Source organism: Arthrobacter sp. 05L417 (genome assembly GCF_056397865.1).
On record NZ_JBFTOG010000004.1, the window covers coordinates 173,015 to 227,376 of the forward strand.

The 54,362-nt window shown below is 64.5% G+C and carries 57 protein-coding genes and 3 pseudogenes (2 of these 60 running past the window's edge); 27 read left to right on the forward strand and 33 right to left on the reverse strand.

Going from position 1 to position 54,362, the window contains the following annotated elements:
* From AC1DJW_RS05840 to AC1DJW_RS05875, 8 genes are all read left to right on the forward strand, one after another.
* Positions 1-344, forward strand: partial view of an ABC transporter substrate-binding protein gene (locus AC1DJW_RS05840; RefSeq protein WP_476900903.1) — the 3' end only. Its footprint begins 580 nt before the window's first position; the window shows 344 of its 924 coding nt (coding positions 581-924); its start codon lies beyond the left edge, outside the window; the stop codon is at positions 342-344.
* Positions 345-391: 47 nt separating this feature from the next.
* Positions 392-1,288 (forward strand): amino acid ABC transporter permease, encoded by an 897-nt coding sequence (locus AC1DJW_RS05845; protein ID WP_476900904.1) that lies wholly within the window; start codon positions 392-394, stop codon positions 1,286-1,288.
* Entirely contained in the window at positions 1,285-2,052 is a 768-nt protein-coding gene (locus AC1DJW_RS05850; protein WP_476900905.1) for an amino acid ABC transporter ATP-binding protein, read from the forward strand. Before AC1DJW_RS05845 ends, AC1DJW_RS05850 begins: the two co-directional genes overlap by 4 nt.
* 1 nt (position 2,053) lies before the next feature.
* On the forward strand, positions 2,054-3,232 hold the full coding sequence (locus AC1DJW_RS05855) for an FAD-dependent oxidoreductase (protein ID WP_476900906.1): 1,179 nt from the start codon (positions 2,054-2,056) through the stop codon (positions 3,230-3,232).
* Positions 3,233-3,245: 13 nt separating this feature from the next.
* The gene (locus AC1DJW_RS05860) at positions 3,246-3,758 is read left to right on the forward strand and encodes a RidA family protein (protein ID WP_476900907.1); all 513 of its coding nucleotides are present in this window, start codon (positions 3,246-3,248) and stop codon (positions 3,756-3,758) included.
* Positions 3,759-3,782: 24 nt separating this feature from the next.
* Positions 3,783-4,889 carry an alanine racemase gene (locus AC1DJW_RS05865; protein ID WP_476900908.1) on the forward strand — a complete coding sequence of 369 codons (1,107 nt, stop codon included), beginning with the start codon at positions 3,783-3,785 and terminating at the stop codon, positions 4,887-4,889.
* Positions 4,890-4,968: 79 nt separating this feature from the next.
* Positions 4,969-5,712, forward strand: a complete 744-nt coding sequence (locus tag AC1DJW_RS05870) for an SDR family NAD(P)-dependent oxidoreductase (RefSeq protein ID WP_476900909.1) — start codon at positions 4,969-4,971, stop codon at positions 5,710-5,712.
* A gap of 88 nt (positions 5,713-5,800) precedes the next feature.
* The gene (locus AC1DJW_RS05875; protein WP_476900910.1) at positions 5,801-7,255 is read left to right on the forward strand and encodes an NAD-dependent succinate-semialdehyde dehydrogenase; all 1,455 of its coding nucleotides are present in this window, start codon (positions 5,801-5,803) and stop codon (positions 7,253-7,255) included.
* A 2,227-nt stretch (positions 7,256-9,482) separates the two neighbouring features.
* On the opposite strand, the gene AC1DJW_RS05880 is transcribed toward AC1DJW_RS05875, so the two are convergent.
* Positions 9,483-9,689 (reverse strand): DUF4177 domain-containing protein, encoded by a 207-nt coding sequence (locus AC1DJW_RS05880; protein ID WP_441432307.1) that lies wholly within the window; start codon positions 9,687-9,689, stop codon positions 9,483-9,485.
* A gap of 314 nt (positions 9,690-10,003) precedes the next feature.
* On the opposite strand from AC1DJW_RS05880, the gene AC1DJW_RS05885 reads away from it, so the two are divergent.
* Both AC1DJW_RS05885 and AC1DJW_RS05890 read left to right on the forward strand, forming a co-directional pair.
* Complete coding sequence (locus AC1DJW_RS05885; RefSeq protein WP_476900911.1) at positions 10,004-10,168, forward strand: hypothetical protein; 165 nt, start codon at positions 10,004-10,006, stop codon at positions 10,166-10,168.
* A gap of 41 nt (positions 10,169-10,209) precedes the next feature.
* Positions 10,210-10,464, forward strand: coding sequence for a hypothetical protein (locus AC1DJW_RS05890; RefSeq protein WP_476900912.1), 255 nt, complete (start codon positions 10,210-10,212; stop codon positions 10,462-10,464).
* 5 nt (positions 10,465-10,469) lie between these two features.
* Here the strand turns inward: AC1DJW_RS05890 and AC1DJW_RS05895 are convergent, their stop codons facing one another.
* The 3 genes from AC1DJW_RS05895 to AC1DJW_RS05905 form a co-directional block, all read right to left on the reverse strand.
* Positions 10,470-11,930, reverse strand: a complete 1,461-nt coding sequence (locus tag AC1DJW_RS05895; protein ID WP_476900913.1) for an aminotransferase class I/II-fold pyridoxal phosphate-dependent enzyme — start codon at positions 11,928-11,930, stop codon at positions 10,470-10,472.
* Positions 11,931-12,036: 106 nt separating this feature from the next.
* The gene (locus AC1DJW_RS05900; protein ID WP_476900914.1) at positions 12,037-12,951 is read right to left on the reverse strand and encodes an NAD(P)H-hydrate dehydratase; all 915 of its coding nucleotides are present in this window, start codon (positions 12,949-12,951) and stop codon (positions 12,037-12,039) included.
* Positions 12,935-13,693, reverse strand: a complete 759-nt coding sequence (locus AC1DJW_RS05905) for a histidine phosphatase family protein (RefSeq protein ID WP_476900979.1) — start codon at positions 13,691-13,693, stop codon at positions 12,935-12,937. The genes AC1DJW_RS05900 and AC1DJW_RS05905 overlap by 17 nt, the downstream gene beginning before the upstream one ends.
* A gap of 385 nt (positions 13,694-14,078) precedes the next feature.
* On the opposite strand from AC1DJW_RS05905, the gene AC1DJW_RS05910 reads away from it, so the two are divergent.
* Positions 14,079-14,222: a hypothetical protein gene (locus AC1DJW_RS05910; protein WP_476900915.1), complete on the forward strand. Its 144-nt coding sequence runs from the start codon at positions 14,079-14,081 to the stop codon at positions 14,220-14,222.
* 515 nt (positions 14,223-14,737) lie between these two features.
* Positions 14,738-15,661, forward strand: a complete 924-nt coding sequence (locus AC1DJW_RS05915; protein WP_476900980.1) for an SDR family oxidoreductase — start codon at positions 14,738-14,740, stop codon at positions 15,659-15,661.
* A 62-nt stretch (positions 15,662-15,723) separates the two neighbouring features.
* Here the strand turns inward: AC1DJW_RS05915 and AC1DJW_RS05920 are convergent, their stop codons facing one another.
* From AC1DJW_RS05920 to AC1DJW_RS05930, 3 genes are all read right to left on the reverse strand, one after another.
* A complete protein-coding gene (locus tag AC1DJW_RS05920) occupies positions 15,724-15,987 on the reverse strand; it encodes a hypothetical protein (RefSeq protein WP_476900916.1) in 264 nt (87 codons plus the stop codon).
* Positions 15,988-16,178: 191 nt separating this feature from the next.
* On the reverse strand, positions 16,179-17,573 hold the full coding sequence (locus AC1DJW_RS05925; RefSeq protein ID WP_476900917.1) for a M20/M25/M40 family metallo-hydrolase: 1,395 nt from the start codon (positions 17,571-17,573) through the stop codon (positions 16,179-16,181).
* Between the two features lie 60 nt (positions 17,574-17,633).
* Entirely contained in the window at positions 17,634-19,028 is a 1,395-nt protein-coding gene (locus AC1DJW_RS05930; RefSeq protein ID WP_476900918.1) for an Nramp family divalent metal transporter, read from the reverse strand.
* Between the two features lie 493 nt (positions 19,029-19,521).
* On the opposite strand from AC1DJW_RS05930, the gene AC1DJW_RS05935 reads away from it, so the two are divergent.
* A complete protein-coding gene (locus AC1DJW_RS05935) occupies positions 19,522-20,022 on the forward strand; it encodes a DUF6328 family protein (RefSeq protein WP_476900919.1) in 501 nt (166 codons plus the stop codon).
* A gap of 328 nt (positions 20,023-20,350) precedes the next feature.
* On the opposite strand, the gene AC1DJW_RS05940 is transcribed toward AC1DJW_RS05935, so the two are convergent.
* On the reverse strand, positions 20,351-20,542 hold the full coding sequence (locus AC1DJW_RS05940; protein ID WP_476900920.1) for a hypothetical protein: 192 nt from the start codon (positions 20,540-20,542) through the stop codon (positions 20,351-20,353).
* A gap of 117 nt (positions 20,543-20,659) precedes the next feature.
* On the opposite strand from AC1DJW_RS05940, the gene AC1DJW_RS05945 reads away from it, so the two are divergent.
* The 3 genes from AC1DJW_RS05945 to AC1DJW_RS05955 all read left to right on the forward strand — a co-directional run bounded on the left by AC1DJW_RS05945 (position 20,660) and on the right by AC1DJW_RS05955 (position 21,983).
* Positions 20,660-20,935 carry a MerR family transcriptional regulator gene (locus AC1DJW_RS05945; RefSeq protein ID WP_476900921.1) on the forward strand — a complete coding sequence of 92 codons (276 nt, stop codon included), beginning with the start codon at positions 20,660-20,662 and terminating at the stop codon, positions 20,933-20,935.
* A 12-nt stretch (positions 20,936-20,947) separates the two neighbouring features.
* On the forward strand, positions 20,948-21,172 hold the full coding sequence (locus AC1DJW_RS05950) for a hypothetical protein (protein ID WP_476900922.1): 225 nt from the start codon (positions 20,948-20,950) through the stop codon (positions 21,170-21,172).
* A 607-nt stretch (positions 21,173-21,779) separates the two neighbouring features.
* Positions 21,780-21,983 (forward strand): Hsp20/alpha crystallin family protein, encoded by a 204-nt coding sequence (locus AC1DJW_RS05955; protein WP_476900923.1) that lies wholly within the window; start codon positions 21,780-21,782, stop codon positions 21,981-21,983.
* A 347-nt stretch (positions 21,984-22,330) separates the two neighbouring features.
* On the opposite strand, the gene AC1DJW_RS05960 is transcribed toward AC1DJW_RS05955, so the two are convergent.
* The 3 genes and pseudogenes from AC1DJW_RS05960 to AC1DJW_RS05970 form a co-directional block, all read right to left on the reverse strand.
* Positions 22,331-22,783, reverse strand: coding sequence for a hypothetical protein (locus AC1DJW_RS05960; protein WP_476900924.1), 453 nt, complete (start codon positions 22,781-22,783; stop codon positions 22,331-22,333).
* A 133-nt stretch (positions 22,784-22,916) separates the two neighbouring features.
* A complete protein-coding gene (locus AC1DJW_RS05965) occupies positions 22,917-23,096 on the reverse strand; it encodes a hypothetical protein (protein ID WP_476900981.1) in 180 nt (59 codons plus the stop codon).
* 91 nt (positions 23,097-23,187) lie between these two features.
* A pseudogene (locus AC1DJW_RS05970) lies at positions 23,188-23,397 on the reverse strand (SRPBCC family protein); the annotation flags it as partial.
* A gap of 607 nt (positions 23,398-24,004) precedes the next feature.
* Here AC1DJW_RS05970 and AC1DJW_RS05975 point away from each other — a divergent pair.
* Complete coding sequence (locus AC1DJW_RS05975; RefSeq protein ID WP_476900925.1) at positions 24,005-24,274, forward strand: YegP family protein; 270 nt, start codon at positions 24,005-24,007, stop codon at positions 24,272-24,274.
* 156 nt (positions 24,275-24,430) lie between these two features.
* On the opposite strand, the gene AC1DJW_RS05980 is transcribed toward AC1DJW_RS05975, so the two are convergent.
* On the reverse strand, positions 24,431-24,640 hold the full coding sequence (locus tag AC1DJW_RS05980; protein ID WP_476900926.1) for a CsbD family protein: 210 nt from the start codon (positions 24,638-24,640) through the stop codon (positions 24,431-24,433).
* Between the two features lie 541 nt (positions 24,641-25,181).
* On the opposite strand from AC1DJW_RS05980, the gene AC1DJW_RS05985 reads away from it, so the two are divergent.
* On the forward strand, positions 25,182-25,448 hold the full coding sequence (locus AC1DJW_RS05985; RefSeq protein WP_476900927.1) for a DUF7218 family protein: 267 nt from the start codon (positions 25,182-25,184) through the stop codon (positions 25,446-25,448).
* A gap of 235 nt (positions 25,449-25,683) precedes the next feature.
* Here AC1DJW_RS05985 and AC1DJW_RS05990 read toward each other — a convergent pair whose 3' ends face one another.
* The 3 genes and pseudogenes from AC1DJW_RS05990 to AC1DJW_RS06000 form a co-directional block, all read right to left on the reverse strand.
* Positions 25,684-26,592: a carboxylate-amine ligase gene (locus tag AC1DJW_RS05990; RefSeq protein WP_476900928.1), complete on the reverse strand. Its 909-nt coding sequence runs from the start codon at positions 26,590-26,592 to the stop codon at positions 25,684-25,686.
* Positions 26,474-26,817 (reverse strand): annotated as a pseudogene (locus tag AC1DJW_RS05995) (glutamate-cysteine ligase family protein); the annotation flags it as partial. The pseudogene AC1DJW_RS05995 and the gene AC1DJW_RS05990, both read right to left, overlap by 119 nt.
* Before the next feature lie 64 nt (positions 26,818-26,881).
* Positions 26,882-27,388, reverse strand: coding sequence for a hypothetical protein (locus tag AC1DJW_RS06000; RefSeq protein ID WP_476900929.1), 507 nt, complete (start codon positions 27,386-27,388; stop codon positions 26,882-26,884).
* Between AC1DJW_RS06000 and AC1DJW_RS06005 the strand changes: the two genes are divergently transcribed.
* Both AC1DJW_RS06005 and AC1DJW_RS06010 read left to right on the forward strand, forming a co-directional pair.
* The gene (locus tag AC1DJW_RS06005; protein ID WP_476900930.1) at positions 27,387-27,644 is read left to right on the forward strand and encodes a hypothetical protein; all 258 of its coding nucleotides are present in this window, start codon (positions 27,387-27,389) and stop codon (positions 27,642-27,644) included. The genes AC1DJW_RS06000 and AC1DJW_RS06005 overlap by 2 nt on opposite strands.
* 473 nt (positions 27,645-28,117) lie before the next feature.
* On the forward strand, positions 28,118-28,423 hold the full coding sequence (locus tag AC1DJW_RS06010) for a hypothetical protein (protein WP_476900931.1): 306 nt from the start codon (positions 28,118-28,120) through the stop codon (positions 28,421-28,423).
* 511 nt (positions 28,424-28,934) lie between these two features.
* Here the strand turns inward: AC1DJW_RS06010 and AC1DJW_RS06015 are convergent.
* Together AC1DJW_RS06015 and AC1DJW_RS06020 are read right to left on the reverse strand one after the other, a co-directional pair.
* Positions 28,935-29,171: a hypothetical protein gene (locus AC1DJW_RS06015; protein WP_476900932.1), complete on the reverse strand. Its 237-nt coding sequence runs from the start codon at positions 29,169-29,171 to the stop codon at positions 28,935-28,937.
* A gap of 144 nt (positions 29,172-29,315) precedes the next feature.
* The gene (locus AC1DJW_RS06020; RefSeq protein WP_476900933.1) at positions 29,316-29,753 is read right to left on the reverse strand and encodes a VOC family protein; all 438 of its coding nucleotides are present in this window, start codon (positions 29,751-29,753) and stop codon (positions 29,316-29,318) included.
* 163 nt (positions 29,754-29,916) lie between these two features.
* On the opposite strand from AC1DJW_RS06020, the gene AC1DJW_RS06025 reads away from it, so the two are divergent.
* From AC1DJW_RS06025 to AC1DJW_RS06035, 3 genes are read left to right on the forward strand one after another with little or no spacing between them, the layout of a single operon-like run.
* Complete coding sequence (locus AC1DJW_RS06025) at positions 29,917-30,108, forward strand: hypothetical protein (protein ID WP_476900934.1); 192 nt, start codon at positions 29,917-29,919, stop codon at positions 30,106-30,108.
* A gap of 13 nt (positions 30,109-30,121) precedes the next feature.
* Positions 30,122-30,727 (forward strand): DUF1214 domain-containing protein, encoded by a 606-nt coding sequence (locus AC1DJW_RS06030; RefSeq protein WP_476900935.1) that lies wholly within the window; start codon positions 30,122-30,124, stop codon positions 30,725-30,727.
* A complete protein-coding gene (locus tag AC1DJW_RS06035) occupies positions 30,724-31,386 on the forward strand; it encodes a DUF1254 domain-containing protein (RefSeq protein WP_476900936.1) in 663 nt (220 codons plus the stop codon). The genes AC1DJW_RS06030 and AC1DJW_RS06035 overlap by 4 nt, the downstream gene beginning before the upstream one ends.
* A gap of 138 nt (positions 31,387-31,524) precedes the next feature.
* Here the strand turns inward: AC1DJW_RS06035 and AC1DJW_RS06040 are convergent, their stop codons facing one another.
* The 3 genes from AC1DJW_RS06040 to AC1DJW_RS06050 form a co-directional block, all read right to left on the reverse strand.
* Positions 31,525-33,771, reverse strand: coding sequence for a transglycosylase domain-containing protein (locus AC1DJW_RS06040; RefSeq protein WP_476900937.1), 2,247 nt, complete (start codon positions 33,769-33,771; stop codon positions 31,525-31,527).
* Positions 33,772-34,110: 339 nt separating this feature from the next.
* Positions 34,111-34,887 (reverse strand): prolipoprotein diacylglyceryl transferase, encoded by a 777-nt coding sequence (gene lgt / locus AC1DJW_RS06045; RefSeq protein WP_476900938.1) that lies wholly within the window; start codon positions 34,885-34,887, stop codon positions 34,111-34,113.
* 62 nt (positions 34,888-34,949) lie between these two features.
* The gene (locus AC1DJW_RS06050) at positions 34,950-36,407 is read right to left on the reverse strand and encodes a DHA2 family efflux MFS transporter permease subunit (RefSeq protein WP_476900939.1); all 1,458 of its coding nucleotides are present in this window, start codon (positions 36,405-36,407) and stop codon (positions 34,950-34,952) included.
* Between the two features lie 97 nt (positions 36,408-36,504).
* Between AC1DJW_RS06050 and AC1DJW_RS06055 the strand changes: the two genes are divergently transcribed.
* The gene (locus AC1DJW_RS06055) at positions 36,505-37,044 is read left to right on the forward strand and encodes a MarR family winged helix-turn-helix transcriptional regulator (protein WP_476900940.1); all 540 of its coding nucleotides are present in this window, start codon (positions 36,505-36,507) and stop codon (positions 37,042-37,044) included.
* A 692-nt stretch (positions 37,045-37,736) separates the two neighbouring features.
* Here the strand turns inward: AC1DJW_RS06055 and AC1DJW_RS06060 are convergent.
* The gene (locus AC1DJW_RS06060) at positions 37,737-38,465 is read right to left on the reverse strand and encodes a hypothetical protein (protein WP_476900941.1); all 729 of its coding nucleotides are present in this window, start codon (positions 38,463-38,465) and stop codon (positions 37,737-37,739) included.
* 446 nt (positions 38,466-38,911) lie between these two features.
* Positions 38,912-39,109: a YegP family protein gene (locus tag AC1DJW_RS06065; protein WP_476900942.1), complete on the reverse strand. Its 198-nt coding sequence runs from the start codon at positions 39,107-39,109 to the stop codon at positions 38,912-38,914.
* Positions 39,110-40,342: 1,233 nt separating this feature from the next.
* On the opposite strand from AC1DJW_RS06065, the gene AC1DJW_RS06070 reads away from it, so the two are divergent.
* From AC1DJW_RS06070 to AC1DJW_RS06080, 3 genes are all read left to right on the forward strand, one after another.
* Positions 40,343-40,645 (forward strand): DUF3040 domain-containing protein, encoded by a 303-nt coding sequence (locus AC1DJW_RS06070; protein WP_476900943.1) that lies wholly within the window; start codon positions 40,343-40,345, stop codon positions 40,643-40,645.
* Positions 40,646-40,877: 232 nt separating this feature from the next.
* On the forward strand, positions 40,878-41,240 hold the full coding sequence (locus tag AC1DJW_RS06075) for an SPW repeat protein (RefSeq protein WP_476900944.1): 363 nt from the start codon (positions 40,878-40,880) through the stop codon (positions 41,238-41,240).
* A gap of 446 nt (positions 41,241-41,686) precedes the next feature.
* Positions 41,687-42,004, forward strand: a complete 318-nt coding sequence (locus AC1DJW_RS06080) for a hypothetical protein (RefSeq protein WP_476900945.1) — start codon at positions 41,687-41,689, stop codon at positions 42,002-42,004.
* A 365-nt stretch (positions 42,005-42,369) separates the two neighbouring features.
* Here AC1DJW_RS06080 and AC1DJW_RS06085 read toward each other — a convergent pair.
* The 11 genes and pseudogenes from AC1DJW_RS06085 to AC1DJW_RS06135 all read right to left on the reverse strand — a co-directional run.
* A pseudogene (locus AC1DJW_RS06085) lies at positions 42,370-42,522 on the reverse strand (IS110 family transposase); the annotation flags it as partial.
* 349 nt (positions 42,523-42,871) lie between these two features.
* On the reverse strand, positions 42,872-43,930 hold the full coding sequence (locus AC1DJW_RS06090; RefSeq protein ID WP_476900946.1) for a recombinase family protein: 1,059 nt from the start codon (positions 43,928-43,930) through the stop codon (positions 42,872-42,874).
* 220 nt (positions 43,931-44,150) lie between these two features.
* Positions 44,151-45,755, reverse strand: coding sequence for a chloride channel protein (locus AC1DJW_RS06095; RefSeq protein ID WP_476900947.1), 1,605 nt, complete (start codon positions 45,753-45,755; stop codon positions 44,151-44,153).
* A complete protein-coding gene (locus AC1DJW_RS06100; protein ID WP_476900948.1) occupies positions 45,752-46,207 on the reverse strand; it encodes a MarR family winged helix-turn-helix transcriptional regulator in 456 nt (151 codons plus the stop codon). Before AC1DJW_RS06100 ends, AC1DJW_RS06095 begins: the two co-directional genes overlap by 4 nt.
* Positions 46,208-46,433: 226 nt before the next feature.
* On the reverse strand, positions 46,434-47,015 hold the full coding sequence (locus tag AC1DJW_RS06105) for a hypothetical protein (RefSeq protein ID WP_476900949.1): 582 nt from the start codon (positions 47,013-47,015) through the stop codon (positions 46,434-46,436).
* A gap of 357 nt (positions 47,016-47,372) precedes the next feature.
* Positions 47,373-49,130, reverse strand: coding sequence for a glycoside hydrolase family 15 protein (locus AC1DJW_RS06110; protein ID WP_476900950.1), 1,758 nt, complete (start codon positions 49,128-49,130; stop codon positions 47,373-47,375).
* Between the two features lie 16 nt (positions 49,131-49,146).
* Positions 49,147-50,265: an enolase C-terminal domain-like protein gene (locus AC1DJW_RS06115; RefSeq protein WP_476900951.1), complete on the reverse strand. Its 1,119-nt coding sequence runs from the start codon at positions 50,263-50,265 to the stop codon at positions 49,147-49,149.
* Positions 50,265-52,058 carry a thiamine pyrophosphate-requiring protein gene (locus AC1DJW_RS06120; RefSeq protein ID WP_476900952.1) on the reverse strand — a complete coding sequence of 598 codons (1,794 nt, stop codon included), beginning with the start codon at positions 52,056-52,058 and terminating at the stop codon, positions 50,265-50,267. Before AC1DJW_RS06120 ends, AC1DJW_RS06115 begins: the two co-directional genes overlap by 1 nt.
* A gap of 2 nt (positions 52,059-52,060) precedes the next feature.
* Positions 52,061-53,689, reverse strand: a complete 1,629-nt coding sequence (locus tag AC1DJW_RS06125) for a GMC family oxidoreductase (protein WP_476900953.1) — start codon at positions 53,687-53,689, stop codon at positions 52,061-52,063.
* Positions 53,686-54,336: a gluconate 2-dehydrogenase subunit 3 family protein gene (locus AC1DJW_RS06130; protein WP_476900954.1), complete on the reverse strand. Its 651-nt coding sequence runs from the start codon at positions 54,334-54,336 to the stop codon at positions 53,686-53,688. The genes AC1DJW_RS06125 and AC1DJW_RS06130 overlap by 4 nt, the downstream gene beginning before the upstream one ends.
* On the reverse strand, positions 54,333-54,362 hold the end of the coding sequence (locus tag AC1DJW_RS06135; RefSeq protein WP_476900955.1) for a hypothetical protein. Its footprint extends 426 nt past the window's final position; only the last 30 of its 456 coding nucleotides appear in the window; the start codon falls outside the window, past its right edge — the gene reads right to left on this strand; its stop codon occupies positions 54,333-54,335. The genes AC1DJW_RS06130 and AC1DJW_RS06135 overlap by 4 nt, the downstream gene beginning before the upstream one ends.

Sequence of the window (54,362 nt, forward strand, 5' to 3'; positions counted from 1 at the left end):
TGACCTGCACCTCCAAGGGACAGCCCGCGATCAACGCGGTAACGCTGCCCAACATCCAGGAAGCCCTTGTCCAGCTGCACTCCAAGCGCATCGACGGCATCCTCTACGACACCACGGCACTCGCTTGGGCACAGACGCAGCAGCCGGGCTCCTTCCAGATGCTCACACCTCCGCTCAACGTCGGCGGAACCGGCATCACGGCAGTTGCGCTGAAGAAGGGCTCGCCGCTGACCCCGGCCATCCAGGCAGCAGTCCAGTCGATCCTCGCGGACCCGGAGTACAAAGAGTCGCTCAAAACCTGGGGCCTCGAGTTTGGGGCCATCACCGACGCCAAGTTGAACTAGCAGGTGCCTGAATGACAACGGCTATCAGCAAAGGAAACAAAGCTGCCATGGGAAGCATTGATGCAGCGCTCAAGCCACGGCTTCGGCTTCGGACCCGCTCGGAATACGCGGGGTGGATCCTTAGCATCCTCGTCGGCGTCGGGATCCTCACCTCCGTCCTGACAAACTCCAACTTCAAGTGGGAGATCGTCGGGAAGTACTTCTTCGCTGAGACGATCCTTCGCGGGCTCATGCTCACGATCTTCCTCACGGTTGCAAGCATGGCCCTGGGAACCTTGCTCGGGCTTGCCCTTGCGATCATGCGGGCTTCGCACGTGAAGCCGGTCTCCATGACAGCCGGGCTCTACATCACGTTGTTCCGGGGCACCCCAGTGCTGGTGCAGCTGATCTTCTGGTTCAACATCTCCGCCCTTTACCCGAACCTGAGCATCGGGATCCCGTTCACCGACATCAGCACCGCCATCGACGTCAACACGATCATGGGCCCGATCACCGCAGCCCTCGTGGGCCTGACTCTCAACCAGGCCGCGTACATGGCCGAGATCATCCGCGGCGGCTTTTCCGCGGTAGGCAAAGGCCAGCTCGAGGCCGCCGACTCGCTCGGAATGAGCGCGTCCATGAGGATGCGCAAGGTCATCATCCCGCAGGCCATGCCGTCCATCATCCCGGCAACCGGCAATCAGTTCATCGGAATGTTCAAGGAGACATCACTGGTCAGCGTCCTCGGCGTGGCCGAGCTTCTGCAGAGCACCCAGTTGATCTACGCGCGCACCTTTGAGACCATCCCGCTGCTCATCGTGGCCAGCCTCTGGTATCTGGTCATGACGCTGCTGCTGAGCTACCCGCAGTCCAAGCTCGAACAGAAGTACTCCCGCGCAACCGCCAGGCTTCCCCGGAAGTCGAAACCCGTTGTGCTGACCGACCCGGAAGGTATCGCCCGATGAGCACCGACGGCACTATCCTTGCCCGGAAAATCCGAAAGTCCTTTGGACCCAAGACAGTCCTGAAGGACATCGACCTGGAGATTGCCAGCGGAGAGATCTGCTGCATCATCGGCCCCAGCGGCTCGGGAAAGTCCACCATCCTTCGCTGCATCAACGGTCTTGAGACCGTGGACTCCGGTGTTCTGAAGGTCAACGGCGAGGACTTCGGCTACTACGAAACCGACAAGGCCTACCACGCCCTGCCAACGAAGAAACTGGCCCAGCAGCGCACCAGGGTTGGCATGGTCTTCCAGCAGTTCAACCTGTTTCCGAACATGACCGCCCGGGAGAACGTCATGTCCGGACCGGTCCTGGTCAAGCGCGCGGACAAGAAGGAATCAGCCAAACGAGCCCAGGAACTGCTGACAAGCGTCGGGCTCGGCGCGTTCGGGGATCGCTACCCCGCCGAGCTCTCCGGTGGGCAGCAGCAACGCGTCGCGATCGCCAGATCGCTGGCCATGGACCCGGACATCATGCTCTTTGACGAACCAACATCTGCACTGGACCCCGAAAAGGTCGGTGAAGTCCTGGCAGTCATGAAGGAGCTCGCCAAGAAGGGCATGACCATGGTGGTAGTCACCCACGAGATGGGCTTCGCCCGCGAAGTGGCCGATTCCCTGATCTTCATGGACGACGGCTACGTCGTCGAACGCGGCGACGCCCGGGAAGTCCTCGCCAACCCCCAAGAGTCCCGCACCCAGTCCTTCCTCGAGAAAGTGCTCTGAAATGACAGATGGAAAACTGGCCGTCATCGGCCTCGGCACCATTGGCAGCATGGCCCTATGGCAGGCCTCCCGGCTATCCGATTCCGTGGTCGGATTCGAAGCGCAGCTCCCTGCCCACGGACGCAGTGCCGTTGGCGGAGACACCCGCCTGTTCCGCATGCTCAACCTAAACCCGGGCTTCAACCCCATCCTGCAGAGCTCCCAACGTCTCTGGGCCGAGCTTGAGGACGAAACCGGACAGGACATCCTCCTGCGCTGCGGCGGAATCTACATTGGTACGGCGAACGGCCAGTACATCCCGCAGCTGCTCGAGTCGGCGCGGGCGACCGGCGTAGCGCACCAGATCCTCTCCCGGAGGGAGATGGCCGAGCGGTATCCGCAGCACAACCTGCGTTCGGACGACATCGGTGTGTTCGACCCCAATGGCGGCGCGATAAGGACGGATCGGGCCGTCACGGCTGCGGTCTCCGCAGCCCAGGCCAACGGTGCGACCGTGCTCACCAACACCCCAGTAGACGGGATCCGGGAAACTGTAGACGGTGTCGTGGTGACCTCCGGGGACAAGTCCTGGACGTTCGAGAACGTCATCGTCGCCTCCGGCGGCTGGTCACAGAAGCTCATGCCGGAGTCGCTCCAAGCACACACCCAACCCAACAGGGTCTTCCTCACGTGGTTCGTCGCGAAAAATCCAGCGCTCTTCTCTCCAGAGCGGTTTCCTGTCTTCGTCCGGCTCTCCGGAGACCGCTCCATGTATGGTGCGCCCGCCGTTGACGGGGTCACCGTTAAGGCAACCCTGAATTTCCGGCCAACGCCTACCAGGAACCCCGATGCAGTTCCCAGGGAACTTACTCCGGCAGAGGTTGCCGAGACGATCGAGACGGTCAGCGAGTTCTTCCCCGGCCTGTATCCGAACATCGTCCGCTCGGACGCTTTCCCGGACCTCTTCACGACCGACCGCAACCCCCTGCTCGGCCGGTTGGATCCAGGCAGCAGGGTCTACTGCGCGACAGGGTTCTCCGGCGGGGGCTTCAAAATGGCCACCGGATACGGCGAGATCGCCGCACGCGAAGCACTTGGCTCGCAAACATTCGAGGGGCTGGACTTCGTGCGTCCGGAACGGTTCATGAGCGTCCACAGCACGCAGGCTGCCGCGGCCGGACACTCCTCTTCCCACAACTAGTGAAAGCGTTGATATGAGCCTTCCCTTCGCCCCCACTGATACTCGAATCGGGCTGGTCGCCAACGGCGTGTCCGGCTCGCCATCACACCGGCTTCAGGCTCTGGGTTTGGAGTTGCCCAGACTCGCTGACAACCCGTACTACCTTCACCACCGCTCGATGGACTCCAGCATTCACATCTCAGGCCAACTGCCGTACAAAGACGGCGAGCTCCTGGGCACCGGGATCGTCGGCCGCGACGTGGAGCTTGAAACAGCGCAGGAGCTGGCCCGCCACGCCGCGCTTAACGCACTCGCTGCCGCCGTCCAAGCGGTGGGGGATCTGGACAAGGTCCGCATCGTACAGATGCTCGTCTTTGTGGCCAGCACTCCGGACTTCGGCCTGCAGTCGCAGGTGGCCAATGCAGCCAGTGACTTGCTCATCGGGGTGCTGGGCGAGAACGGACGGCACGCCCGTACTGCGATCGGTGTCGCCGGACTGCCGCGTAGGAGCCCGGTCGAGATCCAGATGGTCTGCACGGAGGCATAGGGCATGAACAATAAGGAGCACAGCGTGAACCGCATTCAGCAAGCTCTAGGGACACTCATCGGTCGGATCGACACGCCCTCACCCATCGTGCTGTCCGACGTGATGCAGGACAACATCGACCGGATGCAGGCCTTCGCAATCCAGCAGAACCTCGAAGTCAGGCCACACGTCAAAACCCACAAATGCGTGGAAATCGGCCGGCGCCAGCTCAAAGCAGGTGCCGTCGGAATCACCGCAGGCAACGTCGGCGAGGCAGAGGTCTTCGCCGCTGCCGGGTTCGACAACATCTTCATCGCCTATCCGATCTGGCCGGCTGGAACCAAGGGCCCGCGGATCCGCAAGCTCGCTGAGACAACCAGGCTCCGGGTCGGCGTCGACAATATCGCCTCGATCGATGCCCTGGCCGACGCGATGGGATCAGAAGCGGAGCTGCTGCAGGTAGTGATCGAGGTCGATTGCGGTGCCCGACGGTCCGGGGCCGCTCCCGAGGCTGCCGGTGACCTCGCCCTCGCAGCCCGCAAGCGTGGCCTGATCCCGGCCGGTGTCTTCACCTATCCCGGCCACGGCAGTGCCGGACCGGACGCCCGCAAGCGAGCCGCGGAGGACCAGGACGCCGCACTCATCACCGCCGTACGGAGCCTCAGCGCAGTTGGCGTGACACCGGAGGTGGTCAGCGCCGGCTCCACACCCACCGTGGAATTCGCCACCAACAGCGTCATCACCGAGATCCGGCCCGGCGAGTACGTCTTCAACGACCTCAACAACACCAGGCTTGGTGCCTGCACTGAGGACCAGATCGCGCTGTTCCTCGCTGGCACAGTGGTCAGCGACTGGGTCCCCGATCAGGTTCTTTTGGATATCGGAACCAAAGCCCTCGGCCGAGAAGGCAGCCCCGAGATCGGGTACGGCGGCATTGCGGGCACTACGGCCGTATTGTCCAAGCTCAACGAGTACCACGGCTTCCTTCCCCTGCCCGGGGACGGATTCCGCCCCCGCGTCGGGACCGTGCTTCCCGTGGTGCCAAACCACGTGTGCCCGGTGGTGGTCAATTTCGAGGAGTACATCGTCACCGACAGCACCGGAACGTCACTGGAACGGTGGCCGGTGGACGCCCGCGGATTCCTCAACTGACTGGAGTGCCGGGGGACTGAACATTCGTCCCCCGGCATTCCCCAGTCCTCATCCCAAACAACCAACCTCACACAATGGAGTGACCGACTTGAGACTAGACAAGACCACCGCCGTGGTGACCGGCGCCAGCAGCGGAATCGGCGAGGCAGTGAGCTCACGTTTCCGGGGGGAAGGCGCCCGCCTGCTGCTGACCGGCCGACGGGCGCAACTCGGCAGTGCCCAAGATGAGGACCTGTACGTGCCTGGCGACCTTAACGACGAAGCATTCGTCGAAAGCCTCGCCCGGCAGGCCGCCGAATCCTTCGGCACCGTTGACGTAGTCGTCCTCAACCACGGCCTGCAGGTCACCGGACCGCTCACGGAAATGGCTTATGAGGATGCCAAGAACGTGCTGCACAGCAACCTGCTGAGCTCGTTCCTGATGATGAAGCACTTCGCGCCGCTGATGCCAGCCGCCGGAGGTTCGTTCGTGCTCGTCAGCTCACGGCTCGGGATGGTCGGCATGGCAGATCAAGTCCTGTACTCCGCGGCCAAGGGGGGCCTGATCATGCTGGCGAAGGGCGCGGCCATCGAGTGGGCCTCACGGAACATCCGCGTCAACGTCGTCGCTCCAGGCCTGACCGCTACCCCAATCATCGAAGCCTCAATCCAGCGCAGGGACGACCCCGAGGCCTACCGTCGGCAACGCGAAGGCCAGATCCCACTCCAACGCCTTGCCACGCCCAAAGAAGTCGCCGACGCCATCCTCTTCCTCGCATCCAAGGAAGCGTCCTACATCACCGGAGCGACGCTCCCGGTAGACGGCGGATACACCGCCTTCTAGCAGCGCATGATCCACAAAAACAGCGGGGCCCGGTCCACCGCCGGGTCCCGCCCCCTTCCCAACAAAGTCTGAAACTGGAGCAACGCCCATGAGTACTGCCCTGAACCTCACCGAAACCCGGCTGTTCATCGGCGGGGAATGGAGACGATCCGGCACAGGAGCCATGCTGCCGGTCATCAACCCCGCCACCGGCGAAGCGATCGCGCACGTCTCCGACGGCTCTATCCAGGACGGAGTGGCGGCCCTGGACGCCGCCTGCGCGGCCCAGGACGCGTGGGCAGCAACACCGGCAAGGGAACGCGCGGACATCCTCGCCCGCACCTATCAGGGCATCATCGCCCGCCGCGACGATTTCGCCCGCCTGATCGTGGATGAGATGGGCAAGCCCTGGGCCGAAGCCCAATCCGAAGTCGACTACGGCGCAGGTTTCTTCCGCTGGTTCGCAGAATCCGCCGGACGTATCCACACCGAAGGCCAGTTCGGCGTCGAACCGGGCTCCAACTACCACATGGCAGTGTCCAAACGCCCGGTGGGCCCCTCCCTGCTGATCACCCCATGGAACTTCCCCCTTGCCATGGGCGCCCGCAAGATCGCACCGGCCTTGGCCGCCGGCTGCACCACCATCCTCAAGCCTGCCGCCCAGACCCCACTGACGTCCCTGCTACTCGCCCAGGTCCTCCAGGAAGCAGGCGTGCCCGCCGGTGTGATGAACGTCGTCGCGACGAGCAACTCCCGGGATCTGATCGGCGGCATCATGAGCGACGAACGGACCCGAAAGATCTCCTTCACCGGCTCCACCGAAGTCGGCCGGGTACTCCTGGCCCAAGCCGCGCAGAACGTCATGAACACCTCCATGGAACTCGGCGGGAACGCGCCATTGATTGTTTTCGACGACGCCGACCTCGATACCGCCATCGAAGGCGCCTACCTCGCCAAGCTCCGCAATGGCGGCCAGTCCTGCGTCGCAGCCAACCGGATCTATGTCCAGGCCGGCATCGCGCCCGAGTTCACCAAACGCTTCACGGAACGCCTCGCCGCCGTCAACGTAGGCAACGGCCACGAACCCAGCACCGGCCTAGGACCACTGATCGATGACAAGCAACGCGCAACCGTCCACAACCTCGTCACCGACGCCGTCGCCAAGGGAGCAACCTGCCTCACCGGCGGCCAGGTCATCGACGGCCCCGGCTACTACTACCAACCCACCGTCCTGACCAACATTCCAACCAACGCCAACATCAGGGAAGAAGAAATCTTCGGCCCCGTCGCAGCCATCTACACCTTCGACACCGAAGAAGAAGCCATCGTCGAAGCGAACGCCACCCCTTATGGCCTGGCCTCCTACATCTTCACTCAGGACCTTGGGCGGGCACTGCGCGTCGCCGACGCGATTGATGCCGGCATGACAGGAATCAACCGCGGACTCATCAGCAACCCGGCCGCACCCTTCGGCGGGACCAAACAATCAGGCCTCGGGCGCGAAGGGGGAATCGAAGGCCTCGAGGCCTACCAGGAAACCAAATACACCGGCATCCAACTCTGACCTGACTGGTCATGTCCGCCCAAACGCTAGAGAAACCATGGACGATTTCGCGGAGTGGAAGAGGCTTTTACGGCTGCCCATCGAAATGCGAAAGGCCGACCAGCGGAACCGTGGATGGCGCGAGGACCCAACGAGATAGCGGTTCAAGATCCTCGGCGTCCCAAAACGGTTGATGCCCACCCGTGGAATGTCACGGCAGGCCGAGATGAGCCGTCTGAAGTGGGTGCATAGGGGTGGCCTCGTCAGGCCGCCTCGAGCTACACCAACTTCGTTCCCGTCAGGCCAAAGCCTGGGTTGCCCGGAGCTCACATCCGGAACTTGATAGGGATACTTGCTTGATGCAGATCGGGGCGGACACCTGTCGGAATCCGCTATTCGGAACCGTAGGTATTCCTCCAAATGGTTCTTTTCGCGTTCAAACCCGGCAGAGTCTACTGCACCGGAAGTGGCCTTTCTAAAGCTGTGAAGGCTGCATTGCTGACCATCCGGGGTGACCACACGCTCATCGGGCTGGCTCGGCCGGACGGTTGTGCCTAGCCCCAGCGGGTGCGTGGGACCGTCCCCCTCTCCTCCAACGAGTGTGAGTAATCAGCGGCCAATAGCCCTGATGCACGGAGCAGTGGCGCATCGGCGCCGGGTTCCTCCCGGGACGCCGCGGACCTCCCAGGAGGGTAGGGTGTCTGCGCACGTATCAATTCTACGCAGGGTAGAAAAAATGTTTGCGAGTCCAAGGTGATTGGTCGTGGGTGTTCGATGAAGTGCTGCGAAGGTGCAGAGTCTTCTTGGGGCCCCTGACATGGGAAAACGCGCAAAAGCATGCCGAGACGGGTTCTCTTCCGTCTTTCTACTCGTCCCACTTGCTGGCCGATACCGATGTTCTGTCGTCGGGTCGGTCGGAAGGTCTTGTCATGATGCTCGTGGTCTTCTCCGCCATGTTAACAAGGAAGGAGGTGCCGCCGTCGTGTTGGATGTTTCATCGTTCTGCCGGGTAGGGTGTGGTCGGATTTTGGTTCGTTCGACGGATGGGTGTGAGTCGTGCCCCAGGGGCCGCCGCCTCATCCCGGCAGGAGGCTCCAAGCGGGCTAAAAGGCTGAGCCTTAGCAGGCGATCTCCAGTGTGTGGCGGCTCCCCTTTTGCTGGTGCCGCTCCGACTGTGCAGAGCAGCTTGGGTCCCCTTTTCGTCGGTGGCGATCGAGCAAAAAAGAAGTGTGAACAATGTCCACACTTTCCACCCCGGACTGGCCGGTACTGCCGTCGGACTGGCCCCGATTCCGCTTGTTTCCGCCACTTCCCAGTGTTTCCAAGGCCAGGAATCGCCTTCGAGTCCCACCTCGGGCACGCATAACCCCTCGTCAGAGGGGTTTTTGCTTTAACGTGTGGACATTGTCCCTCGGCGGATCCCTCTGACGTTGTCCGCGTCTGTGCCTGGCGCCGCGGTGGCCTGTTCGGTTGTGTTGGTGGCGGGGTCAGGGTCCTGGCTGGTGGCCCCCGTCCGCCTGCTGGAATCTAGGGTTATGCGTCGTCCTTTTCTGCTGTTTCCGGTGGCCAGTTGTTGGCCGTCACTCATTCATCGCCAAGAGTTGTGGTGACGACATGACGAGGACGGATTGTCGTCGAGAATCATCCCGGGATGGCAGCTTTCTGCGAGCAAGACCGGGTGCGCATATCGTGTGTTTGTCCGGCCAAAGGAGGTGTGCACCCTGTGCACACCTTTGTGCGCGGGCGGCTTTTCGACCTGCATTTTGATTCCTTCTCCCTGGTTCTGCCTTCACCGCTTCATGCAGTTCTCCGTTGCGGGCGGCATGACTTTGCGGCCTGGATCCTCGGTGTCATTGGACGTTCCTGTCAGCGGAACGTCCTTGGGCTCCTGGGTCCGATCCGTCGACGGAGTCCAGGTGTGTGGGATCCGGGCTTTCTTCCGGGCTGTCCGGGTTTGGTTGGGTCCTACCTGTCCATATCGGGACGTGGGGCCATTTACATGCCTCTCTGAGCCTGCTCTTCAACGGCCGTCGAACGGCCGTCGGCATGCTGGCGTGGATGACCGAAAACGGCCGGCGGATCAGCGGCGGTTTGGGCACACTGAGCGTGTCCCGCAAGCCCAGGGTTGCGGGAGACATCAAGGGAGGCCCTGTGTAGTTGGCCATGTTCGTCTCGTGTCTCACTTCTATGACTCGGAACCGATCGGTCCATGTCGTTCCATGAATACTGCTCGTTTCGCGATGTTCGGTTATCCGAGGCTCTCGAACACCAACGTTGCCTGGATGCGGTCACCGCCACCGATTCCCTTGCTCCCGCTGCTCGCGGTGGTTATCGTATGGAGTCGATAGCCCTTCGCGGCCTGATCGTTGATGGCCTTCTCCAGGGAAGTCAGGTTGCCCGAACCGGTTCCCCACAGTTTCTCTTTGAGGATTACCTGCAGGACGACATACTGCATGACACGACTTCCCTCCATTGCTGGCCAATTGGGAGCAATGCTACTCGATGCGGCGGGGCGCTCCTCCGGGGACGTGAGCGACGGCGCCGCGAGGGTCCGACGGCGCACAGTGTCAACGTCGCGGCAGCGTCCCAGCCACAACAAGACTCACCCACAGGGGTCATCGTAGGCTTTCTCAAAGTCGGGCGTTTTCCGGAATGCCTAACCGGTCGTGCTTCTGCTTTGACGGCGGTGAAACGGCGGGGCATATTGAAGCAGCTGCTCATTGACCGCCCTCCCTCGACGGGGTCTACTCACAGGGCTACCTTGGACTCATGACCGAGGAGCACACGGAAGAAGAGGGCAAAGGGCCCGGGACGGGAACGCAAGCCGCCGGCAGCATGGGCAGCAAGGTGGACCCGGACTTCATCCCCGGCGAAAGCCAGGAGAACCCTAACGAAAAGCGATCCAGGGAACAGCCCGAAGAGACCGGAAGCTGATTATCCGGCCGGCCTTGATCAGTTGAGAGAAGGAACGGAAAATGAGCGCTGAGGCGAAGAAGCCGGACAAACCCGTCCACGACGGCGTCCAGGGCGGGAGCGATCCGATTCCGAAGGAGCCTGCCGGCTCCATGGAATCCCGAAGAGGCCCTTCCGCCGACGGACCTGGGACGGTCCCGGACGGCCCCGGTATATCCGACGGCGGTGCCGATGATCCGTCCGGCCCGGCACAGGAACAAGACGATGCCTCTTCCGATGACCGCGGACTAACGACCGACTTGGCGCCCAGCGACTAGCAGCGCTATTGCCGAAGAACCCGGATCGTGCGAAGTGTCGGGTCTACCGGGTCCGGGAGGACCATGCCGGCCTTCAGCCCGGACTTCAGGTAGTCCACGACGGCGGTGTTGATCACCTCGCCGGGTACGATCGCCGGAATCCCGGGCGGGTAAGGGGTGATCTGCTCGGCCGCGACGCGTCCGGGTGCTTCCCGGACCGGGATGTCCTCGGTGGCGCCGAAGAATGCGTCGCGGGGAAGGACCGCGGTTTCCAGTTCCAGTTCGTGCGGGGCTGGTAAGTCAACCGGTGCCGCGGGCGGCATCCCGGGGGCCGCGTCGACCAATGCCTCGAGGGCGTCCAGCAGCCTGCGCGCCGTCCCGTCGTCGTCAGCCATCGACAGGGTTGCCATGGTGCGCCGGTGGTCGCTGAGGCCCATATCGATCCGGCAGTTTTCCCGCAGCCAGTTCGCCGCCTGGTAGCCGCTGATGCCAAGCCCGGTGAGATCCATCAGGATCTGCATCCGGTCAAGATCGTGGGAGGACTCCACCGCCAGCAACTCATCCTCCAGGACATGGATCCCGGGAAGGGCGCCGATGTCCGTACGGAGCCGGCCGGCGAGTGCCAGGGCGTTTCCGAGCAGCTCGCCGCCGTGCTGGACCATCTGGCGGCGCCAACCGTCGATTGCCGAATACAGGATCGCGTTCGGGCTGGTGGTCATCAGAAGATCCGCACAGGCGGACAGGTGTGCCGGGTCCACCAGGTCACCCTGCAGGTGGTAGACCGAACCCTGTTCGAAGCCGGCGCCCATTTTGTGCACACTGACCACGCAGATGTCTGCGCCGGCATCCATGGCCCAGGTGGGCAGGTCTTCATGGAAGGGCAAATGCGCGCCCCAGGCCTCATCGACGATCAACGGTTTTCCGCGGTCGTGGCAGATTCTCGCGATCGCGGCGATGTCTGCGCACGTCCCGTACGGTGTCGGACTGACGATCAGGCAGCCGGCTGCGCTGGGGTAGCGTTCCCACATTTCCGCCACGTCGGCCGGGGAGGGCGGGTGCGCCAAATGCAACTGTGCATCCCAGCGGGGCCGGATCCACCGCGGCTGGATACCGGAGAAGATGAGGCCGGCGACGATCGACTTGTGGGCGTCCCGGCTGATGAGGAGGTCACCCTTCCCGGCAGCGACGGCGAGGACCGCCGCCTTGACGGAAAGGGAACTGCCGCACGTGGAAAAGAATGCTTGTTCCGCCCCGACGGCTTCGGCCATGAGCTGTTCGGCTTTCTTCAAGTAGCCGCCCGACGACGAGCGGTCATCGAGTCCTGCGGAGACCAGGACGTCGGAACGGAAAGTCTGTTCTCCCAGCACCTCCCGCACCCGTGGATCCGCGCCACGGCCCTGTCGATGGCCCGGGGGAGTGAAACCATAGCGGTCCACGCGGTGGTACTCGGAAAGGGCGTTTACCAAGGGCGCTTCGTTTTGGTCCATGGTCCCGTTTTACCAGCCGGGAAGCGGGCACGGGAGCCCACATAGAGGAAGGGACACTATTTGCGGGCGCGAAGGTCACGCACAGTTGAGCGGCGTCCGGCGCGGGTCAGGTGCCCAACTCCATCATGAGGGGCGGCAGTTCGTCGGCAAGTTCCCGGGCAAGATAGCCGGGGCTTCCTTTCCGGCTGGCCAGCCTGTCCCCGGCGGCGGCATGGAGGTGCGAACCCCAGCATGCTGCCTGCGCATCCGTTGTTCCGCGGGCCCGGAGTCCGGCGATGGTTCCGGCGAGGACGTCTCCGCTGCCGGACGTTCCAAGTCCTCCTGAACCGGTGGTGATCTCCCAGCAAGCCGTGGATCCGGCTGTATCCGCCGGGCCGGCGTTCCGGGGTTTGGCAATGATGCCCTGGCAGCTGACCACCGCCTGGTATGTGTCGGAGACTTCGGCGACATTGTTGCGGATGTCTTCAGGATCCCGCCCGAGGAGCAGGCCCAGTTCGGTCGGGTTCGGAGTCAGGATGAGATGCCCGGCCCAAGGCCGGATATCGGCCAGGAGTCGCTTCAGGATCCCCAGTGCGAATGCGTCGAGGATGAGGGTCTGGTCCTCGCGGATCTGTTCCTTGCGCAAAAGGTTTCGCAGTAGTTGGGCTGTCTCCTCCGGGTCATCAAGGCCAGGCCCGATGAGCACTGCGTCGGCTGCTTCCAGGTCCGGCTTCAACGCCTCGAGGCCTGTCGAGCGGACGGAGCCGGAGGACGTTTCGGGCAAGCCGATCACGCCGGCCTCAGGGAGGGCTACTGCCAGGGCCGCGGCCGCGGATTCGGCCACGGCAAGCGTGAGGCGCCCGGCGCCTGCACGAAGCGCGGCGGTGCCGGCGAGAAGGGCGGCACCGGGTGTTTTCCGGGCCCCGCCGATGACCAGCACGCTCCCTCGCTCGAGCTTGCCTGAACCCATTGCCGGCAGCGGCCAGCTCCGCAGAAGGGTGGGGGTCACCGGGGTAGCCGGAAGGTCACCGTGGATGGACATCGGCGTCGCCTCCGTGCTCGGTGAGCGTAACCCCTTGCTCCGTGAGATGGTCTGCGGCATTGAAGCTCTCCAGGGACCAGGGGCCGTGACCCTTGGCGCGGACATAACGCGTGAGGGAAGCGTTCAGAACGGTGGTGGTGCCGGCTATATCCAGGAGCCCCTGCTCGGAAAGGCCTTCCAGAAGGTACCGGAACAGCAGGATGACGGCGTCATGGCCGACCACGAGGACCCGCTCGCCTCGGGAGAGTTGTTCAAGATCGGCGAGGAAGCTCCGCAGCCTCAGCGCGACGTCGGTCCAGGACTCCCCGCCAGGGGGTCTGTAGTAGAACTTCCCCAACCACCGGCGGCGCAGGGCCTCCTCGGGCAGCCTGAGCTCCACACCCTTGGCGGACAGCATGTCCAGGATGCCGAGCTCGCGGTCCCTGAGCCGCTCATCCACGCGGAGCGGCACCTTCCAGCCCGCCGTCCCGACGATAATTTCGGCAGTGCGGCGCGCCCGGGTGTACGGGGAGCACCAGACCACATCCGGGCACCGCGACGGCGGGAACCTGCTGAACGAACCACCTAAAGCGGTGGCCTGCTCGTAACCGAGCGGTGACAGGTCGACGTCGGCATCCCGCGCCGGGACATCAATGACTTCCGCGCCGGACAGCCCGGCCGCCGAGGCTGCCACGTTTCCCAGGCTCTCGCCGTGACGGACCAGCATCAGTTCCACGGCGCCTCTGCCTGATCGCACCGGCATGCTATCGCCCACAAAGAATCTCCTTCGCCGAGACCGGGGCCGGACTCTTTCGATGCCGCCCCGATCGCCACACGATACCGACCACTCCGGGGAAAGGCCATAGGGCCAGCGGCGGAGCGAGCTTGTAGGGGCCGCATCACCTGAGCCTTTTCGGGCACAGCCTGGCGGCATCGGCGAGCCGTGCGCGAGGTTGCGGGAGAGGCAGCAGCCTGCGGAACCCCGGCGCAGCGGGGCGTGGACTTCCTGCTCGCCACCGATAACGTGGACCTCATCGGCGTGGCGTTCCTGAGAACGCCCCCTGAGAGAGGAGTTCGCGATGGCTACCCGGAGTCAGTCCCCCGATAATGAAACGACGCCTTTGAAGCAGATACGGCAAGGAGATCGTGTGGAACTTGATGGTTCCCCGTTCAGGGTTGTCTTCGTGTCCCGGAAGGGCAAGACCGTGACCCTGGAACTCGAAGACGACCACGACCAGCGTACGAGTGTCGGTGGAGTGGCCAAGGCCCGGTTTCTGGTTCGCCACCTGTGATCGTACGCGGCCTGGAGTTCATGCCTTGCAGAACTGAATCACGGACGGCCTCACCAGGTCGCGACTAAACTCGAAGCGACGCAGCACACGGGGCGCGCGGTATGCGGGCGGAGCCGACCGCCCGCGCCATGGACGGCGGAATCTGCGCAGGAGCTGTTTCGGGGGGCCGAACGGCCGCCCCGATGACGCAGGCGTAGGTCTCAGGCCATCCTAAGTATGCTGATGATCTTGTGCTCTCCGGCCGCTGGTTTTAGGTTTGGAAAGGGCAAGCACCTCACCGCCCGGGCTATGCGCGGAGGAACCCGGTCGATTCCCTCCGGCGTCATCGGACTCATGGGGGAATGCTGCCACCATGGGAATGACCAGGACCAGATGGAGGAACAGAGATGACCGAGAGCACCTTCCCTGGGGAGGACCGACAGTCCGGACGTTCGCTGTCCGGCGAGAAGGAATCAATGTCCAAGGGTCTCGATGCCGCCGACCTTGAGGCCACCGACCTGGATGAGGACATTGCGATGGCTTTGGAAAACCAGGTCATCGGGCACCCGGAGGTCCCGGACGGTGCGCAGGATCCCCGGACCCGATACCCGGATGGGACATTCGAGCCGCAGACCCAGGACTACCCGGGCTGGACGGACGCGATGCAGCCGCGCCCTGACCACGGGGAACGCACCTACGTAGGTCATCACCGCATGGAGGGGTTCCGGACCTTGATCACCGGGGCGGACTCTGGAATCGGAAAAGCCGCAGCCATCGCGTACGCCCGGGAAGGAGCGGACGTTGCCTTCACGTATCTGCCCGAAGAGGAACAGGACGCGGTGAACACGGTCCAGCTGATCGAAGACGCCGGCAGGAGGGCGCTGGCGTTGCCCGGGGACCTTCAGGACGAGTCCTTCTGCCAGGAGGTCATCGCACAGACCGTTGCCGAGTTCGGCGGGCTGAACGTGCTCGTGAACAACGCCGGCTATCAAATGACCACCAGCGAAGGCATCGAAGACCTCAGCAGTGAACAGTTCGACCGGACCTTCAAGAGCAACGTCTATGCCCTGTTCTGGCTGACCAAAGCCGCGCTGCCCCATCTGAAGCCGGGCGCCGCGATCATCAACGTGTCCTCCATCCAGGGCTACCACCCGAGCCCGAGCCTTATCGACTACGCGGCCACCAAAGCCGCCATCATCAACATGACGTTCTCGCTCGCAGAATCATTGGGGCCCCGCGGGATCCGGGTCAACGCCGTGGCGCCCGGACCGATCTGGACCCCGTTGCAGCCACCGACCCAGCCGCCCGAAAAGATAATGCACTTCGGCGAGGACACCCCTCTCGGGAGGGCCGGCCAGCCCGCCGAACTGGCAGGAACCTTCGTGCTGCTGGCCACCGCGGAAGCCAGTTACATGTCAGGATCCGTCGTCGGAATCACCGGAGGAAAGCACCTCGCCTAGAACACGTCCAGCGGAAAGGGGACCTCCCGCCACCGCCGGATGAACCGGTTTTCCCGCCGGCTTCATCTTCGACCGCCCGGCATGATTACGCGAGGGGTTTCGCTTCTCCTCGCGAGTTTGCCGAGGGTCCCGTCCAGGCCCTGCAGCAGTAGTGCCGCAGGACCGTAGGCCTCAAGCGCTCCGGCTGCGCCGAGTGCAGGCTGGCTGATCCCTCCGCAGGTGAGGCGGATGGCCCCTAAGTTGAGTCGGCCCGCGGCCTTGACATCCCAACCGGGATCTCCGACAAAGACAACATCTTCCGACCCTGACCCGAGGGGCGCGGTCATCCAGCAGGGTGAACGAGATGCAGCGCCGATCTTGTAGCCAGTCGTTCGCCTGCAAACCAACCATTTCCAGAGCGGTCAAACTCAAGTCTCCTCACCCGGTTCCAGACCCGTGACGTTTCCGTTCACTGGGTCCGGATTCGGCGAATTTGCCGGATGCCCGGGTGCACCGAGGGCTTGTGGTTGCCTGTGGTTCAAGGTTTTTTGCTCAGGGAGGCGAGGAACAGCGCTTCGGCCAGGATGGCGTTTCTAAGTTCTCCGAGGTGGACCGATTCGTTGGGGCCGTGTGCTCTGGAATCGGGGTCTTCGGCGCCGGTGATCAGGATCGCGCAGCGGGGAAAGCGTTCCGAGGGTTCGGCGACAAACGGGAAGGATCCGCCCGCACCCATGCGGACGGCTTGGGTTCCCCACGCTTTGCCCAGGGCCCACAGCGCTTTTGCGGCCATGGCACTTTCGCGCTCGACCCTGAACGGCATGCTCATGGAGCCGGGTGTGAACTTTACCTCTGCGCCGAAAGGCACATGCTCCAACGCGTGCCAGCGCATCGCTTCCATTGCCTCCCGCGGTTCGTTGCCAGATGGCAGGCGCAGGCTGAACTTGACCCTCGCGGAGGGCAGCAGGGTGTTGGCGGCCGTACCGACCGGTGGGGCATCGAGCCCGATGAACGACAACGCGGGCTTGGTCCACAATCGTGACGTGAGGGAACCCTTGCCCGTCAGTTCCAGGCCTGCCGGTACCCCGGCGTCGGCGCGGAAGCTGCTCTCGCTCAGCTCGGGCCCTTCAGCGTCTTCGCAGAGAAGACCTTCGACGCTGACGGACCCGTCCTGCGCGTGGAACGTGGCCATCAAACGGAACAGGACCATGAGGGCGTCGGGCACGGGCCCGCCGTACGTGCCGGAGTGAAGGGCATGGTCGAGCACGCGGACTTCGACCGTTCCGTCCACGAGTCCGCGCAGGCTGATGGTCAGTGCCGGGGTTCCGATTCTCCAGCCACCGGAGTCGGCGACGATGGCGACGTCGGCAGCGAGTTGTTGCCTCGCCTGGTCAAGGAGGGCACGAAGCGTCGGAGAGCCGGATTCTTCTCCCCCTTCGATAAAGATGATCAAGCCCAGGCCGCTATGAGCTCCCGCGACTTGGTCCACGGCCCGGAGCGCGGCCAGATGAATGAGGATGCCCGCCTTGTCGTCCGCAGCACCCCGCCCCCACAACCGGCCCCCGCTCCAGGTCAGCACGAACGGGTCGGTTCGCCATTGATCCACGGCACCAACGGGCTGGACATCATGATGCGCGTACAGCAGCACGGTCGGCATGCCCTCCGCCGCAGGCCGTCTGGCCAGAACGGCCGGTCCGCCCGCGGTGTTCCCCGGCCCCGCGCTGTGGATCGCCGCGTCTGGAAACCCGGCCTCCAGCAGTAGCTTCCGAACCTGCCGGGCACTCTCCCGCAGCGGCTCAGGGTCAAACCCGGGCCACGCAATCCCCGGAACGGCGACCAGCCTGGCAAGAATGTCCACATGCCTACGCATGCCTGAATCCACCGCGGACGCCAGATCTTCGATGATCTTCCCGGGGAGCTCTTCGGGCAGGTCCATGACGGCGAGGCTACCTGACGGAAGGCCCCGGAGTGTCAATCGGCACCTCCAACGACGGCATCAGGACGTTCCGGTGAGCGTGGTCCAGATGCCGATGGCTCCGGCGACGACCATGATGGCGGTGGTGGCCCAGCCCAGGGTCGCGGCGAGTTTTCCGTTGCGGTACTTGCGCATGAGGTCTTTGTCCCTCGCGATGAGCATCGTCACGATCAGGAACGGGGCCGCGGCGATCCCGTTGATGATGGCACTGAAGATCAGCAACCCGATGGGATCCGTGGCAAAGAAGCTGATGATGACACCGCCGATGGTTCCTACGCCCAGCAGCACGTAGAAGGCGGGAGCCTTGCCGGGTCGCCGGTCAAAGCCCCAGTCTTTACCCAGCAGGCCGGCGAGCCCGGCGGAACCAGCAGCCGCGAGGACGGGCACCGCGAGGATGCCCGAGCCGATGAACCCGGCGGCGAAGAGGAACTTGGCGGCCGGACCCACGATGGGTTCGAGTGCCTTGGCGGCGTCGGCCGCGGTCTTGACGTCCGTGCCGTTCCTGCCCAGGGTCGCGGCGGTTGCCGCCATGATGGCGAACATGACCAGGACCGAGAAGAACATCCCGGTGAACACGTCGGCGCGGGCGTTGCGGAGCTTATGCGCGGCCGGTGCCGGGGCTCTTTCCTCCAGGCTGACTGTTTGAGCCTCTCCGTGGTCTTCTTCGCGGAGTTCCTCGATCCGGTGCGCGCTTTGCCAGAAGAACAGGTACGGGGAGATCGTGGTGCCCAGCACCGCGACGATCAGGCCGAGGTAGTCCCAGCTGAACCGGAACTGCAGTCCCAATGTCCCCGCCAGAACGTCGGCCCAGTCCACGTTGGCGACGAACAGGACCGCCACATAGGCCAGCAGGGCCAGGCAGAGCCATTTGAAGATCCTGGAAATGATGGCGAAGCCGCCGGCGACGAGGACGACGGCTATGCCGATCCCGGCGATGGCGCTCCACATCTGGGCCGGGCCGGCCCCGAGCATTTCCATGCCCTGTCCGATGGCCATCAGGTCCGCCGCCGCGTTCAGCGTATTCGCCGCGAGCAGGGCGACGATCAGGATTCCGATCACCACCCGCGGTTTGCGGGAGAACTTCCGGCGGGCCAGTCTGCCCAGGCTGTCCCCGGTGGCCAGGGCGGTACGGTCGCAGATTTCCTGGACCGCCATCATCATCGGCAACGTCGCCGGGACCGTCCAGAGCATCCCGTTGGAGAACGTGGCCCCGGCCTGGGCGTAGGTCGCAATTCCCGAAGGATCATCATCGGCCGATCCGGTGACCAGACCCGGACCGAGCAAGCCGAGGAACCGCCGGACCGGCGACGCCTTCGTCTCGGAAGAGTCCTGCCCGGATCCGGAAGGATGTTCCCGCCGGTCCTCACCGGCCGTGGTCGCCAGAGGGTCTGGTTCAGAAGCCTGGATAGGGTCCACCGTCTTCTCCTGCTCTTCGCTGAGATGATAAGCATGCTTACTCTCCCCGTTAGGATCATCGTAAAGCAAGGACGGTTTCGGTGCGCAACTTCGGCGATTCTTTCGAACCCGGGCAGAGCGAAGGAATGGAAATCCGGCAACTGCAGGCGCGCCACCAGCCGGCGGTGTTTATCCGCCGCTACGGAATAACGTGATGCGGGAAGGTTTCGGACGTATCAACGCCGGTACGATCTTTCCCGGCCCCCGCCGGACACCGTGCGCGCAGTTGACAATGCGCCGCTCGAAGCCGGTCTTCACCCACGACGGTGACCCCTGTGTCCCTCCAGACCCAGCGCACGCCCAGGCGTCCACGAGCCGGCCATCGTCTATTGAGCGCCGACCAGCGCTTCGAGCTGCAGCTGTGCATCCTGGCCCGCGGTGCATACGCGGGCCTATGATTTGGCTCTGCCACCTATCTGAGTAGGGAACCGACACAACCATTGATTGGAAGAACATGCCCGAGGAAGACAAGGCCCCCATCGTTGATTACGAACGCGGGGAAACGGCCGCACAAAAGGCTGACCGCGACTGGGGGGAGCTATTGCAGGAAATGCGCGTCCTGGAGACAGGTACCCAGATCCTGGGTGGTTTCCTGCTGACGTTGCCCTTCCAGCAGAGGTTTTCGACCCTTGATGACCTCCAACGCACGTTCTATCTGGTACTCGTCCTCCTTGCCGCGGCGGTGATTGTCCTCGTGCTCACGCCTGTCGGTCTGCACCGCACCCGGTTTAGGGACCGGATAAAGGGGTTGTTGGTGGACAAGGCTGCCATCTTCGTGCGCACCGCGCTATGGGGGGCCGGTCTGGTAATGGCTGGAACCACGGCCTTCGTCTTCGACATCATCCTCGGCCACCTTGCCGGCATCATCGTCCTCGCGCCTCTGCTGATGATGGTCTCCTCCCTGTGGTTTATTTATCCGCGCAGTCTTCGACGCCATGGCAAGGACGGTACGTAGTGAACGACCGACATTGTTCGATGAGTCATCGAACAACCGGAGGTTGCGTTCCACAACCGGATGGTCTCCACCGGCTTGTGAGCAAATTTAATTCGACAACGCGCCCGCGGGTAGATGAAACGCTTAGGGCGAGGAGAATCAGTCGTCACCTAATTGCTGTTCTCGACGCGACCTCAAAGTGGCCAGGATGCCGAGGGGCTGGCTGGCATATTGGCTGACCAGTGTCTTCTTGAACCCCTAGAGCGGTTGGATGCTCTCCGCCTGGGACCACGACGCGCTCAGGACCCGGGAATCCTCCGCCAGACGTACCCGCAAACACCTCCGAACATCAACAGAAACCCAGGAGGCCCTGACCCGGAAGCTGCGCGGAAACGCCCAGAATCATCACTCCGAAACCCGCCAAGGCCAGGACGACGCCCGCGGACCAGCTGCCCGGGAGAGCACCCAGTCCGCCACCTGCCTGCTCCGGCGGCGCCCCGGCCGGGTGCTGCCGACCACCACAGCGATCCTGACCATCCAAACCACTCCTTCTTATTGTCGGCTTTTCACACACGATACGCCTTGCAGTGTCAGCGGGCCGGGGAAGCCGGCTAGCACCCCGCCAGACCGTCCGGCACGTCGGTATCACGGTCGGTGTGTGTTCGATCGGCTGCTGGAGCTCATCCCGGCGCGGGCGATCCGCGGGAGCCGCGAAGCTGAGCGCAAGGGACTGCTTGAACCAGGCAGGACCCACAGCGGGAACGATCTCATGTCACTGCACCGGATCGGTGAACTGCTGGATCTGGGCTTGAACCTGGCCGGCATCCGGATGGTCCTGGAACTGGAAGCCGCCAAACGGCGCCTGGATAGAGTCTTCAGGACCTCCCGGGCTCCTGCCGAGGGAACAGCAGGGGACGCTGGTCCGTTTATCTGAAGAGGACAAAAGATGGAACGCAAACCTGCCGCGCTGATTGTTCCTGCAAGCCTGGGCGAACCCGTCATCCTAGGCAGGCTGGACACCGATCCGGCCGCCCTGCGGCGGCTTGTCGGAGGCGACGTCGAATCAATCTCCCGCGGCGACTGGCATGTCTACCCGACGCGGCCCGCGGAACCGCGGTCTTCCTCGGCAACGCCGGCCCGGCCGCCGAATCCGACGTCCCGGCATACCTGAGCCGGCGCGCCCGGGAACTCTTCGGAACCCCGCTGGCCGCCTAGACATTCACACGATTCCAGGACAGAGGCCATAGACTCTCCCGTCGCCGTCCCGAAAAACAGGTACAGGCCACTCTGGCCAGGATTCCGACATCCTTGTTTACTTGTGAGCATCGGCCATAAAGGAACAGGCCTGGCCTGCCGGCCCGGCCGCCAGACGGGGCCGGCGACGGAGAATCCTTGGAGCCCGGGGGCTCGGATTCTCAACTCAGGCGTCGCCGGCCCCCGGGGCCAGGCTGAAAATGGCCATTTTCAACGAACAGTCACTGGGTCCCCGCCGTTGGAAGTCCCGCCTCTTGATGACCCCCGTCGTTGAACGGGGTAAATGACGGGTTCTGGCGTGGATGCCGTTCGACAGTGAAGCAATGACCGGAAACCCGGGGCCTCTGCCGACGAACGGCAATTACGGGCCGTCGGGCCGCGGTGCCGCCGCGTCTCAGGCGAGTGGAACAAGGAATCAAGGACAACGTTCTGACTGTCGGGCCGGATTGCCTGGCATTGCCCGGACTCGGACGTGGAGATTTCCCTGACCGAGGGTCAGCTGCAGATCCGGGGCCGAACGCAAGGTGAGGACCGAACAGAGGGATGAGGGCAGTTATCGCTCGGAATTCCGCTATGGATCCATGTACCGGTGCATCCCCTTGCCCAAGGGTGTGAAGGAGGGGGACGTCACTGCTGTGTACAAGAACGGTGTCCTGGACGTCAAGGCACCCGTCCCGGAGACCGGCGTCGAAGCAACACAGCAGAAGATCCAGATCTCCCGCGGCTAGGCTGGAAAATAGCGGAGGCCACCGGCACTGACCCCGCGGGCCACGCCCGGTAGCCCAGGTCTCGGGATCGGTGCCAAGGCGGCCGTGCACGGATTGGACCTGCGCTTGACGGCCGTCGCCGGATCGGGCGAACGCCCCGTTGAACCGGCAGACACCGACGGCTGGCGCTCTCCGTGCGCTGTTCCGCATTCGCCGCCACGGGCGACGCTCGCTTTTTCCTTCGCGCTAGGAACGCAGAATTGCCTCGTTTGGCGCCTCATGACAGCGTAAGGGGGTACCGGGCCGCTTGGTGCGGTGATCGGAGATGCCCCAGGGTGCTCTCCGGAGCGCTGGCACCGGCTCCCTTGTCACAAGGCTGCAGCGGACCGGCGATTTCCGGTGCGGGGAAGTTCCATTTGGAAGCCGCAGTGGCAGTGCAGCACCTGGGTTTGCAGGTATGCCTCGAGCAGCCGGTGTTCGGTGTCGGTGCGTTCGGAGGCGAGTCTGTGTGTTCCCGGTGTGCCCAGTGTCATGGGCTCTCCGCAGTGGGTGTAGTAGCCGGGTGGTTCATGCGAGGGGCCGGGAAGCATCCTTGCGGTGATTTCCGGGTCCAGTGAGTTCTGCTGGACCGGGTGGGCGTAGAAGCCGTCGCATCCGGTGCAGGTGTAACTAACGTCCATTTTGCCGGACGGTCCGGCGGCGGGGACGCGGATCGTCTCGATGATCAGGAACTCGTCAGTGCCGCAGGTATCGCACCATGGGCGGTCGCCGGACCGGTGGGCGGCCCCGTAGGTGGAGGAAAAAGTGGTCTTGGACGTCATTGTCGTTCCTTCCTTGAAGGTGGCACGGGTAACGCGGGCAGGGTGTTCCACTGCGGGCGGCTCTTCGGGTGGTTGCTTCCGAGGATCCAAGGGGGCGGGCCACGGCGAGGGCTCCTTGGCACCGGTCAACCGGCTACGCGCCCGGGGGGCCGTCGACCTCGGCTTCGGTGATGCTTCCCCGCCAGGCGCCGGTTTCGACTTCGCGGGCCTCGATGAATTCCTTGAAGTGTTGCAGGTCTTTCTTGACCTGACGGTCGTCGAAGTGAACCGACGCGCCGAGGTGTTCGAGTGTTGTCTGTGGTTCCCAGGTCATGGTGACGGTGATCCGGGTTTCGGTGGTGCTCAAGGGCCTGAACGAGATGGTTCCGGAATTGCGGGGGGCCGGCTGTGCTTTCCCAGCTGATGGTGTCATCGGGGATCTGGGCCGTGATTTTGGTGTCGAACTCGCGCTGGATCCCGGCGATGTCGGTGGTGAAGTGCGCGGTGGTTTCGTCGAGTTGCCGGACGCTCTCGACGCCGTCCATGAAACGCGGAAATTCCTCGAATTGCGTCCATTGGTTGTAGGCCTGGCTTAACGGGACGTTGACGTCGACCGATTCCAGCACGGTTGCCATGACTGTTTCGCTCCTTCAGTTACCGGCCCGGCCCTGAACGGTTCGCAGGCCATGGGCCTCACCTCCACGCTAGGACGATCTTCAGGCCGGGACAAGGCCGCATCCCAGGGACGGGTGAGCCTGCGCATCGCGGCCGGGAGACTGGGATTGATTCCATCGCCCCACGGTACACGAGGACGAAACCGGGCGCCCTGACGCACGCGGGGCCTCATCGAATCTGCAGCGAGGTGGTCACGATGGTCAAATCACTTAGGCCGGGGGAACGCCCTAATATGTCGGGCAGGATTCCGGTCGTTTCGCCTCAGGATTTTTGCTGCGGCGCATGTGGGGCCCCGGCGGATTCAAGACTGGCGCTGTTCACACCGCACTGTCTCGGCGGGGGCCCGGGCCGGGAAATCCCCGTGACGCTCAGGTTCACCTGCGCCGAATGCGGAGCGTCCACGACGTTTCCGGTCCCGGCAGGGTGGGTGCCCGAGGGCTGGGAATGGTACGACTGAGCCGGAACAGCCTGTCCTAGGGCCGGTCGTGGGTGCCTGGAGCAGTGATGCTCAGTAGACTTGGTTTGTCTCTTTTCACACGCGGATGTGCCGGACGGGAGGCAAATGTCATGGCCGGCTATTTTGAACTCATGGATGCCCCCGATGGCGGGTACAGGGTGGCGTTGGTGGATTCCGAGGACTATCTGGTGGCAATGTCGGTGACCTTCCCCGACGGGAGTGCCGCAGCAAAGGGCATTGCCAACATCAGGGAAATCGCCGGGACAGCCATGGTCAGGGACCGCAGGCACGGTCACGACGAACTGGCCACCCACCGGAAACGCCATGCCCCATCCCCGCGGCACGGCGTGGAAGACGTCAGGAAGGCAGCAGGACGCTGACCGGCCCTGACAGCGGGCAGTTGAGCCGCGACGGATGCCTGAGTGCCCGGCCGTGGTGAAGCGCTGCGGCTGCTGTTCCGATGGCCAGACCCCGGCGATGGTCCCGAGGCGCAGGGCGCACCTGACCTGGCCGAAACCACTGGCCCGTGGACGCCGTCATTCTTCCTTTAAGCGGTCCGCGATGTCTTCCGTGATGTCCTTGGCTGCTTCCTTTGCCTGGTTGCCGGTCTCTTTGACGTGTGCGGCTGCCTGCTCGGCTTTGCCCTTGGCTTCCAGGCGCACGTTTCCGGTGGCGTGGCCGGCCATTTCCTTGATCTTGCCTGCCGTTCCTTCGGCGGTGTGCTTGAGTTTGTCACCCAGTCCCATGGCGATCTCCTTAGACCCGGTCCTCATGTCCGGCCGTGACGGAGCGCCGGGCACGTTCCAATTTTAGGCTCCCCGGCCAGGCCGATCCAGTGACGCCGGCCCGTTCCAGAACGGACTAAAAACATAACCGACAACCGTTTCCGGGCCGGCCCGGAAACGAACTTCGTAAAAGGCTTGTGGGCTTTCGGCGCCACTAACCCGGACCTAGACTTGAACCGCGGAAGCGATGCGGCCCGGAACGGGCCACCCTGAATCACTTGATTCCCAGGAGCACATGATGAGCGAGTTTCCCCGGAACCCAACCCAGGACCCGACTCTGGACCCCGCCCGGGAGCCCGAACCGGCCCCGCTCCCGGGACCGTTGCCGCCCGTCCCGGGTCCCGGACTCCCGGGTCCGTTTCCATCACCGGATCCGGTACCGGTGCCCACCCCTCCGGTCCCGGATCCGGATTCCGATCCTGAGCTGCCGCCCTTGGCCCCGGTGGGGTGAACCGAGCACGACGAGCCCGTGACGAACTTCTTACCGAAGGAGTGAGATAGCATGCCGAACAAGAAGAATCCGAGCCTGAAAGACCCGGAGTTGTACGAAGAACTCAGGAAGGACGGCGCCTCCAAAGAGAAGGCCGCCCGCATTTCGAACGCGGCAGCCAAGGAAGGACGCGGAACCGTCGGCAGCCGCGGAGCCAATGCGGAAGACTACGACGAACGAACCGTCGCCGAACTCAAGGCCCGGGCCAAGGAACTGGGCCTGCACGGCTATTCCGGCAAGAACAAAACCGAGCTCATTGAAGCCCTCCGCAACCACTGAGACCTTCGGTCAGCCGAGCCCGCGATTCGCCAATGGGCTGTCTCAGTTCCAAGGCCAGCCCACAGGACGACTTGGCCTTACCAGTAGCGAAGACCGGACCTGGCCCGGCCGCAACAGGCGCGGCAGGTGCTTCTTCTGCCCTGTTAAGGTGCCATGGCACTTTCGGTCCGGTCGAGCATTCCGGGACAGGTCGGGTGGTCTGCTTCCGTCGTGAACGGCCGGGCCATGACGACTCTCATATCGATTCTTTTTCCGACGACGCCGTGTCGATGTCTGGCCGCCCGCCTTCGTGGGTGGCGGAAACAACGGCCGCGACAACATCGGCGGCGATCCGCCGTCCGAAGGCGTGGCGCTGCACACGCTCGCCTGTTCCACGCGACAACATGTCGGCCAGACCGGCACTGGCCAGCATGAGGTCTCCGGACTGCACCACGGCATGGCGGACATGGCTGATCAGCGCCTCGACAGCCATTGCTGCGGGGCAGGGCCGTCCATCGAGGGGTCCGATCAGCATTCCGTTCACCCCGAAACGGCTCGCCTGCCAGTTCCAAAGCCGGAGCGTGCCGGTGTCCACGGCGGGGGGAGCGGTACCGAGCCGCCATTCCCGGGCGGAGGTTTCAACCAAGGCCCGGATCACGGCGGCGAGGACGGCGGCGTCCTCGGCGTACAGGCAGATGTCGGCGACCCTGATCTCCACGGTGGGGTTGTCTTTCGAGAGCCTGGCGTCGAAGTAGACCATGGCCTCGTCAAGGAGCACCCCTGTCCCGATGAGCCCCGCTATTGCGCGGTCGTAGCCGGCGGCGGAACCGAAGACGTCGGTCGGGCCGGCGGTGGGCCATTTGCTCCACATTTGCGTGCGGTAGCTGGAAAAGCCGGTGTTCTCGGCCTTCCAGAACGGCGAGTTTGCGCTGAGCGCCAGAAGCACCGGGAGCCAGGGCCTGATCCTGTCCAGCACTCCGACGCCCCTCGCGGGACTCAATGGAAACGTGCACGTGGAATCCGCACGTGATCTGCTCCCGGGCCACCACGCCGAACCGCTCCGCCATAAGCGAATGCCTTTTGTTCCCCAGGGTCGGAGTCGCGGAGAACACCGACGGGGTTGCGGTCGCGGCGATTCTGGCACCCAGGCCGCGGGCCGCCGCATCCGCCAGGGCCCGCCGGCGAGGATTTCGGTCAGAAGCTCATCCACGGTCCCGCATGGCCTCGTGTTGACCTCGATCTGCTCCTGCTTGAATTCCGATTTCAAGACGGGCCCGGAGCCCATCGTCACGACAGTAGCCAAAATGCTTCCGGCCAGCGGCACAGGCAGTCCGCTTCCCGCCGCAACAATCAAGAGCTCTTCCTCAACCCCGATCGTGCGCATCCGCATCTCCTAACGAACAGCGGTTACCCGAGGGAAAGGTACGCGAGGGCAAGCCCTGGCGTCGTCGCCACTACGTGCTCCCGGCTCCCTCCTGGGGACGGTGGAGTTGCTGTTCGAGTTTGGCCTCGGCGTCGTGGCGGCGGCGCGCTATGACACGCATTTGATGTGTGGCCGGGCTACCGGCGTCATCCATCAGCATGGCCGGCGGCCGTGACGTCCGATGTTCGGGATGCGCCGGGATCGACGGCTCTTTGTTTTCATCCATGCCTGCATCATCCCACTGCGCCCTCCCGGGCAGAAGGCTTATCCAGGACGACCCGGTTCCCATCCTTGTCGGCGGGGACCGGGCCTTCGACCATCCGGCCTCGGCCGTCGGGTGTCGCAACCCCGCCCGGTGTTCGACGATCTGGTTGATGGTTCTTAGCTTGATCCGGCGGCGTGCCCGGACAATCCATTGGACCCTGCGGGAGTGATAGATTTCGTGGAAGCGGGCCTTCGGGCCGTGTGCGCGGCCGTCGGAGCCTTTGGAGTCCACCACACCGTTGTAATGATTGATGTTCAGGAAATGGTGGGCCATGGTGATCTCGCACTTTCAACGGTTTCTTGCCGAGGCAACCGTCCGGGATCCCGGGGCGCGCGAACTCCTGGAGCGGGAGAGCTTCTACGGCCTGTACATCAGTTGGTGCCTGCTCCACGGGATCACCCCCGTCCCGGACACCGACTTCCACGCCGGCATGCGACGCTGCGGCATCGACATCGACCACAGCGGACTGACGATGACTGGACCTGCCGCGGCCGACTACATCCTGTCCAGCCACCCCGACCTCGACTGAACGGTCCTACCGCCGGCCGATCCACCGCTTACCCCTCACGTCAACGGGTTCAATCAGTTCGGGCCCGTTGTTGCGCACGGAATTGACCCCTTTCGCTGACGACCCGGGGCACGAGATGTGCTTCCGGCATGGAGTCCAGCAGGGCGCACACGGCCTCGGACGTGGTGTCATGTCCGGGGGCACGATCGGGGGGGACGGTCCCCAGCGTGCGGTAACCCGCTTCCGCGTCACCGGCTCGCTGCGGGAACGTCGGGCGTAGCATTTTCGGTTCCTGAGCAAGCCCCCCAGGGCATGAATGAACAGCGGGCGCCTCGTTCCCCGCAGCGACCACGGACGGCCCCGACAGCCCCGACAGCCCAGGGATGATCCCCTCGGCGATGAACCACATCTGCACCCGATGTGGCAGGAACCATACCGAGCGAGGGCCCGAAGGCTGGGCTCCTCCGGGATGGCAATGGTGACTGACCGGCCCCGTGGATTCCACCACGGCTGCAACCATCGATGATCGGAGTTGCCGGGCCATGGTGATCTCGCATTTTCAACAATTCCTCAGCGAGGCAACGGTCCGGGACACGGGGGCGAGTGAGCTGTTGCGTCCGGACAGCCTCTGCGGCCTGTACACCAGCTGGTGCCTGATCCACAGGATCAACCCCGTCCCGGACACCGACTTCCAGGCAGGCATGCGCCGATGCGGCATCGACATCCACCACAGCGGGATGGCGATGACCGGACCTGCCGCGGCCGACTACATCCTGGCCAGCCAGCCTGACGCCGGCTAAACGAACTCCAGCTCGCGCATTGCCCTCATCGGGAGATCGCGAGGACGGGCCCCGTCAAAGACGACAGACACGTTTATCTGCGGAGCCCGGGAGGCTCGGCGCGAATCCCCGGATGTTTCCACGCACCCGGGGATTGGGTGCGTGCACGCAGCACTCTCCGGCGGCGCTTTCAGCACGGGCGGACATTTCCGGAGCCATCAATCGTCAAGAAGTTGTCCCCGCGCGGCCCTGACCTGCGAAAACAAGTAGGTTACGCGTGCAATACCCCGCGCCGGGTGTTGACTTGAATCGGAATCGGCGTGGACCGGCCCGCCCACCGTTGGCCGGTTATCGGACGGGCCGGCGACGAAGAGAGCGTCCAGTTCCTGGTGCCTGAGCTCTCGACCCCAGACGTCGCCGGCCCCTATTGTGCCCTGCCAATCGCCGCGCGACACCTCGAGCAAAGGGCCGATTTCCCGGGTACATCGCGCCGCTGCAGAGAAGTACCCGGCGAGGATCCTCACAGTTCTGTTCAGTCTTCGGAAGGCTCGTCTGCGACTTCTGGCGCTCGGGCCTCTTCTTCGTAGGCGTATGGCCATTGGCGGCGCACCGCGACCTCGTCCCAGCCGCCCTGCAGGCGGTTGTGAGCCCGATTTGCGAGGATCTCCAGGGACCGCACAATTTCCCCGGGCGGTAGCTCGGGCCTGCCGGCGAAGTACCCCAGCAGTATATTCACGGCGGTCGCTTCCTGCGGTGTCATTCGAGCCATACGGTAACCGTAGAACGCGCGGACCGGCTCAGGAAGCGTTCGTGGCCAGTTCGATCTTTTCTTCGACCACCCGTCAGCCGACCCTTCACCGGGGACAGTTCGACCCTGAGCCCTGTCGTGCGGCCAATTGGGCCGAGGTAGGTGTCAGTCTTTCTTCAGTTCCTCGGCGAGCATCACGAGGATTCCGCTTGGGCCGCGAAGGTACGTGAGTCTGTAGACGTCTTTATAGGTCGCCACCCCGCGTAGCGGATGGCATCCATGCTTCGCAGCTACGTCAAGGGCCTTGTCGATGTCGTCTACCGAGAAGGCCACGCGGTGCATGCCGATGTCGTTGGGACGAGTCGGGCTCGACTCGATCGCTTTGGGGTGGATGTATTCGAAGAGTTCAAGTCGACCATGTCCGTCTGGGGTCTGGAGCATCGCAATGTTCGCGTGGTTACCATCAAGTCCGACAGCAGTATCGGTCCACTCCCCGCTGACCGTGTCACGGCCGATGAGTGTAAGGCCGAGATCGGTGAAAAAGGCGATTGCTGCTTCGAGATCGCGAACGGCGATACCGACATTCTCAAGTTTGATAGCCATGCCTTGAAAGCTACCAAGGCGGACCGATCAGCTCCAGTAGCGATGCGCCCTGGCTATCCGTTAGCCGATCCTTTGCCGGACTTCTCCACAAGGGCCGATGGCTAACAACCCGACTGCCGTGCCGCCAAGTAATGTGGCCAAGTAAGGAAGAAGGAGAGGACGTATGCCCGGGGATGAGCAAGAATGGTCGACCGAGTCCGAACGGCCGAACAGAAAAGAAGGCAAGCGGTGGTTTCGACGTAATCAGTCCGGCCCGGGATGGCATCCTAGTTCCTGGCAGGGCTGGCTGATCCTCGCGGTCGTCGTCGCCGCGATCGTCACCCTTGTCGTGCTGCTCAGAACCGGGTTGCTGTGATGCGGGTGTCATCGTGAGCGGCTTCCTCGCCTGGATGGCGGGTTCGGGCATCGTGCAGGGGGTGATCATCGGCCTGACCTTCGCGTACCTGACCACGATCGTGGTCTTGGGCGCGGTGGCGAAGGCCGAGACGAGGACCGTCAACGGTTGGAGCACGATCCGTAAGGCCGGTCGTCCCGGGAACGGGCTCCTGGTGCGTGCCGCACTGCAGAAGGCTCTGCCGGTCGTCAACGTGTTCGAAGAGGCCGCCTACTGGACGGCGACCAGCGATGAGGCAGGGAGGCGCCTCAGCGGCGAGCATGTCTATCGTCTTCACTTCCCGGCAGATCAGCTTCCCCCGAATGACGCCTTCTGGTCACTCACCGCGACGGACACGGCCGGCTACATGATCAGCGGGCGGGCGGGCCGGTCGAGCGTGGACAGCCACTCCGGTCTTGTGAAGAACGCCGACGGCTCGGTGGCTATTCTGCTGCAACCACATCAGCCATCTGACACGGCACAGAACTGGGTAGCTACGCCGGCGGGTCGGTTCAAGCTCATGCTCCGTGCCTATCTGCCAGGAGCCGCAATCGTGGACGGCGAATACGAGGTCCCGCCGGTCCTCGAGGTCCGGTCATGAATCGCCTGATCCTGAAATATGCCGCCCCGGTCACGATTGCCATTCTCGCGATCTTCGCGTGGGTCATCTATCGGCGGGTCGCTGGTGGCGGCGTGTACGCGATCGTCCCGCTGGCCGTGACGGCTGTGATCGTGTGGGTGCTTGGAGCGTTCGTCTTCATCTATTTCTGGCCGCGGATCACGGTCGGCGGTTTCAAGCGGATATTCGTGGTGCGCGGGTTGGGCGGCGGTCCAGTCCCCGTGAACACGCTCTATGCCGTGCCGGAGAGTCCATCCCGGTCCGCATCGTCCGGCAGCGTCATCGCGACGGGGACCGATGATGTCCTCTACCTCGGCGGCTGGCTGGATGTGAAGGCCGGACCGCGAGTGCTGCACGTACCCGAAATGGGCGGCCGCTACTACAGCGTGCAGTTCACCGACCCGACCAGCGGGGCTAACTTCGCCTACGTCGGCAAACGCACCACCGGAACCGGCCCCGGCGACTTCATCCTTTGCGAACCCAACTGGGACGGCGAGACGCCGCAAGGCATGGCCCGGATCGACATACCGCACCACGCCGCCCTGCTCATCGGCCGGGTGTTCGTCGCCGACGAAGACGACCGAGGTGCGGCCTACGCACTCGCGAAACAGATCCAGCTCACACCATTAGGACGACCCTGAGGGTTGGCGTGAGCCGATCACGCCGCGTTCCAGGAACCCACCCGCATCCAACCCCGCGACCCAAGAGGATCAAGCGCACGGCGGGGATCCTTCGCGGTCCCGTTCGAGGCGCGGCTTGGCTTGCCGACGTGAGGGGTATCAGCCCTTCCCGCCGGTGGCCTGGTTGCTGTTGCGGGTCTGTGGCGAGTTGCCGCCGATGAGGTTCTGGGGCGGGGCGTCGAAGTCGCCGTGGTCGTAGAGACCGACGACCTGTTGCATGTACTGCGCCCATTGGGGTCCGGCGATGTAGGCGCCGTCGACCAGTGGGTAGTATTTGCCGTTGACCGTGATGTCGCGTCCGAGCCGGGAGGGACCGCCGTTGAAGGGGTCTCCGAAGAAGGACGCCGTTGCCAGTCCTTTGGTGTAGCCGAGGACCCAGGTCTGGTTGTTGTACTGGTTGGTTCCGGTTTTGGCGGCGTCCGGGACGCCGAGCTTCTGCGGGATGAGCAGGCCGGAGCCCTTGGTGAGGACGTCTTGGAGGACATTGGTGGTGGCCTTCGCGACATCCGGTTTCAGGGCGTTCGGCTGGCACGCGGATGCCTGCCCTCCGATTCTTTTGCCCGTGGCGTCGTCGACTTCGGCGATCGAGATGGGTGCGCAGTACGTGCCGTCCGCGGCGAAGGTCGCGAAGGCGTTGGCCATCGTCAGGGGGGCGACGTTCTGGCTGCCCAGGATGTTGCCCAGGGTCGAGAGGTCGATTTTCTTGTCGTTCCCGTCGCCCAGGTGCAGGCCGATGGCGTCGGCGGCCCGCTGGACGTCGCAGAAGTCGTTCAGGCCGGCGAGGGACGCGAACGTCGCGGTGTTGATTGAGTTGTAGATGCCCTGGCGGACGGTCATGGGCCGGTACCAGCCGGGTTCGTCGTTCTGCAGGTCCGTGGAGGGTGGAAGAGTGCTGTCGAACCAGCCATGGACGGGGCCGCATGTGGTCTTCCACGGGTAGTTGACGCCGTAGCGCCGCTTTGACGCGTCGACAATCTGGTTCGTCGTTTTGCCCTCGCCGAGCCAGGCCGCGAGGGTCACGGGTTTCATGGTCGAGCCGGGCTGCATGCCGCCCACGCCGCCCAGGTCATTGCCGTTGGCGTCCGCGCGGTCGACGTTGAAGTTGTAGGTCGAGACGAAGCCGGTGCCCTGGCCGGCGAGCGTGCGGGAGTTCTGCGCCATGGCGAGGACCTTGCCTGTGCCGGGCTGGACGGTCACGAGGGAGGCTCCCCATTTGTCCGGGTTCGCCCCTGTCGTGGCGTCGACCTGGGCCTGGGCGGGTCCTTGGAGTCGGGGGTCCAGGGTGGTCTTGATGGTCAGGCCGCCGCGCATGATCTTCTGGATCCGGTCATTCTCTGTCGCGCCATAGGCGGGGTCGTTCTGGATCTGGTGGAGGACGTAGTCGCAGAAGTACTGGGCCTGGACGGCGTAGGCGCAGCCCTGCTTGGGCGGGTTGATCTTGAGCTGGATCGAGGTATTGACGGCGTCGTCGTGTTGCTGCTGGTTGATGTAGCCGTGCTGGAGCATCGCATCGAGCACCAGGTCCCGCCGCGCCTTCGACGCCTCGGGGTGCTGGGTCGGGTCGAACAGGGAAGGGCCGTTGACCAGGCCGGCGAGCAGGGCCGCCTGGGGCACGGTGAGGTCCTTGGCATCGACGGAGAAGAAGTACTGGCTAGCGGCCTGGATGCCGTAGGCGTTGCCGTTGAAGGAGACGATGTTGAGGTAGCCGGCGAGGATCTGGTCCTTCGTGAACTGCTTCTCGAGGCCGATGGCGAGCTTCATCTCCCGCAGTTTGTCGCTGATGCTCTTCTGGCCGTTGAGCACGACCTGGGCGTCCTTGCCTTGGGCGATGAGGTTCTCGTTGAGCACGTTGGTCACGTACTGCTGGGTCAGCGTGGAGGCGCCCTGCCGGGCCCCGCCGCTGTTCGTCACGAGGGCGCGCAGGATGCCTGTCGGGTCGATGCCCCCGTGCTGGTAGAAGCGGTAGTCCTCGATCGCGACGATCGCGTTCTTGATGTTGGGGGACATCTGATCGAGGGGAACCTGGGTGCGGTTCTCGTTGAACAGCGTCGCGATCTGGGATCCGTCTGCCGCGAGGACCCTCGTCACCTGCCCGGCAGGGGCCACGGTCAGCTCGCTGGGCAGTCCGTTGAAGAACTGGGCCGAGCCGTTCGCTGTGATCCCGGCCACGGCTGCGGCGGGCACCATCAGGCCGGCCACGAGCATCCCGCAGACGGCGCTCACGCCGAGGAAGACCAGGATCCGGCCGAGAGTTGTTCCCGTGTCCAGGAGCGGGTTCCTGCCGGAGGCCGCGGCGGCCGGCACGGGGGTCCCGGCCGGATTGGACCCCGCACCGTGCGGGAGCACACCCCGTCCACGCCTCAGGGGGCGAATTCGTATCGGTATCCGTCTGAACATATCTTCCTCAGCTTCTCTGGCGATGGATCGTGTGGGTTCTGGCGTAGCGCCCCGCGCCTCTCAAGCGCCCGGGTGGTGGGCGTTGACCGCAAATCGGGCACGTGGACTGGGTGTGGGCTGGGTCGGGTCCGCGCCGTCATAACGGCTTGGCACGGCAGTCATACCGGCACGGCAGGTCAGCCGCCGGCCGTCAGCGGTTCAGCGGAGTCCGGGGCGGAGTCCCCGGGCACGGCCTTCGAGCGTTTGCGCCGGAACAGCAGGCAAACGAGACGGCGCCCGCGAGGAAGATCAGGGCGGCAACCAGGTGTTCACCCGGAGCCCGAGAATCAGGTTGGCATAGTCGGAGCGCATCAGTTCAAAAGCGAAGCGTCCTGCCGTGTACCCGGCAACGTAGAGGGAGAACACGCTTCCCGCCCCGAGAGTGAAGCGCCGGTCCACATACAAAGGAAGCAGTCCGACGACGACGCACCACAGTGATTCGTAGAGGAACGTGGGCTGGAAGTAGCCCAGGATCACCGGGGCGCCCGAGGGATCGGTCACCGCCGACCCGGTGGCGGGGTCCATCTGATGGATCTGGAGTTTCCACGGCAGCGACGTGGGATCCCCGTAGAGCTCGTTGTTGAACCAGTTACCCCACTGGCCCAGGGCCTGGGCAAAAACCACGCCAGGTGCCACCGCGTCCAGGAACGCAACCAAAGACACTTTCGCCCTGCGGCAGCCGATCCACGCCCCCACTACCCCCAGGGCCACGGCGCCCCAGATCCCCAAGCCGCCATCCCAGATGGCAAAGGCATTCCACGGATTCTTCCCCGGCAGGAAGTACAGCTCTGGGTCGGTGATGACGTGGTAAATCCGGCCCCCGATGATCCCCGCGGGTACCGCCCAAAGGCAAATGTCCAGCACCTGCCCGGGCGCACCGCCCCGAGCGGTCCACCGCCGGGAAGTGAACCAGGTGGCCACCACGATCCCGGCCAGGATACACAGGGCGTAGAAGTGGATGGTCACCGGGCCCACGTGAAAGGCGCTCACCGTCGGGGACGGAAGGAATGAATCAGTGGCAGTCATGGAGGTTCGGGATCCTGTTCGGGAGGTTAGGGCAAAAACAGTCTTGCTCGGCAACCTTGCGGTCAGCCGGGTTCCGTACGGCCCTCCGGGTCCGGAACAACCCTGGGGCGGGTCCGCCGTCCCAGGAAGGACAGTACGGCTGCCGCGGCACCCAGGACCGCAAAAAGTGCCACGGCCATCCGGAAGCCAAGTCCGGAAACCGCCGGCGCTCCGGCACTGTTGCCCAGGGCGTTGGCGAGCGAGTACGCGACGGCGCCCAGGGCCACGCCAAGGGAGGTTCCGACGCCCCTAGTCATGTTCAAGACGCCGCTGACCATGCCGGCCTGGTGGTCGTGTCCGGCCGCTGCCACGGACGCGTTGTTGGCCGGGGTGAACAGGCCCAGGCCCAGGCCCATGGCCGCGAGGGCGGTTGCGGTGACCCACAAATCATGGGAGGAAAAAACCAGCACGGCCAGCGCGGCCGCGGCCAGCCCCATACCGGCCGATGCCGGCACCCGGGCACCGAACCGGTCCGCCAGCAGACCTGCAACGGGGGCAACGAGTCCCAACGCGACCGGGAGGACCGTCAGCAAAAGCCCGGCCTGCGCCGGCGGAAGGAAATACTCCGATTCCAGGTGCAGCGGCGTGACGAAGAGGACCCCGAACAGCACGAGATAGCCCAGCAGTCCCGTCGCGACGCCCCGGCTGAAGGTCCCGGACCTGAAGAGCGTCAGGTCCACCAAGGGGTGTCTTGCCCCGCGTTCGCGCAGGACAAAGAGGACGAAGAGAACCAGCGATCCCCCCAGCAGCCCAAGAACGGTGAGGTTGCCGAAGCCGAGCCTGGACGCCTCTGACAAAGCCAGGAGCAGGGCACCGACGGCTGGCATTAGGGCCGTGAGCCCCGGCCAGTCGAGCCGGGCTCGGGGGGCCTTGACGTGGGTGCGCGGGAGTAGGAACCAGCCAAGCAGCAGGCCGATGACACCCGCGGGGATGTTGACGAAGAACACCCACCGCCACCCGCCTAGACCGATGAGGAGGCCGCCGACGGAGGGGCCCATGGCCAGGCCGATGGCCTGCGCGGCACCTTGGAGGCCGATGGCCTTGCCGAGTTTCGCGGTCGGCATGCTGGTCCGGATCAGGGCAACACTGTTGGCCTGCAGCATGGCCGCGCCAACCGCCTGGACGGCCCTGGCCACCAGGAGCCGGGTGATGTCGGGGGAAAGCGCGCACCCCAGGGAAGCGAGGGTGAACATGGCGAACCCATAGGTATAGAGCAGCTTCCGCCCCGCCATGTCCGCCAGCCGGCCGACCGCGGAGATGCTGCCCACCAGCACCAGGAGATAGATCAGCGCCACCCACTCCACCTGGGCGAGGGAGGCGTTCATGTCAGACCTGATGCTCGGCACGGCCAGGGTCACGATGCTGGCATCCAGCTCCCCATGAATGCGCCGATACACACCGTTGCCACGACCAGCCACGGCGCGCCGGGCCGTCGCCGGATCCAGTCCGGTCTCGCCGGTTCCCGCCACAGCTTCCCCCACCCGGTGGGTGAAGCGGCGGCGTAAGGGGCCGCGCCTGAAGGGAGTTGTTCGGTCACAGAACTATTCTATAGGGGGACTACCGGGATAGGCTAACGCGATGAACACCGTCGATGCCTCCGCCCCGGCCACCGACCCGGCCGTCCGTGAGTATGCCGGCGCCGATGCCTGGTCGCTGACCGGCGTGATCACGCGCCTGCGGCGGGTCCTGCGCTCCAGCGTGCGGCAGGAGTTTCCGTGGGAATCCCTTCCCATGGCCCAAGTAGAGGTACTGCAGCGCCTCGCCGAGGAGCCCGGAATGGGCGTCAGTGACCTCGCCGACCGTCAACGGCTGGCGACCAACACGGTCAGCAGCCTCGTCCAGCAAATGGTCACCGCAGGACTGCTCGAACGCGCCCCCCGTCCAGGGGACCGCCGGGCCGTGAACCTGAGCCTGACGCAGAACGGCACGGAGATACTGGCAGCATGGCAGGCCGCCAACGACCGGCGACTCGGCCAAGCCTTGGAACGGCTCCCGGAGGCCTACCAAAACGCAATAGAAGACGCCGTCCCTGCCCTGGCTGCCCTCGCCGCGCTGCTGGAAACCGACGACCAGACCCAGACCAGGGACCAGCCCCCGCAAGACGGGACCCGGCCATGACAGGCACTCCCCGGCCGCTACGTGTCAGCGCTCACCGTCCTTCTCGCCCCCGCACTGGCACTGCCTGCCAGCCCTGGTGGTGGATCCTCACCGCCCTGTGGACCGCCGTCGCCTGCCGTCGGGCCTTCAACGAACACCAATCTCGCGCCCGGGAACATCCGTAAAAGCGCGACTTTGTCCAAACCGGCACCGATCCATGGCATCCGGGAAGCTTGCCCGACGAAGTGCTGAACGGGCCCCACTGATCGCATACGCCCTCCTGATGAGTCCAAACTGGACTCAACGGTTGCCCTTACCTCCAAGCCAGAGGCGGACTCAAACGCGGGATGTAGGCAGCCTTTGCGACCCCGGTCCCGCCGAATCCCCTGGACCTGGTAAGTAGGGCATCGGATAGAGTGCACTGATTCAAGTAGCGGTCACTCGCGATCGGGCTGGTCATTATTCAATAGTGTCTATTCCAATGACGTTTGCCCGACAGTGATTCGGCGGTCGATTGGGGCATAGACGTGGTTTTATCATCAAATCCGCAGTGATCCCTGACCCTGCTCAACGGGTGGACGCTGACCCAGGCCGGTCGGCGCGACACCCGTGCTTAGCTGGCTATCAGTAAATCACGTAGACGCTTGGCTGGAGTGTCCCAGTCGAGTTGAGTTCCTGGGCGACGTGCTCGAGGTCCTCGGGCGCGTAGGCGTTCAGGCCTGGCCTTGGGCTGCGGCCGTGTCCTTTGCAGCCTGTTGCCGGTCCCACACGTAGGAGCTCTGTTTGCTGGCGCCGACGGCGAGGGCGGCGTCCCTCCGGCCGGTTCCTTCTTGGCGCAGGCGCAGGTAGTGAATCTGTTTCGCCGATGGGCCTCGCGTACCGACGGAGACCAGGTCGGCGGCCTTGGCCCAGTTGTGGCAGGTGGAGTGGTTCAGGCCCAGTTGCCGGGCTGTCGCGCTGACGTTGCCGACTTCGCGCAGCAGACCCAGGAACTCCTCAATCACCGCCGACGGGTGGCGTTGCGCAGGAGCAGCCCTCACAGTTCCTGTGGCCCGTGGTTTTCTCCTGGCAGGATTGACCTTGCCGGCCCAATCGTGAGCGGTGCTGATGTTCAATCCCAGCTCCTGGGTGGCCGCGGTGATGGTGCCCATCCGGTCCAGAACGGCATAGAAGTGGTCCTTGTCCGCCTGGCCATACTGGCGCTGCGGCCTGATCCCGGCGGCGTTCGCCCACTTTTGGCAGGTACTCCTGTTGATGCCGGGCTCCTGAGCCGCCTCGGCGACAGTTCCCAGACGCGCAATGGCGGAAAGGAAATCCTGTCTTTGCGCCCGGGTGTGGGACTGCTGGGAACGCTTCCCAGGTTCCCCGGCGCTCGACGCCGGTTCTTCCGTAAAAGGAGATTTTTTCCTTAAGGAAAGACTATTTTTCGATGGTGATTCCATGGGTGTTCAGACTCCCGATTATTCGGGGGCGTTGCAACGATCACTAGAACTCGCCCGAACGGTCAATCAGTTTTGCCGTCTCCCGTCAGTTTAAAGTTGCCGCTTATTATCGGTCCCTGGATAGGGCCATGAACGGTACATTCGGAAAAACATTCACTCTTGTGTCGTTCTGCTTCATTTTTGCGCCCACAGCGTACAGGCGAGAGGCACGGCAGTCGGCAAAGGGTCACCTAAGCCCACATCGCACCGCCGAGCTGGAATCAGGTCGTCCGTCCATCGCCCACACTGGGCCCAGACGGCAAAGCGATCCTCTTCGCTGGCTGTCTCGTGTTGACGTTCAGGCAGCCTTATTCCGGTGGACGGCAGGGCCTGGGGCATCGGCTGAGTGGTCAGCCTGGTATCGCGGAGTCATGAACGGGAGGAGCGGGATCTGACCTGTGTGGCGGTCAGTGGACGGGGGTTTCGGGGCAGAGGTCGGTGATAAGTCCCATCCCGGCATACTCGCGAACGGCCGTGATGCCGGCGACAGCAGCGGGTTTGTCGGGAAATGACCTGGAAAGGGCCATTACGGTGCCGTCTTTTGCTTTGAGACGGAATCTGAAGCTCATGTTCTCGTCTGCGAAGAGTTCGAAAGTACCGGTCACGGGCATCCTCCTAGATCGGGAAACGAGCCGCGTGGTCTTTACTTGTCAGGTCCGGGGAGCGGCTTTGCGTCCCGGCCATCAGGTCGTCATTGCGATTCTTTACGTCGTTTGTGAGGTCCACCACACGCGGACGAAACTCAGGGTACTGGGCGCTCGGCCTGCTGGCGAGTATTCCGGGGGCGATGGAATGTAAGGCGACTGCCACACACCAAGCACAAAACGCCCGGTAAATCCGGTGGCCGGACCGCGCTCAAAACGTCGGAGGAAAGGATTAACTAAGGCGCCGGCCGCACCTACGGATGGTGCCGGAATCATCGTGGAAGGCTCCTCGCTCTGGGTGGCTTTGGCCCCGGCTCCCACGCCGTCCCGCGGGGCTAGCCGCCAGGCCTTCAGAACACCGCTTTACGGTCGCACGGGCCGGAAGGTGTGGCAGCTCCGCGACAATGGCAGCCCGGATCCGGAGCGCGACCGCTGTGCATGGATCAGCCAGTGGACGCGGAGCGGGGCCCTGTTCGACGTAGTGGAGTGTGTGGTCCGGTCCACGTGCAGCCAGGACCACAAAGTTGAGGCGCCTTGCGTCCGGGTATGCCGGAACTATGGGTTATCGGTCGATGTCCAGCAGGTGTAAGAGTCAGCATTGTCCCTCACGTTCTCTATGATCGCTTTCAGAGTCCCCGCTGTCGCCGCTGCTGCTTCGGAACGGCTGACGGGTCTCGGGGTCGGTGCACGTGCGCTCCGATGGAGGAGACCACCCGTGTCTGGGCCAACACTACGTTAGGAACTCCCGAACGGAAATGCACCAATTAAAGTGATGGCATACGGTCAGTTACTGGCCGGCGTGGCGACCAAACGACCCCAAACTCCTTTCGTTTGTTGCACGCGTCACAGTTTGTTGTTTAGCCTCCTGGCCAGTGCTATAAAAAAATTATCCCAACCACGACATACGTTTGCTGGGAAGAATCCTTCAGTTTCTGTGCGGGAGTGAGGAAAGCATGGCGATTCGTTCCGACCGGTTCCGCCCTGTTCCGCGAACTCGGCGGGCTCGCCTAGCGGGTTGTTGTCGTGGCCTCCCGGCGGGCGGCCACGACAACCGGCAACGGGCGCGACGGGTGGAACTTCTCGTCACCTACGGGCTACCCGCAGCTATCCTCGATCCGGTGGAGATGGATGCCGAACACCGTCCGACCGTGACGGCGCCGTCGCAGACGACGGGGGAGGGGAGGAAGGCTAGCAATGCCGCTGTCGGACTATGAGCGCCGGCGCCTCCAGGCACTCGAAAACGATCTGGCTGCCGAGGACCCTGCTTTGGCGCGGGAACTTGGGGCGGGGACGCCTCCCCGGCTCTGGCTTCGCAGATGGACGGGCATCCTCGTGACACTCGTGGGTTTCGGTCTGTTGATTCTGGGTATCGCCGCCCACGTACCGCTTCTCGGGGTCCTGGGCTTCCTGTTCATGATCGGCGGTGCGTGCGGATACCCCCTGCGCTGGCCTGCCGGTTCCGGACCGGGCCACGGACAAGAAGCTTCGGGACGATGACGGTGCGCGGATCCCAGGGCCAGCCGTGGGAGCGGGTGCGTCGCCAAGGCGTTGGTTGTGCTCAAGCCTACGCCGGCCGCTCCGATGAGACGTGGGGAGGCCGTGCAGGCCTCCCCACCACCGGTCGACGCGCGGTGCCGCATGACGGCAACGAAACCGTCGACCAAAACATGGGGTCCCGGGTTCAATTCAAGAGAGCGCAGGACCGTTCATATCAAGAAGGTGGTTTCCTATGAAGAAATGGACACGATGGCAGGATTGGGTCACGGTCATCGCTGGGCTCTACGCTGTCCTATCGGTCATCTGGACCAAGGCCGCCGGTGGATCGACAGCCTTGATGCTCGTGTTCGGGGCTTTGCTGATCATCAGCGGCATCATCAATCTGGCCATGCCCGGAACGCCGGCCATGGAGTGGATCCAGGCAGCCTTTGGCGCGCTGTTGTTCCTTTCTCCCTGGTTCGGTTCCTACGCCATGCAAACTGGCGTTGCCTGGACGTCCTGGATCACCGGCCTGGTGGCGCTCGTCGTCACCGCGACGGCGATCAAACCCAGCACTGAGGAACACCGGCATCACGTGGTCAGACCTTCACACTGAACAGCCGAACCTGAACAGCGTGAGAACGAACGGCCGGACCATCGGCCGGCGAGACCGTAACTGGACCCGCCGGCCGCGACGGTCCGCCCCGTGAAATCCGCACAGGAGATGCCAGCTTGACCGGCTTGCCGGTTCGGTCTTAGGTCGGCATGCGCGAGTTCGATGCTGACCCGGCCGGGACGAAAGACCTTCTCTGCCAAGCAGCCCGGAACCGAAGGACCGGTACGTGGTGAGCTTCACCCCGCAGATGCTCTTGGGGTGCTTCGTTGCACCTTTGGCAGCGGAGCGGCTCCAGGGGAACGGGGGGTCCCGCCTGATGGCGGGACGCTTTAACGACAACAAGTAAGACCGGGAATGTGCAGGACCTATCATTGGCCTGGCGCCAGGGGTACTCTGGACGGAATTCACTCCCGAAAGTCCTCGGACGGAAGATGGTATTCAGGCGCGTGAGCCTCAAAGACGAGTGGGACCGGCTAGATTCCGCGACCCGGACATGGCTTCTGGAAAATCCGGCATGTCTTGTCCTGCCGCCCGCACTGTCGGCCAAGTTCAGCAAGGCCGCACACGGAGACATCGCGGGTGACCCGCACGGGCAGGTTGTGCTCTCCCCGGACGATCACGATTTCATCCGGGAGAAAGCGGAGGCCGCTGGAAAAACGATCCGCCTTCCCGTGAGGGAATACCGGTTCTTCGACACGGCACCTTTGCCTGTTATCAGGAAAGCGCAGTCCAAAGGCGCAGCTTCGCCGGATAACGACCAGTAGGACCACGTTGCCGAGCGCCATAACGGCGAACACCTGACCCAAGACACGCGGAGAACCGGTTGTGCACCTCGCGGCCGAACGGCCGGCATGCCGGCCGTTCGGCCCGCGAGGTGAGAATCCATGCGAGGGTCGCGGTAGTACTCGCGGAAAATCGGAATCTTCTATATCCGTCAAGCCGCGGTCGGGACCGCACTGCCGGGGGCGTGAAGGGCGTTGAGGGTGGGGTAGAGGCGGCGCTTGAGGCATCGCCGGATTCCTCGTGGGGCCTTGCCTTCCGCTTTGCGGCGTTCGGCGTAGGCTCGGGCAGCTGCCAGCGTCTTCGATGGTCCGAAGGCTTCCGAGGTCCCCGCCGATATGGGGGCTGCCCAGGCGATCGCGCGGGATCTGCACGCGTGGGTGTTGGAGAAGGTCTCGGTAGCGAGGTGCTCGCCGTTGGCGGCGAGCACGGCGTAGGTGTGGGTGCGGGCGTGGGTTTCCACGCCAATGATGAGCGGGCAGGTGTGTGCAACGGTGGTCATCGCGGCCGAGGGTTCCTTCCTCACGAATCGGGCAGACGCTACTGGCCGCGGCGCGGCCGGCGTCGGCCCGGGTGAAGGTCACTCCGAGGAATTCCTGTGATGGGCCACAGCCCTCAGGGCTGGGCAGTCTTCTGATCAAGCCATCGGTGAGGGGCCGGGCAGGCGACGGCCGCTCACCCCGGTCACGGGCGATTCCGATTGTAGGCACGGATGAAACGGCCGGGCGGATATCGAGCCACGCTTCCGGGGCAGGCGACCGACACCTACCCTGCCAGCCGGTCCCGGACCGGCCGCAACAAGACTCACGGGCGGATATGGCTGACCAGGGCAGCCCGGTCGTTTCGTCGCGTCAGGTGCCCGGCGGGCGCGTGGCGACGTCGGCGTGGTCCTGGTCATCGGCTTGAGGGTGGGCCTGGCGTTCTCGTGCTCTGAGCGCCCGGTAGATGCTGGCCAGGCTCGGGTTGCGGCCTTGGTGTTTGCCGGTGGGGATGATCAGGTCGAGGCGGATGTCGTGGAGGGAGTCGCCGTCCGCGCGGCGGCGCAGCAGGGTGTGCAGCATGTCGTCGGTGATGACCGGGGGCCGGCCTCCGTGGTTTCCCTTGCGGGCGGCCGTGTTGAGGCCTTCGAGGGTGGCTTCGCGGATGTTCTCGCGTTCGGTTTCGGCCAACGCGGCGAGGAACGCGAACAGCACCCGGCCGGTGCCGGTCGGGTCGTAGATCCCGGTGAGCGGCCCGGCGAGGATCTCCAGGGCGATGCCGTGTGCCGTGAGGTGGTCGGCGAGGGCGGTCAGTTCGGCGGAATCCCGTCCGAGGCGTTTCATCTCGTAGACGGTGAGGATGACACGGCAGTGCGGGGCGTGGGCCTTGATCTGCCGGGCTGCCTCGAGTGCGGCTTCGAACTTCGGACGCACCCGCACCCGGGTGGAGACCTTCTCGGCGAAGATCTTTTCGCGCGGAATGCCGTGCGCGGCCAGTGCATCCAGCTGGGACTGGAGTTCCTGGGTCAGGTGGTGGGAGCAACGGGCGTAACCGACGCGAATGTCCGCGCCAGGCGTGTCTGCGGGGATTGGTGCCGGCGGCGGGGTGTCCGGCCGCCAGGGCTGGCCCGGTCCACGGCTGGCCGGGGTCGGCATACGCAGCTCCTTGGCCAGGCGGGGGACTTTGGTGAACCGGCCGGTGTGGTAGGTCGAGGCGACGGCACCGGAGCGGGACCGGCACGGCGAGCCGGGCTGGGCTTGGCAGTGGGGGCACGGGTGCTGCTCGATCTCATCGGCGTCGGATGGGACGGTGGTTCCGGGCTCGCTCCTCGTCATCTCCTCGGCGACTTGCTTCACCGGCCCGTTCGGGGACAAAACCGGCCCGACCGGTTCCTCACGGAACGCGGCATCATATTTCCTTCGTGCGGTCATCTATGCGAGGCTCCCATCAACCTGTCTCGCAAAACCATGCGGCCGCAGAAGTCGGTTGTGCGTTATTTGAGTGAGAAGGGGTTCTGAGAGGAATTCTGGCTTTCGCGGCCCCGGATGGACCGGATCGTCTGCGGTTTCCCAGAATCGGGCGTTTTTGCGGGAAGAGGTGCGCATGATCCGGGGGCCAACCCACTGGCGAAGTTCGGGTAGGCGTCGTCGATCAATTGCCGGCTTGCATTCCCACCCGGGTGAGGTAGCGGAGCGAGCGGTCCCGGTCGGTCGCCTCGGTGAGGTCGTGCAGCCTGGCAACAAGCAAATCAGGCGGGCCGATGAGCCCAAGGCATGTGCCGTCGTCGTTCACTACTGCAGCCTCGGGCGCGCCGGTCCGAGCGAGAACGTATGCGGCGTGACGGAGTGTCTCCCTCGGATGGAGTACAGGCGTTGCCTCGGTGAGCGCAGCGGCCGGGGCCCGCATGACGTCCTCGCAGAAGAAGGTCTCGAGCGGATCGGTCGTGTAGTCGCGGGTCAGGTGGAGTCCTCGGCGCGCGATCTTTTCGGTGAGCACCGAACGTCGAAGGAACAGAACGGAGGCGCCGTAGGCAACGACCGAGGCAATGAGCAGCGGGAGTGCGACAGCCCAGGCATTGGTCAGCTCGAGAGTGAAGATCACGCCCGTGAGGGGCGAGCGCATGACACCTCCGACGACGGCGGTGAGCCCGAGCAACGCCCAGAACCCCGGGATGACGCTCGGCAAAACAAGGCCCGCCGCTGCGCCGAGTGCCGCACCGATCATGAAGATCGGAGCGAGCACACCGCCGGAGGTCCCGCTGCCCAGGGACAGCGACCAAATGAGCGTCTTGACCACGAGGATGCCGACGATGAGCCCCGTCGTCGCGTGCCCCGTCAACAGCTGGTCGATCACGTCGTAGCCGACGCCAAGGGCGCGGGGCTCGATGAGACCGCCAGCGCCGATGATGAGGCCGCCGATGGCGGGCCACCACATCCAGTGGATGGGCAGCCGGGAGAACGCGTCCTCTGCCCGGTACACGAGCCAGGTTGCCCCGGCGGCGACGATCGCGCCGGAGAGGCCAACCACGGCGGCCAGCGCCTCGATACCGGGGCTCAGGTGCAATCCTGTGGTCGAGACGGGGAAGATCGGTGCGGTGCCGAGGATCACGCCGCGCACCACGGTCGCGACCGCGACCCCCGCAGCCACAGGTACGAAGCTGCGTGGACGCCATTCGAACAAGAGCAGCTCGACGGCGAGCAGCACGGCCGCGAGGGGCGAATTGAACGTCGCAGCCATGCCGGACGCCGCTCCCGCCACGAGCAGTGTCTTGCGCTCGTCCGCGGTGAGCTGGAGGTGCTGGGCGAGGATCGAGCCGATCGCGCCACCGGTCATGATGATGGGCCCTTCGGCGCCGAAGGGGCCTCCCGAGCCGATGCTGATGGCGGCAGAGACTGGCTTGAGGACGGCGACCTTCGGAGCGATCCGGCTGCCGCCAACGAGGATGGATTCGATGGCCTCGGGCATGCCATGGCCGCGGATCTTCTCCGAACCGAACCGCGCCATGAGACCAATCACGAGTCCGCCGGCGACGGGCAATGTGAGCACTTGCCACCACGGATGTCCGCTGCCCACGGCGACGAGACTTGTCGAGAGGCGGCCATAGAAGAAGAGGTTTGTTGCTAGACCGATCAGGCCCAGGAGCGCCCAGGCCGCGAGGGCCCCGAGCGCCCCGACCGGGATCGCGATGGCCGCCACCAGGAGCATCCGCCGGTCGACGGCGAAATCGCCCAACTGATGGCAGCGGTGGCTGGTCACGCGACCACCGCCCGGCTCAGCGACGTTGCCGAGAGGTGCCCATGGAGAGCGGTGAGACCGGCGGCGAGCTGGTCCCGCAGCTCCGGGTCGAGGTGCGCGAGAGCGTCCCGGAACTCGTCGTCGCGCCGGCGGAGGACGGCTTCAACGGCACCGCGGCCGACATCGGTCAGGGAAAGCAGGACGAGGCTGCGGTTTTCGGCAGAAGCAGAGCGCCGGACGTATCCTCCCGCGCACAGCCGGTCGGCCAACCGGGTCACCGAAGATCCGGAGACTTCGAGGACGTGCGCGAGGGCACCGCTGGGCAGCGTCCCGTGGTCCTGAAGGGCGAACAGCATGCGCATCTGCGGCATGGAAAGGTCCGTGACCTCGTCCACACTGCGCATGGCGACGGCGAGCAAGTCGCGCGTGGCCCGCTGGAGGGCGTCGATGTGGCGGTCGAGAGGATTTAGCATACGACAACTATTGCATACTGCAAGGCTTGCTGTTGCCCACGGCGCTAGTCTTGGCCCGTGCACGCGTTGTCCTGGAATGTCGTCGCGAGGGTGGTCCTGGTCGCATCAGGTGCCTTCTTTGTCGCTTGCCAGGCGATATGGGACCACCGTGTTGCCTACCGACGTTCGCGTACCGGCGGATTCCGCCACAGACCCTCATGCGCGTCGGTGCGCGCTCCCAAGTTATTCACCTGCAAGCGCCGACTGCGAGGGCAGGCGAAGTGGGGCGCCCTCTACGCTGGCGAAGGGCCACGCCGACCGCGGCCGCGGCCAAGGCGATGAGGAGGGCGCTTGCAATCAGTCGCCGCGCCGGACGGGTGGATGTGTCTGAAGCGCGACGAGGGTGCGCGGCATCGCGCTTGTTTCGCGCTTCCGCTACTGGGGTTGTGGGGTGTCCTGATTCCTCACCTTCGTCCGTTGTCTCTGTGGCTGCCGGGGTCGGGTGCTGGCTGCCGGTGCTGTTTTCGGACCTTCGGAGGATACCGCGCTTGCGCAGCTCGTCTTCGACTTCCGGGTCGGGAGCAGCTGCGATGCTGTTGGCGGCTACCGCTGCGGGGAGATCTATAAGATAAGGCTTCCCGTAGGCCGCCTCAGATGCCACAGCATCCAGCCAGGCTCCCGGTTGCCTGGACAGGCCGCGCTCGGCGAACGCCTTGGTCAGCATCGCCTTGATTTGCGGCAGGCTCTTGCCAGGAGCACGTCTGACAACGTCAAAGATGGCCAGCTGTCGCTGCACGTTATTCGGATTCGCTTGTGTTGGGCTTTCCATAGCTGGCCTCCCTCTTTGGACGGCACGCACGCCTACTGGTGCGTGATGCCGTTCTGTGAAATTTTGGTTTTGGAGCTGTCCTATGGTGCTAGGACCCGGCACTTAAGGATGTGCGGGAGAAGCGCAGGGACTGGAATTGCGTGGTCGGGCCAAGGCATCGGTTCCCGGAAAGATTGGGTGCCTCGACCGGTTCTTGCCCGCACGTCGGTCCTTCAGTTGCCTTATGGAGTGCTTTGTCCCGTTGGTACCCCCTCATTCCGGCGGGACACACTTCTTTGGTCGTCCACTGCGGGGAATTCCGGAGCGTCATCTGGCGGGGTCCACAGTGCCGGCTCCTGTCGTGCGGTGTGATGATCGTCAGGGTGCGCGCGGCTGGGCGAGTCGATGGGCTGTTTCGAGCAGGGCGGCGTGGACGAATGCCTGGGGAAAATTGCCGCGAAGTTGGCGTTGTTCGATGTCGTATTCTTCGGTGAAGAGTCCGGGGGAGCCGCAGGCGGACCGGTTGCGTTCAAAGAGCCGGATTGCGTCTGTGGTGTTGCCTTGCTGGTGTTCCGTCAGGGCCAGGTTGAATCCGCAGAGGAGGAAGGCGCCTTCGAAATCCGCCAGGGGACCGGGCCCGTGCCTGTACCTGTAGACGTATCCGTCGTCGAGGAGTTCTTTTCTGACCGCCTCTGCGGTGGCGAGGGAGCGGGGGTCGCAGGCGGGCAGGGCTCCGCGGATGGCGGGAAGCAGAAGTGCGGCGTCGATCCTGTCGTCGGCGGGTGATCGTTGCCACCTGCCGCTGGGATGCGTGGACGTGGACTGGGTGTGTGTGAGGATCAGACTGGCCAGTTGGTCCAAGGCGGCGGCGTGTGCGGCAGGGGCGTAGCGGGAGATGGCCTTGAGACCGGCGACGCAGCTCAGGCGGGAATGGGTCCATCGTTCGTTTCCGAGTTCCCAGATGCCGGCATCGGGAACGTCCCACTTCGCTTTTATGGCTGCCACTGCCTGTTCGACGGCGAGCCAGTGCACCGTGTCGAGGTGGTCGTGGCGCGCGGCTGTGGCAAAAAGCAGCAGGGCTTCACCGAAGCTGTCCAGTTGAAACTGTTGGTTGACCCAGTTGCCTACTGTGTCGGTGCCTCCCGGGTAGCCCGGAAGGTCGAGTGTGTGCTCGTCCGGTACCTTGCTGCCGGTGACGGTGTAAGCGGGCTTGAGGCTGATCCCGTCTGTCAGCAAACGCTCGCTGACGAAGCGGACGGCGCTGTCGAGCAGGTCGGTGGCCGCCCCGGCTCCGGCTGCTTGTCCGGCGAAGCATTGGTCCCGGATCCAGGCGTAGCGGTAGTCGTAGTTACGTTTTGCCTCGGCTCGCTCCGGAAGGCCCAGGGTGGCGGCCGCGACCATGGCCCCTGTCGAGCTCGTCATCCCGCGCAGGACCGCGTACGCCTGGCGCGAGTCGTCAGGCGCGACAGTCGCGTCCATGGCAGGAACCGATGCGGCCCAGGCTTGTGCGGTAGCACTCCAGAGATCCGCAGGTGTAGGCGGTCTTGACGGGAGGGGTTTGCTGGAGAGCTCGAGTGCGAGGTGGTGTTCCCCTCCGGGCTCAAGCTGAATATCTTGCCTGAGCATGCCGTCGATCACGGTTGCCTTGCCCATCCCGCTGATCCGGAGCCTCATTCCGCCGCCGCTGGCACCTGACCACACGCCGTCGTCGGACCTCGAGAAATCCACCCCGTGCCGGCCGAAGCCGGGCCGGGGTTGAAGGAGGATCCGGACCGGAGCGGTCCCGGAGATAAGTCGGATGTGGCGCATGAGTACAGCCATCGCGGGGTCCGCGGGCATGGCGAGGGCTTCGCGGCACTCGATAATCCCGTCCGTCGTGACCCAGCGGCTGTTCCAGATCAGCGTGCCGTCGTCGTAGTGTCCTCCCCAGACGTGGCGCGGATTCAAGGGAGTCACGGCGAACACGCCTGAACCGCCCACCAGGGACGAGAACACTGCTGGACTGTCCCAGACCGGGGCGCACATCCAGACCACGTCTCCGCGCGGCCCGATCACTGCGCCCCGTTCGCCATCGCCTATCAGGGAGTATTCGCGGAGAACCTGGGCAGGGAAAAGCGGGGTGCTGTCGGACTTCATTCCGGATTCCATCTGACTATGCGTTGATTCGGTATTTTTCGGCGTCCCGCACGCGGAACGTGAGACCGTTGCCCGGACTGTCCTCGCGAGGCCGGACGCTGCCGCCGGCGGGGTCGCCGGTACCGTCAAAGAACATGTCCTCGATCCGGACGTGGTCGTGGAACCACTCCAGGTGCCGGAAATTCAGCGTGCCGGCGGCCGCCGAGACTGTCAGGTTCGGGGCGCAGTGACCGGAGACTTCCAGCCCGTGGGCCGCGGCTACCGCAGCCGCCCGGAACCACTCCGTGAACCCGCCGCAGCGGCTCACATCCACCTGCAGGCAGTCCACGGCGCCGGCCTCGCACATCCGCCGGAAATAGAACAGGGTCGTGCCGTATTCCCCGGCTGCGACGTCGGCCGTGACTGATCGCCGGACCTCGCGGAGTCCTTCGAGGTGATCGCTGGACACCGGCTCTTCGAACCAGGCCACCTCCTGCTCGGCAGATGCTTCGAAAACCCGGACAGCCTGCTTGGCGGTGTAGCCTCCGTTGGCGTCGACGAAGAGTTGGACGGCCGGGCCGATGGTTTCCCGGACCTGCCGGATCCGGGTGAGGTCGCGGACTGTGTTCGTGCCGCGGTCCTCGCCGATCTTGATTTTCACCCGCGGGATCTTCTGGTCAACGGTCCATCCCGCCAGCTGGGTGCGGAGCTGCCCCTCCGAATACGTGGTGAACCCCCCGCTGCCGTAAACATCCACTGCCGCCCGGGCCGCGCCGAAGAGCCGATGCAAGGGAAGACCGAGGATCCGTGCCTTAAGGTCCCAGAGAGCGCAATCGACGGCGGAGATAGCATAGCCGGCCAGTCCGGGGCGGGAAGAGGTCCGGACGACCCGGGCCATGGCTTCGGCCGCAGCCGGAACGTCGAAGCAATTGAGCCCGACGACGGCAGGTCCGAGGGTCTCCCTGACCAGCGCCGCGCAGGCCGCGGGCGCGTAAGTCCAGCCGATTCCTGTCCACTCCCCGGCCGCGGCCCGCACCAGCACCATGGTGGTGGCGTCCCACGCGTAGGTACCGTCGGCCTCGGGGGTGCTGGTCGGGACTGTGTAGGCCGATACGTCAAGGGACTTCAACTGAAGCGTCGAATCGGTCACGGCCATCAGTCGTTCCTTTGCGGCAGGAACTCCTGGGCCTTGGTTTTGATTCCCTCCTTGATGAAGCCCCAGGCACTGTCGTCGCCCTTCATGACAGCCTTAGCGCTGTTGAGGGCCTGCTCGAAAGTTGCGTGGGGCGGGATCGGAGGGATGTCGGGGTCGGTGCGCACATCCAGGACGGTCGGCCGGTCCGCGGCGAGGGCCTTCTCCCAGGCGCCTCCGAGCTCGTCGGGGGAGTCGACGTTGATGCCCTGCAGTCCGAGGCTGGATGCGAAAGCCGCGTAGTCGACGTCGGGCAGGTCCTGCGATTCACGGAAGGATGGGGCGCCGCCCATGGCCCGCATTTCCCAGGTGACCTGGTTCAGGTCATCGTTGTGCAGGACCGCCACGATGAGCCGGGGATCACTCCACTCGCGCCAGTAGCGCTGGATGGTGATGAGCTCGGCCATGCCGTTCATTTGCATGGCACCGTCCCCGGCGAAGGCGATTACGGGACGTTCCGGATGGGCGAATTTCGCCCCGATGGCATACGGGACCCCGGGCCCCATGGTGGCGAGGTTGCCGGAGAGGGAGCCGCGGATTTGCCCGTGGAACTTCAGTTGCCGGGCGTACCAGTTGGCCGCGGAGCCGGAGTCCGCCGTGATGATTGCGTCCTCGGGCAGGCGGTCGGAGAGTTCGGAGAAGAGCCGCATGGGATTGATCGGGTTGGCTTCCACCATCGCCTCGGCGTGCATGGTTTCCCACCACCGGCTGATCTTGGATTCAAGGTCAGCGCGCCAGGACCGGTCCTCCTTGCGTTCCAGATGCGGAATGAGGGCCCGCAGGGCGGCCGCGGAATCGGCAACGATGTTGAATTCGTACGGGTACCGCAGGCCGATCAGGCCTGGATCGATGTCGATCTGGACGCCGCGTGCCTGCCCGTCTTCGGGCATGAATTGGGTGTACGGGAAACTCGATCCGATCGTCAGGAGCGTGTCGCAGTCGCGCATCATTTCATAGCTCGGACGGGTCCCGAGCAGGCCGATCGATCCGGTGACGTACGGCAGGTCGTCAGGCAGGGAGTCCTTGCCAAGCAGAGCCTTGGCAACCCCCGCGCCTAGCAGTTCGGCGACTTCGCGTACCTCAGCCGCAGCCCCGCGTGCGCCCTGGCCGATCAGCATCGCCACCTTGCTTCCCTGGTTGAGAAGCTCGGCTGCGCCTCGGATCGCGTCGTCGTCGGGCTGGATATCCGGCCAACGGATGCCGAGGCTGGACGGAACCATTTTGAAGGCGTGGGTCGGCGGCGTGTATTCCAGTTCCTGGACGTCGGACGGAATGATGACCGCCGTTGGTGTGCGGTTGGCCAGCGCTATCCGCAGGGCCCGGTCCAGGACGTTGGGGAGTTGCTCGGGAACGGTGACCATTTGGACGTAGTCCGAGGCCACGTCCTTGAAGAGACTGAGCAGGTCCACCTCTTGCTGATAGGAACCGCCCATAGCGCTGCGGGCTGTCTGGCCGACGATCGCCACCACGGGGACGTGGTCCAGCTTCGCGTCGTACAAGCCGTTGAGCAGGTGGATGGCGCCCGGGCCGGAGGTGGCCATGCAGACTCCGACCTTTCCGGAGAATTTGGCGTAGCCGACCGCTTCGAAGGCGCTCATTTCCTCGTGTCTGGCCTGAATGAATTTCGGCTCGTTTCCGGCTTTTCCGAAGGCGGCGAGCACCCCGTTGATGCCGTCCCCCGGAAAAGCAAAGACCTTGTCCACGCCCCATTCGCGGAGCCGGGCAAGCAAATAATCGGCGACTGTCTGTGATGCCATGTTCAATCTTCCTTTCCTGCGATGAGTCCTTCGGCGGCGCGTGCCGCTACTGCCATGATCGTCAGCGCCGGATTCGCGCTTCCTTGGGTCGGCAGCACGCTGCCGTCGGTGATGAACAGGTTGGGGACCGCGAAGCTGCCGCACGTCCGGTCCACTACGCCGTGGTATTCGTTGGCTGCCATCCGTGCTCCGCCCACGAGATGTGCGTACCGTTTGATCGTGATGACCTCGTCCGCGCCGGCCGCCTTCAGGATCTTCTCCATGACGGATTGGGCGGCACCCACCAGCTGCCGGTCGTTCTCGCATTGGCTGTAGCTGAACCGGGCGACGGGCACCCCGTGCCGGTCCTTTTCGTCCGCCAAGGTGACGCGGTTTCCTTCCAGCGGGAGAAACTCGCACAGCGCCCCGAGGCAGGCCCAATGCGGATAGTCACTCATATATCGCCGCAGCTCCGCACCCCAGTGCCCTTGGGCGGCTACGTGTTCGGCCCAAGCGATGGGAAGTGGCGAAACGGTCTGGATGGAAAATCCGCGCTTGTAGGGCTTGGCGGAATCCGTTTCGTAGAAGTCCTCAGTGCTCACCTCAGGTGGCGGAGCCTTCCACATGCGTACTTCCGCGTCGAACCGGCCCGCCGTCTGCGGCGCGCCCTGGACCATCAGGTACCGGCCCACCTGGTCGAAGTCATTGCACATGCCGTTGGGGAACCTCGTTGAGATTGAGTTCAGCAGGAGCCGCGGTGTTTCGATCGAATAGCCGGCGACGGCGACCGTGCGAGCGCGCTGGAACCGCTCCCGCCCGTGACGGACGTAGTGGACGCCGGTGGCCCTGCCTGTCCCTTCGTCGAAGCCGATACGGGTCACCATCGAATCTGCCCGGACTTCGGCGCCGTGGGCGAGCGCGTCCGGAATGTGGGTAATCAGGGGTGATGCCTTGGCGTTCACCTTGCAGCCTTGAAGGCAGAAGCCGCGGTAAATGCAGTGCGGCCGGTTGCCGAAGCGACCGTTGGCGATCGCTACGGGGCCGACCTTGGCCGTGATGCCGCAGGCGCGGGCGCCGCGCAGGAATAGTTCACCGTTGCCGCCGACGGGGTGGGGCCGGTGTGGGTACCGGTGCGGATCGCCCCAGGGCCAGGATTCTCCGGCGACCGGGAGTTCCTCTTCGATGTCTTCGTAATACGGACGCAAATCCGCATAGTCCAGCGGCCAGTTGGCGCCGACGCCGTCGGTAGTGAAGGTGCGGAAATCGCTGGGGTGGAAGCGGGGTGTGTAGCCGGCGTAGTGGACCATGGAACCGCCTACCCCGCGGCCTGAGTTATTCGATCCCAGCGGCACGGGGTCCTCGCCGGCGATCACGCGCGGATCGGTCCAGTACAGGTGATGCGATGCTGCCTCGTCACTTACCCAGTCCCGATCAGGATCCCAGAACGGGCCGGCGTCGAGAGCTACCGCACTCCATCCCGCGCGGGCCAGCCGCTGCAGGAGGGTTGAGCCGCCCGCGCCGCATCCGACGATGACGATGTCCACTTCGTCATGGTCATCGAACGTGCGCATGTCATCGCGCAGGCGGTGGTTGCTGCCGGGACCGGCTGGAAGCAGCCACGCCGATTCGTTGCGGTTCCGGACGTGGCTCATGGGCGGACTCCTCCGTCATGGGCCACGGGGTCTTCCTGGGGACTGGCGTCGGCCACTTCGAACGGTTCCAGCCGGTCGACTCCCAGGTTCTTGTAGCCGCGCGGATAGGCGGGACCGCCGAACCCGATTTCGTCCCACACCCACGGATGCGAGTAGAAGGCCGTGCAGGCGTAGCGGGTCCACAGCCCCCACACGTGACCGGCCGGCATGCCTTGCCACATCGAGCTGCCGAGGGCCTGGATGGCCTGAAGCACGGCGGCCTGTTGCTCGTTGCTGCAGTTTGCGAAGGATTGATTGAATGATTCCTCAGCCGCGCGGTCCAGCGCCGACAGCGACGTGCGCCAGGCCTCGCCGTCTTCGGGCATGTCCTCGTAGCGCCAGCCATCCGTCTGGTTTTCGGCAAGTCGTGCATCGACGAAATTGACCACCGGGATGCGGGGCTCGGCGTGTTGGGCGAGCAGTTGGTCAAACAGCGCCGTGGCCGTGGCCTCTTCGGCCGGAGTGAAGAAGCGGATGTCGGCGGGCCGGGCGAGCCGGCCCAGGACCACGCCGGCGGTGGTCTTGTCCCAATGGTCGGATTGGGCAACGGTGCTGAAACCAGGGTACCGGCCGCCGCCCGCGCCTGTATCCAAGGGAAGCGAGCTCATTTCTCCCGCCTCAGCACCGACGCGAG

Excerpts from the sequence above, each read along its gene's own strand:
- AC1DJW_RS05845 (WP_476900904.1), top strand. The coding sequence starts at position 392 with ATGGGAAGCATTGATGCAGCGCTCAAGCCACGGCTTCGGCTTCGGACC.
- AC1DJW_RS05850 (WP_476900905.1), top strand. The coding sequence starts at position 1,285 with ATGAGCACCGACGGCACTATCCTTGCCCGGAAAATCCGAAAGTCCTTT.
- AC1DJW_RS05855 (WP_476900906.1), top strand. The coding sequence starts at position 2,054 with ATGACAGATGGAAAACTGGCCGTCATCGGCCTCGGCACCATTGGCAGC.
- AC1DJW_RS05860 (WP_476900907.1), top strand. The coding sequence starts at position 3,246 with ATGAGCCTTCCCTTCGCCCCCACTGATACTCGAATCGGGCTGGTCGCC.
- AC1DJW_RS05875 (WP_476900910.1), top strand. The coding sequence starts at position 5,801 with ATGAGTACTGCCCTGAACCTCACCGAAACCCGGCTGTTCATCGGCGGG.
- AC1DJW_RS05880 (WP_441432307.1), bottom strand. The coding sequence starts at position 9,689 with ATGCAGTATGTCGTCCTGCAGGTAATCCTCAAAGAGAAACTGTGGGGA.
- AC1DJW_RS05885 (WP_476900911.1), top strand. The coding sequence starts at position 10,004 with ATGACCGAGGAGCACACGGAAGAAGAGGGCAAAGGGCCCGGGACGGGA.
- AC1DJW_RS05890 (WP_476900912.1), top strand. The coding sequence starts at position 10,210 with ATGAGCGCTGAGGCGAAGAAGCCGGACAAACCCGTCCACGACGGCGTC.
- AC1DJW_RS05895 (WP_476900913.1), bottom strand. The coding sequence starts at position 11,930 with ATGGACCAAAACGAAGCGCCCTTGGTAAACGCCCTTTCCGAGTACCAC.
- AC1DJW_RS05900 (WP_476900914.1), bottom strand. The coding sequence starts at position 12,951 with ATGTCCATCCACGGTGACCTTCCGGCTACCCCGGTGACCCCCACCCTT.
- AC1DJW_RS05905 (WP_476900979.1), bottom strand. The coding sequence starts at position 13,693 with ATGCCGGTGCGATCAGGCAGAGGCGCCGTGGAACTGATGCTGGTCCGT.
- AC1DJW_RS05915 (WP_476900980.1), top strand. The coding sequence starts at position 14,738 with ATGGCTTTGGAAAACCAGGTCATCGGGCACCCGGAGGTCCCGGACGGT.
- AC1DJW_RS05920 (WP_476900916.1), bottom strand. The coding sequence starts at position 15,987 with ATGACCGCGCCCCTCGGGTCAGGGTCGGAAGATGTTGTCTTTGTCGGA.
- AC1DJW_RS05925 (WP_476900917.1), bottom strand. The coding sequence starts at position 17,573 with ATGGACCTGCCCGAAGAGCTCCCCGGGAAGATCATCGAAGATCTGGCG.
- AC1DJW_RS05935 (WP_476900919.1), top strand. The coding sequence starts at position 19,522 with ATGCCCGAGGAAGACAAGGCCCCCATCGTTGATTACGAACGCGGGGAA.
- AC1DJW_RS05950 (WP_476900922.1), top strand. The coding sequence starts at position 20,948 with ATGGAACGCAAACCTGCCGCGCTGATTGTTCCTGCAAGCCTGGGCGAA.
- AC1DJW_RS05960 (WP_476900924.1), bottom strand. The coding sequence starts at position 22,783 with ATGACGTCCAAGACCACTTTTTCCTCCACCTACGGGGCCGCCCACCGG.
- AC1DJW_RS05965 (WP_476900981.1), bottom strand. The coding sequence starts at position 23,096 with ATGACCTGGGAACCACAGACAACACTCGAACACCTCGGCGCGTCGGTT.
- AC1DJW_RS05975 (WP_476900925.1), top strand. The coding sequence starts at position 24,005 with ATGGCCGGCTATTTTGAACTCATGGATGCCCCCGATGGCGGGTACAGG.
- AC1DJW_RS05980 (WP_476900926.1), bottom strand. The coding sequence starts at position 24,640 with ATGGGACTGGGTGACAAACTCAAGCACACCGCCGAAGGAACGGCAGGC.
- AC1DJW_RS05985 (WP_476900927.1), top strand. The coding sequence starts at position 25,182 with ATGCCGAACAAGAAGAATCCGAGCCTGAAAGACCCGGAGTTGTACGAA.
- AC1DJW_RS05990 (WP_476900928.1), bottom strand. The coding sequence starts at position 26,592 with ATGCGGCGGCCCGCGGCCTGGGTGCCAGAATCGCCGCGACCGCAACCC.
- AC1DJW_RS06005 (WP_476900930.1), top strand. The coding sequence starts at position 27,387 with ATGGTGATCTCGCACTTTCAACGGTTTCTTGCCGAGGCAACCGTCCGG.
- AC1DJW_RS06000 (WP_476900929.1), bottom strand. The coding sequence starts at position 27,388 with ATGGCCCACCATTTCCTGAACATCAATCATTACAACGGTGTGGTGGAC.
- AC1DJW_RS06015 (WP_476900932.1), bottom strand. The coding sequence starts at position 29,171 with ATGGCTCGAATGACACCGCAGGAAGCGACCGCCGTGAATATACTGCTG.
- AC1DJW_RS06020 (WP_476900933.1), bottom strand. The coding sequence starts at position 29,753 with ATGGCTATCAAACTTGAGAATGTCGGTATCGCCGTTCGCGATCTCGAA.
- AC1DJW_RS06025 (WP_476900934.1), top strand. The coding sequence starts at position 29,917 with ATGCCCGGGGATGAGCAAGAATGGTCGACCGAGTCCGAACGGCCGAAC.
- AC1DJW_RS06035 (WP_476900936.1), top strand. The coding sequence starts at position 30,724 with ATGAATCGCCTGATCCTGAAATATGCCGCCCCGGTCACGATTGCCATT.
- lgt (WP_476900938.1), bottom strand. The coding sequence starts at position 34,887 with ATGACTGCCACTGATTCATTCCTTCCGTCCCCGACGGTGAGCGCCTTT.
- AC1DJW_RS06055 (WP_476900940.1), top strand. The coding sequence starts at position 36,505 with ATGAACACCGTCGATGCCTCCGCCCCGGCCACCGACCCGGCCGTCCGT.
- AC1DJW_RS06060 (WP_476900941.1), bottom strand. The coding sequence starts at position 38,465 with ATGGAATCACCATCGAAAAATAGTCTTTCCTTAAGGAAAAAATCTCCT.
- AC1DJW_RS06070 (WP_476900943.1), top strand. The coding sequence starts at position 40,343 with ATGCCGCTGTCGGACTATGAGCGCCGGCGCCTCCAGGCACTCGAAAAC.
- AC1DJW_RS06075 (WP_476900944.1), top strand. The coding sequence starts at position 40,878 with ATGAAGAAATGGACACGATGGCAGGATTGGGTCACGGTCATCGCTGGG.
- AC1DJW_RS06090 (WP_476900946.1), bottom strand. The coding sequence starts at position 43,930 with ATGACCGCACGAAGGAAATATGATGCCGCGTTCCGTGAGGAACCGGTC.
- AC1DJW_RS06100 (WP_476900948.1), bottom strand. The coding sequence starts at position 46,207 with ATGCTAAATCCTCTCGACCGCCACATCGACGCCCTCCAGCGGGCCACG.
- AC1DJW_RS06105 (WP_476900949.1), bottom strand. The coding sequence starts at position 47,015 with ATGGAAAGCCCAACACAAGCGAATCCGAATAACGTGCAGCGACAGCTG.
- AC1DJW_RS06110 (WP_476900950.1), bottom strand. The coding sequence starts at position 49,130 with ATGAAGTCCGACAGCACCCCGCTTTTCCCTGCCCAGGTTCTCCGCGAA.
- AC1DJW_RS06115 (WP_476900951.1), bottom strand. The coding sequence starts at position 50,265 with ATGGCCGTGACCGATTCGACGCTTCAGTTGAAGTCCCTTGACGTATCG.
- AC1DJW_RS06120 (WP_476900952.1), bottom strand. The coding sequence starts at position 52,058 with ATGGCATCACAGACAGTCGCCGATTATTTGCTTGCCCGGCTCCGCGAA.
- AC1DJW_RS06125 (WP_476900953.1), bottom strand. The coding sequence starts at position 53,689 with ATGAGCCACGTCCGGAACCGCAACGAATCGGCGTGGCTGCTTCCAGCC.
- AC1DJW_RS06130 (WP_476900954.1), bottom strand. The coding sequence starts at position 54,336 with ATGAGCTCGCTTCCCTTGGATACAGGCGCGGGCGGCGGCCGGTACCCT.